General features: G+C 72.1%; 45 protein-coding genes, 2 pseudogenes and 1 riboswitch (2 of these 48 only partly in view). Of the genes and pseudogenes, 10 read left to right on the top strand and 37 right to left on the bottom strand.

Annotated elements, in window-relative coordinates:
* Positions 1-274 carry the 5' portion of a DUF2000 domain-containing protein gene (locus tag OG446_RS35620; RefSeq protein WP_328897912.1) on the bottom strand. Its footprint begins 158 nt before the window's first position, so the window shows 274 of its 432 coding nt (coding positions 1-274); the start codon lies at positions 272-274; its stop codon lies beyond the left edge, outside the window.
* 116 nt (positions 275-390) lie between these two features.
* Between OG446_RS35620 and OG446_RS35615 the strand changes: the two genes are divergently transcribed.
* Positions 391-1,206, top strand: coding sequence for a helix-turn-helix transcriptional regulator (locus tag OG446_RS35615; protein ID WP_328897911.1), 816 nt, complete (start codon positions 391-393; stop codon positions 1,204-1,206).
* 161 nt (positions 1,207-1,367) lie between these two features.
* Here the strand turns inward: OG446_RS35615 and OG446_RS35610 are convergent, their stop codons facing one another.
* From OG446_RS35610 to OG446_RS35595, 4 genes are all read right to left on the bottom strand, one after another.
* A complete protein-coding gene (locus OG446_RS35610; RefSeq protein ID WP_328897910.1) occupies positions 1,368-1,877 on the bottom strand; it encodes a mycothiol transferase in 510 nt (169 codons plus the stop codon).
* Positions 1,878-1,980: 103 nt separating this feature from the next.
* Entirely contained in the window at positions 1,981-4,149 is a 2,169-nt protein-coding gene (locus OG446_RS35605; protein ID WP_328897909.1) for a discoidin domain-containing protein, read from the bottom strand.
* Positions 4,150-4,327: 178 nt separating this feature from the next.
* On the bottom strand, positions 4,328-4,645 hold the full coding sequence (locus OG446_RS35600) for a YkvA family protein (protein WP_328897908.1): 318 nt from the start codon (positions 4,643-4,645) through the stop codon (positions 4,328-4,330).
* A gap of 75 nt (positions 4,646-4,720) precedes the next feature.
* Positions 4,721-4,975: a WhiB family transcriptional regulator gene (locus OG446_RS35595; protein WP_328897907.1), complete on the bottom strand. Its 255-nt coding sequence runs from the start codon at positions 4,973-4,975 to the stop codon at positions 4,721-4,723.
* Between the two features lie 213 nt (positions 4,976-5,188).
* Between OG446_RS35595 and OG446_RS35590 the strand changes: the two genes are divergently transcribed.
* On the top strand, positions 5,189-7,246 hold the full coding sequence (locus OG446_RS35590; RefSeq protein ID WP_328898521.1) for a SpoIIE family protein phosphatase: 2,058 nt from the start codon (positions 5,189-5,191) through the stop codon (positions 7,244-7,246).
* Positions 7,247-7,313: 67 nt separating this feature from the next.
* Here the strand turns inward: OG446_RS35590 and OG446_RS35585 are convergent, their stop codons facing one another.
* Positions 7,314-7,778, bottom strand: coding sequence for a hypothetical protein (locus OG446_RS35585; RefSeq protein ID WP_328897906.1), 465 nt, complete (start codon positions 7,776-7,778; stop codon positions 7,314-7,316).
* 246 nt (positions 7,779-8,024) lie between these two features.
* On the opposite strand from OG446_RS35585, the gene OG446_RS35580 reads away from it, so the two are divergent.
* The gene (locus OG446_RS35580) at positions 8,025-8,912 is read left to right on the top strand and encodes a carbohydrate kinase family protein (protein ID WP_328898520.1); all 888 of its coding nucleotides are present in this window, start codon (positions 8,025-8,027) and stop codon (positions 8,910-8,912) included.
* Positions 8,913-9,003: 91 nt separating this feature from the next.
* Here OG446_RS35580 and OG446_RS35575 read toward each other — a convergent pair whose 3' ends face one another.
* Entirely contained in the window at positions 9,004-11,997 is a 2,994-nt protein-coding gene (locus OG446_RS35575) for a carbohydrate binding domain-containing protein (protein WP_328897905.1), read from the bottom strand.
* A gap of 288 nt (positions 11,998-12,285) precedes the next feature.
* Positions 12,286-12,885, bottom strand: a complete 600-nt coding sequence (locus OG446_RS35570) for a TetR/AcrR family transcriptional regulator (protein ID WP_328897904.1) — start codon at positions 12,883-12,885, stop codon at positions 12,286-12,288.
* Between the two features lie 152 nt (positions 12,886-13,037).
* Here OG446_RS35570 and OG446_RS35565 point away from each other — a divergent pair, with 152 nt between their 5' ends.
* Together OG446_RS35565 and OG446_RS35560 are read left to right on the top strand one after the other, a co-directional pair.
* Positions 13,038-15,329, top strand: coding sequence for a glycoside hydrolase family 3 N-terminal domain-containing protein (locus tag OG446_RS35565; protein ID WP_328897903.1), 2,292 nt, complete (start codon positions 13,038-13,040; stop codon positions 15,327-15,329).
* A 391-nt stretch (positions 15,330-15,720) separates the two neighbouring features.
* The gene (locus OG446_RS35560; protein WP_328897902.1) at positions 15,721-17,871 is read left to right on the top strand and encodes an MMPL family transporter; all 2,151 of its coding nucleotides are present in this window, start codon (positions 15,721-15,723) and stop codon (positions 17,869-17,871) included.
* 5 nt (positions 17,872-17,876) lie between these two features.
* Here the strand turns inward: OG446_RS35560 and OG446_RS35555 are convergent, their stop codons facing one another.
* The 3 genes and pseudogenes from OG446_RS35555 to OG446_RS35545 all read right to left on the bottom strand — a co-directional run.
* Positions 17,877-19,529 carry an MFS transporter gene (locus tag OG446_RS35555; protein ID WP_328897901.1) on the bottom strand — a complete coding sequence of 551 codons (1,653 nt, stop codon included), beginning with the start codon at positions 19,527-19,529 and terminating at the stop codon, positions 17,877-17,879.
* Between the two features lie 112 nt (positions 19,530-19,641).
* A pseudogene (locus OG446_RS35550) lies at positions 19,642-20,251 on the bottom strand (arylsulfatase); the annotation flags it as partial.
* 34 nt (positions 20,252-20,285) lie between these two features.
* Positions 20,286-20,465, bottom strand: a pseudogene (locus tag OG446_RS35545) (ROK family transcriptional regulator); the annotation flags it as partial.
* Between the two features lie 528 nt (positions 20,466-20,993).
* Between OG446_RS35545 and OG446_RS35540 the strand changes: the two are divergent.
* Positions 20,994-21,950: a TauD/TfdA dioxygenase family protein gene (locus tag OG446_RS35540; protein WP_328897900.1), complete on the top strand. Its 957-nt coding sequence runs from the start codon at positions 20,994-20,996 to the stop codon at positions 21,948-21,950.
* Between the two features lie 414 nt (positions 21,951-22,364).
* On the opposite strand, the gene OG446_RS35535 is transcribed toward OG446_RS35540, so the two are convergent.
* The 11 genes from OG446_RS35535 to OG446_RS35485 form a co-directional block, all read right to left on the bottom strand.
* Positions 22,365-23,594 carry an MFS transporter gene (locus tag OG446_RS35535; protein WP_328897899.1) on the bottom strand — a complete coding sequence of 410 codons (1,230 nt, stop codon included), beginning with the start codon at positions 23,592-23,594 and terminating at the stop codon, positions 22,365-22,367.
* Positions 23,595-23,676: 82 nt separating this feature from the next.
* Complete coding sequence (locus tag OG446_RS35530) at positions 23,677-24,714, bottom strand: alpha/beta hydrolase (RefSeq protein WP_328897898.1); 1,038 nt, start codon at positions 24,712-24,714, stop codon at positions 23,677-23,679.
* Positions 24,711-25,268 carry a quercetin 2,3-dioxygenase gene (locus OG446_RS35525; protein ID WP_328897897.1) on the bottom strand — a complete coding sequence of 186 codons (558 nt, stop codon included), beginning with the start codon at positions 25,266-25,268 and terminating at the stop codon, positions 24,711-24,713. Before OG446_RS35525 ends, OG446_RS35530 begins: the two co-directional genes overlap by 4 nt.
* Before the next feature lie 138 nt (positions 25,269-25,406).
* A complete protein-coding gene (locus OG446_RS35520; protein WP_328897896.1) occupies positions 25,407-26,309 on the bottom strand; it encodes a LysR family transcriptional regulator in 903 nt (300 codons plus the stop codon).
* A gap of 25 nt (positions 26,310-26,334) precedes the next feature.
* Positions 26,335-27,510 (bottom strand): 4-hydroxybenzoate 3-monooxygenase, encoded by a 1,176-nt coding sequence (locus OG446_RS35515; protein WP_328897895.1) that lies wholly within the window; start codon positions 27,508-27,510, stop codon positions 26,335-26,337.
* A 3-nt stretch (positions 27,511-27,513) separates the two neighbouring features.
* Entirely contained in the window at positions 27,514-28,710 is a 1,197-nt protein-coding gene (gene pcaDC / locus OG446_RS35510) for a bifunctional 3-oxoadipate enol-lactonase/4-carboxymuconolactone decarboxylase PcaDC (protein WP_328897894.1), read from the bottom strand.
* Positions 28,711-28,837: 127 nt separating this feature from the next.
* Positions 28,838-30,280, bottom strand: a complete 1,443-nt coding sequence (gene pcaB, locus OG446_RS35505) for a 3-carboxy-cis,cis-muconate cycloisomerase (RefSeq protein ID WP_328898519.1) — start codon at positions 30,278-30,280, stop codon at positions 28,838-28,840.
* Between the two features lie 40 nt (positions 30,281-30,320).
* Positions 30,321-30,935 carry a protocatechuate 3,4-dioxygenase subunit alpha gene (gene pcaG, locus OG446_RS35500; protein WP_328897893.1) on the bottom strand — a complete coding sequence of 205 codons (615 nt, stop codon included), beginning with the start codon at positions 30,933-30,935 and terminating at the stop codon, positions 30,321-30,323.
* Positions 30,935-31,732 (bottom strand): protocatechuate 3,4-dioxygenase subunit beta, encoded by a 798-nt coding sequence (pcaH, locus tag OG446_RS35495; RefSeq protein ID WP_328897892.1) that lies wholly within the window; start codon positions 31,730-31,732, stop codon positions 30,935-30,937. The genes pcaG and pcaH overlap by 1 nt, the downstream gene beginning before the upstream one ends.
* A gap of 43 nt (positions 31,733-31,775) precedes the next feature.
* Positions 31,776-32,423 (bottom strand): CoA transferase subunit B, encoded by a 648-nt coding sequence (locus OG446_RS35490; protein ID WP_328897891.1) that lies wholly within the window; start codon positions 32,421-32,423, stop codon positions 31,776-31,778.
* On the bottom strand, positions 32,420-33,205 hold the full coding sequence (locus OG446_RS35485; RefSeq protein ID WP_328897890.1) for a CoA transferase subunit A: 786 nt from the start codon (positions 33,203-33,205) through the stop codon (positions 32,420-32,422). Before OG446_RS35485 ends, OG446_RS35490 begins: the two co-directional genes overlap by 4 nt.
* 190 nt (positions 33,206-33,395) lie before the next feature.
* On the opposite strand from OG446_RS35485, the gene OG446_RS35480 reads away from it, so the two are divergent.
* From OG446_RS35480 to OG446_RS35470, 3 genes are all read left to right on the top strand, one after another.
* Positions 33,396-35,060 carry an IclR family transcriptional regulator domain-containing protein gene (locus tag OG446_RS35480; protein WP_328897889.1) on the top strand — a complete coding sequence of 555 codons (1,665 nt, stop codon included), beginning with the start codon at positions 33,396-33,398 and terminating at the stop codon, positions 35,058-35,060.
* Between the two features lie 231 nt (positions 35,061-35,291).
* Positions 35,292-36,926 carry a ribosomal protection-like ABC-F family protein gene (gene abc-f, locus OG446_RS35475; protein ID WP_328897888.1) on the top strand — a complete coding sequence of 545 codons (1,635 nt, stop codon included), beginning with the start codon at positions 35,292-35,294 and terminating at the stop codon, positions 36,924-36,926.
* 78 nt (positions 36,927-37,004) lie between these two features.
* Positions 37,005-38,654: an ABC-F family ATP-binding cassette domain-containing protein gene (locus OG446_RS35470; protein ID WP_328897887.1), complete on the top strand. Its 1,650-nt coding sequence runs from the start codon at positions 37,005-37,007 to the stop codon at positions 38,652-38,654.
* A 189-nt stretch (positions 38,655-38,843) separates the two neighbouring features.
* On the opposite strand, the gene OG446_RS35465 is transcribed toward OG446_RS35470, so the two are convergent.
* From OG446_RS35465 to OG446_RS35430, 8 genes are all read right to left on the bottom strand, one after another.
* Positions 38,844-39,098 (bottom strand): hypothetical protein, encoded by a 255-nt coding sequence (locus tag OG446_RS35465; protein ID WP_328897886.1) that lies wholly within the window; start codon positions 39,096-39,098, stop codon positions 38,844-38,846.
* A 96-nt stretch (positions 39,099-39,194) separates the two neighbouring features.
* Positions 39,195-41,384 carry an alpha-galactosidase gene (locus OG446_RS35460; RefSeq protein WP_328897885.1) on the bottom strand — a complete coding sequence of 730 codons (2,190 nt, stop codon included), beginning with the start codon at positions 41,382-41,384 and terminating at the stop codon, positions 39,195-39,197.
* Between the two features lie 63 nt (positions 41,385-41,447).
* Positions 41,448-42,215, bottom strand: coding sequence for an NPP1 family protein (locus OG446_RS35455; RefSeq protein ID WP_328897884.1), 768 nt, complete (start codon positions 42,213-42,215; stop codon positions 41,448-41,450).
* Positions 42,216-42,549: 334 nt separating this feature from the next.
* A complete protein-coding gene (locus OG446_RS35450; RefSeq protein WP_328897883.1) occupies positions 42,550-43,245 on the bottom strand; it encodes a hypothetical protein in 696 nt (231 codons plus the stop codon).
* Between the two features lie 457 nt (positions 43,246-43,702).
* Positions 43,703-44,839, bottom strand: coding sequence for an XdhC/CoxI family protein (locus tag OG446_RS35445; protein WP_328897882.1), 1,137 nt, complete (start codon positions 44,837-44,839; stop codon positions 43,703-43,705).
* Positions 44,832-46,994, bottom strand: a complete 2,163-nt coding sequence (locus OG446_RS35440) for a xanthine dehydrogenase family protein molybdopterin-binding subunit (RefSeq protein WP_328897881.1) — start codon at positions 46,992-46,994, stop codon at positions 44,832-44,834. Before OG446_RS35440 ends, OG446_RS35445 begins: the two co-directional genes overlap by 8 nt.
* Positions 46,991-47,983: an FAD binding domain-containing protein gene (locus tag OG446_RS35435; RefSeq protein WP_328897880.1), complete on the bottom strand. Its 993-nt coding sequence runs from the start codon at positions 47,981-47,983 to the stop codon at positions 46,991-46,993. The genes OG446_RS35440 and OG446_RS35435 overlap by 4 nt, the downstream gene beginning before the upstream one ends.
* Complete coding sequence (locus OG446_RS35430) at positions 47,980-48,537, bottom strand: (2Fe-2S)-binding protein (protein ID WP_328897879.1); 558 nt, start codon at positions 48,535-48,537, stop codon at positions 47,980-47,982. The genes OG446_RS35435 and OG446_RS35430 overlap by 4 nt, the downstream gene beginning before the upstream one ends.
* A gap of 237 nt (positions 48,538-48,774) precedes the next feature.
* On the opposite strand from OG446_RS35430, the gene OG446_RS35425 reads away from it, so the two are divergent.
* Positions 48,775-49,368, top strand: a complete 594-nt coding sequence (locus OG446_RS35425; RefSeq protein WP_328897878.1) for a TetR/AcrR family transcriptional regulator — start codon at positions 48,775-48,777, stop codon at positions 49,366-49,368.
* A gap of 18 nt (positions 49,369-49,386) precedes the next feature.
* On the opposite strand, the gene OG446_RS35420 is transcribed toward OG446_RS35425, so the two are convergent.
* The 7 genes from OG446_RS35420 to OG446_RS35390 form a co-directional block, all read right to left on the bottom strand.
* Complete coding sequence (locus OG446_RS35420) at positions 49,387-50,634, bottom strand: vWA domain-containing protein (protein ID WP_328897877.1); 1,248 nt, start codon at positions 50,632-50,634, stop codon at positions 49,387-49,389.
* The gene (locus OG446_RS35415) at positions 50,631-51,887 is read right to left on the bottom strand and encodes an AAA family ATPase (protein ID WP_328897876.1); all 1,257 of its coding nucleotides are present in this window, start codon (positions 51,885-51,887) and stop codon (positions 50,631-50,633) included. Before OG446_RS35415 ends, OG446_RS35420 begins: the two co-directional genes overlap by 4 nt.
* 67 nt (positions 51,888-51,954) lie before the next feature.
* Positions 51,955-53,376: a hypothetical protein gene (locus OG446_RS35410; protein WP_328897875.1), complete on the bottom strand. Its 1,422-nt coding sequence runs from the start codon at positions 53,374-53,376 to the stop codon at positions 51,955-51,957.
* 283 nt (positions 53,377-53,659) lie between these two features.
* Positions 53,660-54,775, bottom strand: a complete 1,116-nt coding sequence (locus OG446_RS35405; RefSeq protein WP_328897874.1) for an LLM class flavin-dependent oxidoreductase — start codon at positions 54,773-54,775, stop codon at positions 53,660-53,662.
* On the bottom strand, positions 54,772-56,175 hold the full coding sequence (locus OG446_RS35400; RefSeq protein WP_328897873.1) for an NtaA/DmoA family FMN-dependent monooxygenase: 1,404 nt from the start codon (positions 56,173-56,175) through the stop codon (positions 54,772-54,774). The genes OG446_RS35405 and OG446_RS35400 overlap by 4 nt, the downstream gene beginning before the upstream one ends.
* 18 nt (positions 56,176-56,193) lie before the next feature.
* Positions 56,194-57,420 carry an LLM class flavin-dependent oxidoreductase gene (locus tag OG446_RS35395; RefSeq protein ID WP_328897872.1) on the bottom strand — a complete coding sequence of 409 codons (1,227 nt, stop codon included), beginning with the start codon at positions 57,418-57,420 and terminating at the stop codon, positions 56,194-56,196.
* Positions 57,421-57,493: 73 nt separating this feature from the next.
* Positions 57,494-57,610 (bottom strand): putative leader peptide, encoded by a 117-nt coding sequence (locus OG446_RS35390; protein ID WP_328897871.1) that lies wholly within the window; start codon positions 57,608-57,610, stop codon positions 57,494-57,496.
* Positions 57,611-57,649: 39 nt separating this feature from the next.
* Positions 57,650-57,671, bottom strand: a riboswitch (SAM riboswitch); it runs 91 nt beyond the window's last position.

The raw sequence follows: 57,671 nt of genomic DNA, 5'->3' as shown, positions 1-57,671 counted from the left end.
CCGAAAGGATCGCTCCCCGGCCGACCGCCCGGGTGTGGGCCGTCGTCAGCACTTCCTTCGGCCCCTCGAAGACCAGCACCGGCTGACGGAACATCGGCAGGTACGGGGTGTCGTCGGCGTCGGCGTACGGCTCGCCGACCACCTCGGGCACGGCCGTACCGAGCCCGCTGACGAGGAAGGCCGTCACATTGAGGCGCTGCCACGTCTCCAGGTCGTCCCGGAGCAGCACGGCGATCTTGGTGTCGAAGCGGACGGGGGCGAGTTCATCTGTCATGGCCCCGAGCCTGCCCGGCAGCACGCCGCCCGGTCTTGTACGAACTTTGCACGTCTGCTCCCCGGGCCGGGGAGCGAACGGCCGGGGAGCAGCGGGCCCGGGCGTACGATCGGCTCATGGCTGCACGTCCGGACATCACCGCGTGGCGTCCGTCGGTGGCGGGAATCGAAGAGGTCTTCCACGCCCACTTCACCGACCACACCTACCCGATGCACACCCATGCCGCCTGGACCCTGCTCATCGTGGACGAGGGCATGGTCCGCTACGACCTGGACCGCCACGAGCACGGGGTGCTCACCGACGTGGTGACCCTGCTGCCCCCGCACGTCCCGCACAACGGCGGCGCCGCCACCGCCGCGGGGTTCCGCAAGCGCGTCCTCTACCTCGATGTCGCCCAGGTCGACGAGGGGCTCGTCGGCATGGCCGTCGACCGGCCCGTCCTGCGCGATCCGGCCCTGCGCCGCAGGATCGGCCGCCTGCACACGACGCTCGCCGGCCCGGGCGACGAACTGGAGGCGGCAAGCCGTCTCGCGCTGGTCGCCGAACGGCTCGACCGGCATCTGCGCAGCCGTCCGGAGCCCGCACGGTACGTGCACGACCGCAGGGTCGCCCACCGGCTGCGGGATCTGCTCGATGAACGGTTCGTGGAGGGGATCACGCTCCAGGACGCGGCGCTGCGGCTGCACGCCCATCACGCGCACCTGGTGCGGGCCTTCAGCCGGGAGTTCGGCATGGCACCGCACCAGTACGTGACGGGTCGCCGGGTCGATCTCGCACGCCGGCTGCTCCTGCGGGGGATGCCCGCCTCGGAGGTGGCGGGCGCCGTGGGGTTCTACGACCAGTCCCATCTGACACGCCACTTCAAGCGGGTCGTGGGCACCGGCCCGGGACATTACGCCCGCACCCGCGGCGCGTCCGCCCTGTCGGCCTGACTCCCCTGCCGTCCCGCCGCCTCCGGCCGGCCCGGGTCGGCACCCAGCCGTGGCCCGAATTCTCCGAGGCGCCGGACGAGGTGATCGCCGGGGCCGGGGCCGGGTCCCCCTCCAGGGCATCGGGCCTGCGCCGCGAGCCGGCCCTGGCCGAACGGGAGCCCTCAGCGGCGCTCCAGGCAGCCGCGCACGAAAGCCGCCTGTCCCGCGTGCTGGAGGTCGTCCGCCAGGACGCTGATCAACCGGACCCCCAGGGTGACGGGCGGCGACCACGCCTCGTCGACGACGCGGTCGAGCGCCTTGCCGTCGAGGCCGCCGATGAACTCGGCAGAACGTGCGTGCACGGCGTCGTAGTACCCCAGCAGCAGGTCCGCCGAGCCGACCTTGACCGCGCCGACCTCCTTGCTGCTGTGCCCGTAGCCGGTGGCGCCCTTGGCGAAGGGCAGGTCGAAGCGTGCGGCCCAGCCCTCGGTGAACCAGACCTGCTCGGTGCCCGCCGCGTCGGCGAGGTGATCGTCCTGGACGCGGGTCAGGTGCCAGACCAGCCAGGCGATCGAGTTGGCCCCGTCGTCCGGGCGGGCGTTGAGGGTGTCGGGTTCGAGACCCTCGACGGCCGCGTGCACGGTCTCTTGGATGCGGGTGTATCCCTCGGTCAGGATGTCTGCGACGTTCATACCCTCACCTTGTGCGCTTCCCCGCCCGCGGCCCGCCATCGACACGCCCCGTGACGGCGTGCGCCGGTGAGGGAAGCCCTCCCCACCGGCGCACGCCCGGCTGTCAGCCGTAGATACCGAACTCCCAGAGCGAGTAGCCCCAACCGGTGCCCCGCTGTGTGAGGTTGAGCTTCACATAACGGGCGGTCTGCGCGAGGTCGAGGTCGTCGGCGTCGCCGTTGCCACTGGTGGTGGAGTACACGGACCGCCAGTTGGTGCCGTCGTCCGAGACCAGTACCTCGTACGCCTTGGCGTAGGCCGGGTCCCACACCAGCTGGATGTGGCGCAACGACGTGCGCTCGCCCAGGTCGACCTGGATCGACTGGGGGTCGCTCCAGTCGCTGGCCCAGCGGGTGTCCATCCTGCCGTCGGTCGCCATCGCGGCGGTACAGGGGCAGCCGGTGCTGCCGGCCTGTGCGGACGTGGCGGTGGCCGGCCGCCCGAGGGCCAGGTTGGTGCCGGCGACCGGGGGCACCACGACCTTCACGGACTTGGTCTCGATGCCCGCGTTGCCGTGTCCGTCCTCGGCCTGGATGTAGACCTTCCACACCCCGAGCCGGTCCGGCGCCCTCACCGCGAAGGTGCCGTTGCCCGTGGCGCGCCAGGCGGCCTCGACCAGGGCCTTGTCACCGGTGGCGTAGTTCCCGCTCAGGAAGATCCGGTACGTCAACGGGTCGTTGTCCGGGTCCCGGATGGCGGCCCCGACGGTGAACTCCGCCCCGGCCGGGGCTCCGCCGGCGTTCTGGACCGTCATGCCGCTGATGACGGGCGGGGTGTTGTCCCCGGCCGTGGATCCGGCGTACGCCTTCTTCAGCGCGTAGTACGACAGCCGCTTCTTGCCGTCGGGCACCACGTTGAACCAGATGCCCCCGAAGTCGTGCTCCGTTCCGTAGTGGAAGAGGGTCGCGCCCAGGGCGACCCCCTGGTGGGCGGTGATGCAGTTCCAGGCCTTGGTGTAGCCCTCGGCCTTCTGGACGTCGGTGGGCTCGTCCGGGACACCGTTGGCGTCGTCCGGCACCTCCCACTCACCGGCCGGACCGCCCTCGGTGATGATGTAGGGCTTGGTGTAGCCGCCGGACTCCCAGGCGCCCCGCACACCGCAGATGTCGCCGTAGGAGTTGACCGAGTACAGGTCGAGGTCGGGGGCGTTGCGCTTGTAGTAGGGCCAGGCTCCGGTCCAGGCGTCGGTCGAGGTGACCGGGTGGTTCGGGTCGATGGTGTGGATCTTCTTCGCCACGTCGTTGACGAAGGTGGTGTAGGCGTTGCGCTGCCTCTCCAGTTCGTCACCGCTGTAGCAGTTCTGGAGCCCGAGCACCGACTCGTTGCCGACGTTCCACATGAGGACGCCCGGGTGGTTCCTGTACGTGTCGACCCACTTGGCGAACTCGGTGAGCGAGGCGGTCTTGTACGCGTCGTCGGTCAGGTAGTTGACACAGCCGCCGCTGCCCGGGCCGCCGCCCGGCTGGAGCCAGAAGCCGCTGACGACCCGGATGCCGTTGGCCGCGGCCTCGTCGAGCAGTGGCTTGGACGAGGCGTCGGTCCCCCAGGTGCGGATGGTGTTGACGCCCATCGACCTGAGGTCGGGGAGGTAGCGGCCCGCGTCGGCCACGGAGGGGCCCCAGGTCAGGCCCTTGACCTGGTAGGGCTTCCCGTCGACGGTCAGCTGCCAGTTGCCCTGCGAGCCGGTGACGCGGACGGCGCCGCCGGTGGCGGGCGGCGGGCCGGTGGTGCCGTACACCTGGAACTCCCACAGGGAGTAGCCGTACCCCCCGGCCCGGGCGGTGCCGTACATGCGGACGTACCGGCCGGAGCCGGACAGGGCGAGATCATCCGTTCCGCCGTCGCCCGCGGTCACGGTCTTGAGGGTGCGCCAGTCCGATCCGTTGTCGGAGGCCTGGATCTCGTACGCCTTGCCGTAGGCGGACTCCCAGGTCAGTACGGCCCTGCTGAGGTCGGCGGTGGCCCCCAGGTCGACCTGGATCCACTGGGGATCGCGCCATTCGCTGGCCCAGCGGGTGCCGGTCAGGTTTCCGTCCACCGCCGCGGAGGCCGCGTAGCCGTCCCCCTCGTGGGACGAGGCGGTGGCGTTCTTCCCCTGCGAGAGAAGCGACTCGGCGGCACGGGCAGGGGGCGCTGTCAGCATCACGAGCGACGACGCGAGAAGCGCGAGAAGAGTGATCAGCAGCGTGCCCGGACGCGGTCTCGCGGGCAGGGCTGCGCTAGGTCTGTGCACATTCTCTCCTGGCAGAAGAGTGAGGGACCGGTGTCCCGGAACCGGATGGGAGAGCGCTCTCCCAGGAGAGTGACGTGTACGTGCTCAGCTGTCAACGAGCGTGACGGATCCGGTTCCCCGCACATGGGCGACGCCCGGAATCCGGACGTCGATCCCTCCGCAGGCGGTACGAGGGGCCCTACGGCACGAGGCTCCGGGACTCCACCGGCCGCTCCCCGTGCCTGCCCACTCCCGCGGCCCGCGCGGCACCGTGCAGCGAACGCAGGGCCAGCAGCAGGAAGCCGATGTCATCGAGGTAGACGGGGTCCGGCAGCAGGTCGACGGGCGAGACCGTGTAGATCACCGCCGCCCAGAGCAGCGCCTTGTCGCGCAGCGGAACCCCGGCGTCGGCCAGCAGCTTCCTGGCGCGCAGGACCCGTACCAGGAGAACGCCGGCGACGCCCACCGTGAGCAGCACGAAGACTGCGCCGATGACGATCCATGCCGTGGTGTCCATGCCTCATCGTGTACCCGCCTGCCGGAGAAACACCAGGCGGGCACGGCGGCCATCGGTGTGACGATGCCCTCGCCGCTACCGGGGGTCCTTGGCCCGCCTGCGCGAACGGCGCTTCAGCGTGCGTCGCTCCGACTCGTCCAGACCACCCCACACACCGGCGTCCTGGCCGTTGTCCAGAGCCCACCGCAGGCACTCCTGCCGTACGGGACAGCTCCGGCACACCGCTTTGGCGTCCTCGGTCTGCACCAGCGCGGGGCCGGTGCTCCCGATGGGGAAGAACAGGTCGGGGTCCTCCTCGCGGCAGGCCGCGAGCATGCGCCAGTTCTCCATGGGTTCTCACTCTCCTGACGGTCGTCTTCGTGTGTTCGGCTCCGTACGCTGCGGGTGACCGCCCTCGGGCTTCCGAAACCTCCCTGCGGCACACGGTGCGCAGCCGTCGAAGCTGCGGGGGTGGTGGCTCCGGGGCGACCATGGGAGACAGCGGACCTGCGTCCGGGCGCGAGGACTGCATGGAAAGGATCGTCTGTGGGCGGCACTGATGACATGCGGACCGGCTGGGGCGATGCGCGCAGGGAAGGCGTGCACCGCTCCCCGGAGGGGGGCCTGCTCGACGTCCTTGGTGTGGGCGCGATGGTGCTGGACACCAAGGGACGCATCGTGCTGTGGAGCCCTCAGGCGGAGGCGCTGCTCGGCTACGCGCCCGCCGAGGCGCTGGGCCGGTTCGCCGCACGGGTGCTCGTGGACGAGGAGCACTTCGAGCTGGTGCTGAGGCTCTTCACCGAGGTGATGAGCAGCGGCGAGGTGTGGGCGGGTGTCTTCCCCGTGCGGCACAAGGACGGCACCACCCGGCTGCTCGAGTTCCGCAACATGCGGCTGCAGGACGACCGGGGCGACTTCTACGCGCTGGGACTGGCGGCGGACGGGGCGACGCTGCGCGCGGTCGAACAGGATCTCGCGCTGTCCGTGCGCCTGGTCGACCAGTCGCCGATCGGCCTGGCCGTCCTGGACCACGATCTGCGCTATCTGGCCGCCAATCCCGCGCTGGAGCGGATGGACGGGCTCAGCGCCGACGGCCACCTGGGCCGCCGGGTGGGAGAGGCGCTGCCGTTCCTGGACTCCGACGCCATCGGGGCGGCGATGCGCGAGGTCCTCAGCAGCGGTGTGCCGCAGGTGTCCCACGAGGTGGTGGGACGCACGCCCGCCGATCCGGACACCGACCGTGCCTGGCGGATGTCGCTGTACCGCCTGGACGACTCCGGGGGCCGGGTGCTCGGGATCGCCGTGTCGCTGATCGACGTGACCGACCGCTACCGGGCGGGTGCCGAGGTGGAGCGCGCCCGGAACCGCCTGGCACTGATCGCCGACGCCTCGGTACGGATCGGCACCACGCTGGATCTGGAGCAGACGGCCCAGGAGCTGGCGGAGGTCACCGTGCCCCAGCTCGCCGACGTCGCCGCGGTCGATGTCCTGGACAGCGTCCTGAAGGGGCACCCCGGCCTGACCGAGGGGCCGATCCTCATCCAGGCCCTGGCCATCGTCGCGGCGCGGCCGAACCCCGTGGTGGAGGCGGCGGATCCGCCGGGACACGCGGCCCAGTACGGTGCCGACCGGCTGATCACCCGCTGTGTGCGGACCGGCCGGCCGGTCCGGGAGCCGTACCTCGACGCGGGGATACTGGCGCGCATAGCCAGGGACAGCCGGTCGGCCGAGCTCCTCGCGCAGGCGGGCGCGCACTCCTACATGGCGGTGCCACTGATCGCACGGGGCGAGGTCCTCGGCGCGATCGACCTCATCCGTACGGACAATCCGCTGCCGTTCACCGAGGACGACGAGCTGATGGCGTGCGAGCTGGCCGCCCGCGCGGCGGTCAGCATCGACAACGCCCGGCTCTACCGGCAGCAGCGGGAGACCGCGCTCACCCTGCAGCGCAGCATGCTGCCGCGCAACCACCACGATCCGGTGGGTCTGGAGGTGGCGTCCCGCTACCAGCCGGCCGCTTCGCGGTACGAGGTCGGCGGGGACTGGTTCGACGTCATCGGGCTGCGGCACCGGCGGACCGCGCTCGTGGTGGGCGATGTGATGGGCAGCGGGATCAACGCCGCCACCACGATGGGGCGGCTGCGTACCGCCACGCAGACCCTGTCCAGGCTCGGTCTCCAGCCCGCGGAGGTACTGGGCCACCTCGACGAGATCACCGCCGACCTGGACCCGCCCTTCGCCACCTGCGTGTACGCCGTGTACGACCCGGACGCCGGGCGGTGCCGGGTGAGTACGGCCGGTCATCTCCCGCCGGTGCTGGTCCCGAGGGACGGTGCGCCGCGTCTGCTCGATCTGCCGCCCGGGGCACCGCTGGGCGTGGGTGGTGTGCCGTTCAGCGACGTCACCGTCCCGCTCGGGCCCGGCGACCTGCTCGTGCTCTACACGGACGGGCTGGTGGAGACCCGGGAGGTCGACATCGACAGCCGGCTGGACAGCCTGCTGGGGCTGTTGCGGCATCCGGATCCGTCGCTGGAGGATTCCTGCGACCGGCTGCTGCGCGAGCTGCGGGCTCCCCAGGACCACGACGACGTGGCCCTGCTGATGGCCCGGGTGCGCGGCTGACGCCGGGGTGGTGGCACGGAGAGCGTGCCCCCACCCCGGCGCGGACGGATCGGGTGGTGCCGGTGGATCAGCGTGCGCACCCGCGGTGCCGGCGGCAGCGGTGTGCCGCCGCGCCGGCCCGGCGTGTGCCCGCGCCGAGGAAGCCCAGCCCGATGCCGAACATCCAGGCGTCCTTGGCCAGCGCGACGCCGTCCTGGGTCGGGCTCAGACTGCCGGGTTCCCGCATTCCCGGCACCCGCAGGTACAGGCCGACCAGTCCTCCGGAGAATCCGGTGAGGGCCAGCCCGGCAAGCCTGGTCGGGACGAAGGGAACCAGCAGGCTGCCGCCCACCGCGATCTCGGACCACGCCAGCAACCGGGTGAACCGGCCGGGCCCGATCTTCTTCAGGAACGGGTAGGCGGTGCAGGCCATTCCGTGCAGTCCCTGCTGGGTCGCCTCGTCCGCCTTGAGCTTGCCCAGACCGGAATTGAGGATGAACGCGCCGGTGGCGATGCGCGGCGGGTAGTCGCGCGGTTCGGGCAGCGGCAGCATGGATGCCTCCATGTGAGTCAGGTCGTCGGCCCCCGGTCGAGCATAGTCAGGGGGTCTCCGCGACGCGCGGTGAGTGGTCGTCCGTGCTCGCGGTGGCACAAGGGACGACTGGACCCTGGCCGGAACGCATCGCCCGGCATCCGGGCCCGGAGCGGGCCGGACATCCGTACGGGGCCTCGGCCATAATGATCACGGCGGGAACCGAGAGGCGGAACAGTGGTCCAACAACTAACGGAATACGACGTCTTGGTGGTCGGCGGCAGCGGAGTGGACACGATCGTCCGCGTCGACGCCCTGCCCGTCCCGCTCGCCGACTCGGTCATGGTCGGCCCGATCGAGGAGTGGCCCGGTCACACCGGGGGCAACGTGGCTCTCGGCGCCCGAGCGCTGGGGCTGGAGGTCGCGCTGCTCGACTGCATCGGCGACGACTGGACCGGTGCGCAGGTGCGCGAGCGGCTGGCCAAGGGCGATGTGGAGTTCCACCCGGTGGTCTCGGCGGCGGGTACCCGCCGTGCGGTGAACCTGGTGGATTCGACCGGCCGGCGGATGTCGTTCTACGACGCCCGCGATCCCGAGGACCTGAGGATGCCGCAGGACTTCTATCTTCCCCGGCTGCGGCGCGCCCGCCATGTCCATCTGTCCATCATGAACTTCACCCGCTTCCTGTACGACGACATCGAGGCCCTCGGTGTCCCGGTCTCCACCGATCTGCACGACTGGGACGGGCTGGCCGACCATCAGCGGGAGTTCGCCCTCCGGTCCGATCTCGTGTTCTTCAGCGCGGCGGTGACGGGTGACCGAACGCCTGCGCTGATGCGGGAGATCCTGCGTGAGGGCCGCGCCGGCACGGTGGTGGCCACGGCGGGTGCGGAGGGCTCCTACGTCCTCACCCGCGACGGCGCTCCGGATCCGCTCCACGTCCCGGCGACCTCGCCTCCCGCACCGGTGGTGGACAGCAACGGTGCGGGCGACGCGTTCGTCACCGGGTTCCTGTACGGACGGCTCGAAGGCCGGGACGCCCTCGGGTCCGCCCGGCTGGGCGCGGTGGCGGGCGCCTTCGCCTGTACGGCACCCGGCTCCACGGCCATGATCGGCCGGGAGGCCCTGCTGGCCTCGGACGGCGGCGCTCCGTAGGCCGCCGCCGCACGCGGATGCGCCCCGACGGGCCGGCATGGCCGGCCCGTCGGGGCGCTCGCGTTGCGGTCGGGTGACCGCTGCTGCCCGCCTACTTCAGGTAGGGGCCCGCGGTGCCGATCATGCCCGGGCCGTTCAGCACGTAGACGCGCATGTTGCCCTTGCCGGGGGCGGCGACGGTGAGCTTCCCGTCGGTGACGACCCGCGTGTCGCCGGTGACGGCGTCCTTGTACGTGCCGTTGGGGATACCGGTGTACGAGGCTCCGCCGGTGACGGTGACGAGCGCGAAGCTGTCCGTCGCGCCGCTGGTGTAGCGCCGCTTGTACGCCATCTGGCCGGTGATGCCCTCGGTGGAGTACTGGCCCATCTGCAGGGCGGGCACGGCCCGGCGGATCTCGTTGAGCCGCTGGACGTGCTTGACCAGGGGCTTGGCCAGCGTGTTGGCGACCTCACCGGTGGCGGAGTCGACCTTGGAGAACTCCGAGGCCGTGACGCTCCCCGCGAGGTGGTCGCCGTAGTAGGCCCGTCCGGTCGTGGCCAGCGGGCAGGTGGGGCCGCAGTCGATCTTCTTGCCGGCCTGGAACTCGATCTCCGATCCGTAGTAGAGGGTGGGGATGCCGCGGAAGGTCCACATCAGGGCCATGTTCTCGGCCCAGGCGTCGGTGCCGCCCGTGTAGCGCTCACTGCTCTTGTTGGGGCCGTAGTCGTGGCTGTCGACGTAGACGACGTTGTAGGTGGCGTCGTTGGTCGAGTCGTCGGAGTCCTTGCCGTTGTTGTACGCGTTCGTGGCGTCCCCGAAGTTCATGTGCATGCGCATGTCGATGATGTTCATGCCGGAGAACTTGCTGTGGTCCGGTACGTGGTACGTGTTGCCGTTCAGGAACGCGTTGTCCGAGGTCGGCTGTGCCCCGGTGCCGAGCTGCTGCTCGTAGTCGTACATCTCCAGCGCGGCCTTGGCGTCGTCGGCGGCGTACTCCTTGCGTTCCTTCCAGGTGAAGAACTGCGCGGAGTGGTTGACCGAGCCACGGTTCCACTTGTCGTTGACGAACGCGCCGACCTCACCGAAGACCAGGAAGTTCTTCGCGGCCTCCGCGCCGAACTGCTGGGTGACGCGCTCCTGGATCGCGGGCAGGAAGCGGCGGTTCCAGGTGGTGCGCGGGATGTGGACGGCGGTGTCGATGCGGAATCCGTCGACGCCCATGTCGATGTACTTGTTGTACGCGCCGATGAGGTAGTTCTGGACCGGTGCGGACTCGGTGTTGAAGTCGGCGAGGTCGTCGTGCAGCCAGCACGAGCGGGAGTCCTCGCCCTCCCAGTTCCCCAGCCAGCAGTTGTGGTAGTACTCCTTCGGGAACATGCCCGATGTGGGGTTGGGCCACTGGCAGTTGTAGATCCTGTAGCCCTCGGGTGAGGTGGCCCCGGTCGCCTTGCCCCAGTTGAGACAGGTGTTGCCCGCGGGCTCGGCCGTGGACCACAGGTCGCCGTTGTAGTACGACTTGCCGCTCTTGGGGTCGACGGTCAGTCCGTCGTACTCGAAGCCCTCGCTCTTCTCGTCGTAGTACCAGCTCCACTGGCTGTCCCTGACGCCGTAGACGGTCGGGGTGAACAGGCCCTTGGCACCCCAGCGCGAGGAGTGGTTGTAGACGACGTCCTGGTAGATCTTCACGCCCTTGGCGTGGGCCGCGTTGATCAGGTCCTGGTACGAGGCTCCGGCGGACTCCAGGCGCGGGTCGACCTTGTAGAAGTCGTAGCCGTGATAGCCGTGGTAGTCGTAGTCGGACCGGTTCAGGACGACCGGGGTGATCCAGATGGCCGAGAAGCCGAGCCCCTTGATGTAGTCGAGCTTGTTGACCAGACCCTTGAAGTCACCCCGGAACATGGGGTCGTTGTTGGCGGCGTTGCCGGACTTCACGTCCTGGTTGCCACCCCGGTTGTTGCCCGCGTCCCCGTCGTTGAAGCGTGCGGTCAGCACGAAGTAGATCGGGTCCTTGCGCGGGTCGGTGCCCAGTGGCCTGCCCTGGGCGGCCGTCGGCGGCTTGACCCCGGTGGTCGCCTTCGCGTCCGCGGAGGCGGCAGACGTGTTGCCCGCCGCGTCGACCGCCTTGACCGTGTAGGTGTAGGCGGTCTTCTCCTCCAGGTTCGACTCGGAGAGCACCGTCGAGCTCACATCGGTGACGACACTGCCCTTGGTCCCTCCGGTCCGGGTGACCTGGTACTTGGTCACCTTCTTGTTGTCGGAGGAGGGTTCCCAGGTGAGGATGACGGCCACCCCGTCGGCCTTGGCCGTCACCTCGGTGGGCACGGTCGGCGCCTGGGTGTCCGGCGGCTCGGCGACGCACGGGTCCTTGGCGTCCTTGGCCACCGCGCGGTCCTTCACGGTGCTGACGCCGGCGGGGATCGTGTAGTTGCCGCCGTTGTTGTTGTCCCAGACCCCGTTGCCGTTGTTGAACACGGCCTGCATCGAGGTGGCGGCGCCGAGGTCGACCGTCTTCTTCACCCAGCCGGTGCAGGCGGGCTCCATACCGACGCCCGGCACCGTGGTCCAGGAGCCGCCCGCGGGCTGGTAGTGCAGATTGGTGGTGGTCCAGCCGACGGTGGCCGTCGAGTAGTACACCGAGGCCGTGTTGGCGCCGTCGCCGGTGGGGCTCGGGTCCGGGCCGGTCCCGGCGCACGGGTCGCTGTGCGCCACGACCCCGTCCTTGACGGTGACGTTCCCGCTGCCCAGGTCGTAGTTCTTGCCGGCGTTGTTGTCCCAGACACCCGAGCCGTTGTTGAAGGTCGCCTTCAGCCCCGCCGCGGTGCCGAGCGAGACGGTCTTCTTGACCCAGTCGGTGCACGCGGCCTCCATCGCCACACCGGGCACGGAGGTCCAGGAACCGCCGTCCGGCGCGTAATGCAGGTTGTACGCAGTCCAGTTCTTCGTCTTGGTGTAGTAGAAGACGGTCGTGGAGGTCTCGGCAGCGGCGACGGGAGCCGCGTCGAGGTCAGGGGTCCCGGGCAGTGCGGTGAACAGGCCGAGCACTGCGGCCGCGGCCGTGGCTGCCGCCAGGGGGCGTCTCGGCAGCCGGTGAGGGGTGCGTTTCATCGGTGTCTCCAGGGAAGGGCCACGGCGACGGCGAAGCCGTGGCGTCCAGGACGCAGGAGTCGGGGACCTGCGCCGTCCCGCCGGAAACCCTGACGCGCCTCAAGGTCCGAGCGATGGGGGCGGTCCGACTGAAATGCCAGTCGGAATATTGCTGCAATCTCTTGCAGCTCGGAAGTTACCGGCACATGACAAGGCCGTAAAGAGGTCCGGCGCCACCTGCCTCGCTCTCCCCATACGGACGGAAGAACTCCGGATATCCGAGCCCTCCGGACCCGCCCCCGGCGCGACTCAGAGTGGCACGGTCAACTGCGCCTGCACGTGGGCACGCATCACACCGGCCATGTCCGTCGCGCAGCCACTGAGGAGCCACTGCGTCTGAAGCCCGTCCATCAGCGCGATCAACTGCTGCGCCGCCTCGCCGGGATCGATCCCCTCCCTCAGGGCCCCCTCGTCGCGGGCTTCCCCGTACGAGACCGCAGTGGTCAGCACCAGGTTGCGGTACCGCTCGACGAAATAGGCGTGAGCCGGGTGCTCGGCAGAGGTCGCCTCGGCGGCGAGTACGGAGAACAGCTCGACGATTCCCCGCCGTTCGGCGTTCAGCACGGCAAGGTCGACGAACCGGCGCAGGCAGTCCACGCCCCTGGGCTCGCCGACGGAGAACCACTCCCCGTCCACCGCGTCGCGGTGCTCGAGAACCGCGAGAAGCAGCGACCCCTTCGTGGGGAAATGGTGCAGCAGGCCCGGGTGCGAAATGCCGCAGCGGGTCGCGATCACGCGCAGCGAGGCACCCCGGTAGCCGACCTCGCCGAACATGGCCATCGCCTGGTCGAGGATCTCCACGCGCTTGGCACGGCCCTTCGCATATCCGCGACGCGTCTCACCCGTCACTCGCCACTCTCCCGGTCATGTCGGACGGCAGTCCTGCGTACCGTCGCACACTCACATACTTACCACTCGGTCGGGATTCAGCGTACGGTGGCTCCCAGCGGCTGAGTCGTGCTGTGCCGCACCATCCCGCCGACGCTGTGAAAGGAACTCCCGTGGGCTCCTCCCTGCCTTACCTCGACCCCACTCTGTCCGTCCCGGAGCGCGTTGCCGACCTGGTCGGCCGGATGACGCTGCCGGAGAAGGCCGGCCAGATGCTTCAACTGAACGCGAAGGACGGGGTGCGGCACCTCATCGAGGACATGCACGCGGGATCGATCCTCCACGCCTCCCCCGACCGGGTGCTGGAGGCGGCCGCGCTCACCGAGCGGACCCGGCTGCGGATCCCCCTGCTCGTCGCGGAGGACTGCATCCACGGTCACTCGTTCTGGGAGGGTGCGACGATCTACCCCACCCAGCTCGGCATGGCGGCGACCTGGGACCCGGAGCTGGTGGAGCGGATCGCCCGGGCGACGGCCGTCGAGGTGGCCGCTACGGGCGTGCACTGGACGTTCTCCCCGGTCCTGTGCATCACCCGCGACCTGCGCTGGGGCCGGGTCAGCGAGACGTTCGGCGAGGACCCCTTCCTCATCGGTGAGCTGGCCTCGGCGATGGTGCGCGGCTACCAGGGCGACGGTCTTGACGACCCGACGGCGGTCCTGGCGTGCGCGAAGCACTTCGCGGGCTACTCCGAGACCCAGGGCGGCCGGGACGCGAGCGAGGCCGACATCTCCCGGCGCAAGTTGCGCTCATGGTTCCTGCCGCCGTTCGAGCGGGTCGCCCGCGAGGGCTGCCGGACGTTCATGCTCGGCTACCAGTCCATGGACGGGGTGCCGGTCACGGTCAACAACTGGCTGCTGAACGAGGTGCTGCGCGGCGAGTGGGGCTACACGGGCACGCTGGTGACCGACTGGGACAACGTCGGCCGCATGGTGTGGGAGCAGCATGTGTACGCCGACCACACACAGGCGGCCGCCGCCGCGGTCCGCGCGGGCAACGACATGGTCATGACGACGCCGGCCTTCTTCGAGGGGGCCCAGGAGGCGGTCGCCACCGGCATGCTCGACGAGGCGGAGATCGACGCGGCGGTCCGGCGCGTGCTCACGCTCAAGTTCGAGCTCGGCCTCTTCGAGAATCCGCGCCACCCCGACCCCGAGCGCCAGGCCGCGGTGATCGGCAGCGCGGACCACGCCGGGCTCAACCTCGAAGCGGCGCGGCGCTCGCTGGTGCTGCTGGCCAACGACGGCACGCTGCCGCTGGCCGGCGGCTTCGGGGCCGGTCCCGACGGCCGCGCGGTCGCGGGTGCCGGATCGGCGCCGCGCACCGTCGCCGTGATCGGGCCCAACGCCGATGACGCGCAGACCCAGCTCGGCGACTGGGCGGGCTCCTCGGGCCAGGCGGACTGGCTGCCGGACGGGCATCCGCGGGCCATGATCCGTACCGTGCTCGACGGGTTCCGCGAGCATGTGCCGGACGGCTGGACCGTGACGCACGCCCGGGGCGCCGACATCCTGACCGTGGGCCCGGACCCCGAGGGCGCGTTCTTCCCCGACGGGCAGCCGCGGCCGGAGATCGTCGTCCCGGCGGAGCCGTCCGCGGCCATGATCGCCGAGGCGGTGGCCGCCGCGGAGGCGGCCGACCACGTGGTCGCGGTCGTGGGTGACCGCATCGAGCTGGTCGGTGAGGGCCGCTCCACGGCGACCCTGGAGCTGATCGGCGGCCAGATCGCGCTGCTCGACGCACTCGTCGCCACGGGCAAGCCGGTCGTCGTGGTCGTCATCAGCTCCAAGCCGCTCGTCCTGCCGCCGTCCGCCCACCGCGCGGCGGCGATCGTGCACGCCTTCAACCCGGGCATGCTCGGTGGCCGGGCCGTCGCCGAACTCGCGCTCGGCCTGATCGAGCCGTCCGGGCGGCTGCCCCTGTCCTTCGCTCGTCATGCGGGGCAGCAGCCGACGTACTACAACCAGGTCCGCGGCCAGCACGGCACCCGCTACGCCGACCTGACGCAGCGTCCGGCGTTCGTGTTCGGCGAGGGCCTCAGCTACACGACAGTCACGTACACCGACCTGGAGGTGAGCACCGACGTCCTCGGCACGGGTGACACCCTGCGGGCGCGGGTCACCGTCCGCAACACGGGTGAACGCCCCGTGCTGGAGACCGTGCAGGCGTACGTCAGCGACACCGTGACCTCCGTGACCTGGGCGGAGAAGGAGCTCAAGGCCTACCGTCAGGTTCGGCTGGCCCCCGGCGAGTCGCGCGAGGTCGTCATCGAGCTCCCGGTCGCCGAGTGCAGCCTGGTGGACGCCGAGGGCCGGCGGATCGTCGAGCCGGGTGCGTTCGAACTCCTCGTCGGTCCGTCGTCGCGCGACTCCGTACTGCTGCGGGCGGGGTTCACGGTCAAGGGCTAGGGCGTGTTTCGGAAGTAGCGCCGTCCGCCCGGAGGGCGGGCTCGGCGGCGTCTGGTGCGTGCGATCGCAAGGCGGAGGGTCGCCCCGATACTGGTTGTATCGGGGTGATCCCGACAACGCGGCGAGCGTGCGTGCCAGACGCCGCCGAGCAGGCGGGACTTCCGAAACACGCCCTAGGGGCCCTTCGTCCGGATCATGCCCGGGTAGCCCAACCGGGGCCCTGCAGCGGTCCGGCGGCATGTCGCGGGGGCGCCCCGCGGCATGCCGCCTACTGTCACCGGCACGGAACCTGAGAGCGGGTGACGTTGCGGTATCGGCGCTGTGCGGGCCGCTCCGGCGCCGCCTTCCCCCTCGATGACGACGTCACTCCTGACGCAGTACGGGGAGTGGCATGCCGGACGTACAGGAACGCCGAGCGCCGGGGCCGGCCGCACTCATCTGCGGCCGGCGCACCAAATGGCTGGTCGTGGCCCTGTGGCTGATCGTTCTCGTGGTCGCGGCGCCGCTCGCCCAGAAGCTCACCGACGCCCAGGACAACGACGCCACCTCCTGGCTGCCGAGCAGCGCGGAGTCCACCCAGGTCCTGGAGAGCTCGAAGCATTTCCGGCCCGAGGTCATCACCGCCATCGTCGTGTACGCGCGTGGGGACGGGCTCACCGCTGCCGACCGCGCACGGATCATCGGGGACACCCGGCAGTTGCGGACGCTGGACGCGCACGGCGTGCGGGGTCCGCAGACCCGGGGGCCCGTCTACGACAAGAGCGCCGCACCGTCGGCCGCGCAGGTCTTCGTGCCGATCACGATGGGCGAGGAGGGCTGGGAGCGGATCGGCCCCGCGGTCGACTCCATCCGGGAGATCGTGGGCACGAGCAGCGGCGGTCTCGCCGTGCACGTCACCGGGCCCGGCGGCGTCACGGCCGACTCCGCGGAGGCCTTCTCCGGCATCGACTCCACCCTGTTGTTCGCCGCGCTGGGGGTGGTGATCGTGATGCTGCTGATCACCTACCGCAGCCCCACCCTTCTCCTGCTGCCCGTGATCGCGGTCGTGGCCGCGCTGTTCAGCGCGCAGGCGGTGATCTATCTGCTCGCGGCGCACGCGGGCCTGACCGTGAACGGGCAGAGCGCGGGCATCCTCACGGTGCTGGTCTTCGGTGCGGGCACGGACTACGCCCTGCTGCTCGTGGCCCGCTACCGGGAGGAGCTGCGCCGCCACGAGGACCGGCACGAGGCGATGGCGCGGGCACTGCACCGGGCCGGGCCGGCCGTGCTGGCGAGCAGCGGCACCGTGGTGCTCGGCATGCTGGTGCTGCTGGTCGCCGAGATGAACTCGACCCGGGGACTCGGGCCCGTGGCCGCGATCGGTGTGGCGGTCGCCCTGATCGCCATGCTCACGCTCCTGCCGGCGCTGCTGGTGATCTTCGGCCGGTGGGTCTTCTGGCCGGTGATCCCGCATTTCGGATCCGCGGAACCCACCGAGCACGGCTTCTGGGCGCGGATGGGCGAGCGGCAGGCGCGCCGCCCCCGCACGATCTGGATCGTCACCGCCCTGGTGCTCGCCGGCCTGTCCCTGGGGCTGACCCAGCTGCGCGCCTCCGGCCTGAGCAATGCCGACTCGTTCACCGGAAAGCCCGACTCGATCACGGGCCAGGAGATCCAGGACCGCTACTTCCCCGGAGGCAGCGGCGATCCCCTGGTCGTCGTCGCCGCGGCCGACCGCGCTCCCGCGGTGCGCGCCGCGGTCGAGACGACGCAGGGCGTGGTGCCCGGCTCGGTCGGTACGCCGCCCGGAGCACGGCCGGAAGCGAACGGGCAGGTCATCTTCGAGGCGACGATGACGGATCCCGCAGACAGCGACGCCGCCAAGGACACGGTGGAGCGGGTCCGCGACGCGGTACACGCGGTGCCGGGAGCCGATGCCCAGGTGGGCGGCAGCACCGCGGCGCTGCTCGACATGGACGCCGCGACCAGGCACGACAACCTGCTGATCATTCCGCTGGTGCTCCTGGTGGTGCTCGTCATCCTGGGGCTGCTGCTGCGTGCGGTGGTGGCACCTCTGGTGCTGGTCGCGACCGTGGTGCTGTCGTTCGCCGCCGCGCTCGGCATCAGCGCGCTGGCCTTCCGTCACGTGTTCGACTACGCGGGCGAGTCGACGGACTTCCCGCTGTTCGTCTTCGTGTTCCTGGTGGCCCTCGGTATCGACTACAACATCTTCCTGTCGACGAGGATCCGCGAGGAGGCGGCCCTCCAGGGCACCCGGGCAGGTGTGGTGTCAGGTCTCGCCGCCACCGGAGCGGTCATCACGTCGGCCGGCCTGGTGCTCGCCGGCACCTTCGCGGCGCTCGGCACCCTGCCGGTCGTGGTCTTCGCGGAGATCGGTTTCGCGGTGGCCCTGGGCGTGCTGCTGGACACCTTCGTCGTACGGTCCGTACTCGTCACCTCCCTGTTCCTCGACATCGGGCCGCGAGTCTGGTGGCCGAGCCGGGCGGCTCACGAGGACGGTGCGGCGGCGCGGGAGGCCGGGGCGAGGACACCGAAGGCGTAACCGGATCACCGCTCCGGACGGGGGCCTTCGCGGGCTTCCCCGCTCGGCGGCCGCGCGGCGGGATCCGGCGCACCGGTGGTCGTCGCCTCCGCCGGCCCGCCGTCCGCCTGCCCCGCACCGGGCATCGCGCCGTCGCCGCGCAGGCGCTCCAGGTCCGAGGGGCGTACCTGGATGACGATCAGGGCGATCAGGGCGGCGACGACAGCGAAGACCGCGGCGACGACGAACGCCTGGGAGACGCCGGACGCCAGCACCTGGTCGCCCCACTGCCCCGGCAGCTCGCGGGTCCTGCGGAATTCCGCGAGCTCGGCCGGTGTCGCGTTCGCCAGGAACTTCGGTACCTGATCGGTGGCTTCGTTGCGGCTGGCCGTACCGAAGACCGTGACGAGGATGGACAGGCCGAGCGATCCGCCCACCTGTTGCGTGGTGTTGAGGATCCCGGAGGCCGCACCGGCCTCCTTCGGCTCCACCCCGGAGACGGCCATCAGCGTCAGCGACACGAACTGCAGGCCCATACCGAGTCCGAACACCAGCACCGGTCCCAGGAGGCTTCCGAGGTACGAGCTGTGGACATCAGTCTGTGTCAGCCAGCCCAGCCCCACGGCTGCGAGGAGCGCACCGGTCACCATGAAGGGCTTGGGACCCCATTTGGGCAGCAGCTGGGAGGCGATGCCCGCGCCGACCGCGATGATGGCGCTGATCGGCAGGAAGGCGAGACCCGCCTTCAGGGGGCTGAAGTCCAGGATGTTCTGCACGAAAAGGGTCAGGAAGAAGAACATGCCGAACATCGCCGCGGCGAGGCTCAGCATCATCCCGTACGTGCCGGCGCGGTTGCGGTCGCGGAACATCCACAGGGGTGTGATGGGCTGCCGGGACCGGTTCTCTATCGCGATGAACAGGGCGAGCAGCACGACAGCCGCCGCGAACGCCGACAGGGTGAGGGTGTCGCTCCACCCCTCTTCGGAGGCCCGGATGAAGCCGTAGACGAGGCACACCATGCCGAGCGTCGCCGTGAGTGCGCCGAGGAGGTCGAAGTGCCCGGGGTGGCGTTCGGACTCCCGGATGTAGCGGGGAGTGGCGAGCACGATCAGCAGGCCGATGGGGATGTTGACGAAGAAGATCCACCGCCAGTCCAGCCACTCCACCAGCACCCCGCCCGCCAGCAGTCCGATGGCGCTGCCGCCCGCCGAGACGGCCGCGAACACGCCGAACGCCCTGTTGCGGGCCGGGCCTTCGCGGAAGGTCGTGGTGATGAGCGACAACGCGGTCGGCGAGGCGATCGCGCCACCGACGCCCTGGAGGGAGCGTGCGGCGAGCAGTTGCCACGACTCCTGGGAGAGACCGCCGAGCAGGGAGGCGAAGACGAAGAGGGCGACGCCGAACATGAAGACTCTGCGGCGCCCGAGGATGTCACCGAGGCGCCCGCCCAGCAGGAGCAGCCCACCGAACGTGAGCGTATAGGCGTTGATGACCCAGGAGAGGTTCTCGGTGGAGAACCCCAGCGAGGTCTGGATGTGCGGGAGGGCGATGTTCACGATGGTGATGTCGAGGACCACCATCAGCTGGCACGAACAGATGACGAGAAGGGCGATCCCGCTGCCGCGCCCCTTCTCCGGGGATTCGGCAGCCTGCCGGGGTGTCGCGTGGGAGCCCGTCATGGGATTGCTTGTCACTCGAGTCATCGGTGCACTCGAACCATCAGTGAACGCGGTCGTTCACTGACCCCGACGTTAGCTCTGCCCGACCACCGCCGCCAATCGGGCGACGCCCTCACTCGAACGCCGCAGCCGCCGGCGCGAGCGCCGAAGCCACGACCTCCGGCGAATCGGGCGCCCCGGCGGCCCGGGGCGGGACGTCACCGACCGCGGCCGGCCCTGGAAGAGTCAGAAGCGGTGGCGCTCGAAGAGCGGCGAGGAGACCGGAGACTTCCGATCGATCCTGGAACGGCGCCATACCGATGAGCTGGTGGACGCTTCGAGGGCTGGCCCGCACCTCGCCGTAGACGGTCAGGGTGAAACTCCAGGGAAGCGCCCGCACCGCCGTGGCCGCGAGCCCGACCGTGTGCTCGCCGGCCGCCGGGGAACCCGCGTCGGTCTCGTGGAGCACGGCGTACTCGTTGTACGCGAGGCACAGCCGGCCGTCCTCGACGTACAGGCTGTACCCTGCCGCCCTGGTCGCCGGGGGAGACCAGGACGTCCTCCCCCGCCTCGATCGCGACGGTGATCGCGAAGGAACGCAGCGCGACCCGCCGGGAGGACCGGTAGAGATCCAGTTCCGGAGTGCCGGGCAGCAGGATGAGCCGACGGGCGAGCCGCTGTTCGGCCGGGTCGCGTCGGGCGGGCGCTGCGCTGAGGTCGGGGAGCGGGAAGACGCCGTTGCGCCGGATCCTGGTACGAAGCCCCCGCGCGTCCCTGGCCGAGCCCTACGAGGTCGGTGCACTGGCGGGACACGGCGGCCGGGCTCAGCCCGGAGAGATCGGCGACCGTCCGGGGCGCGACCGGCCCGTGGTCGAGCACGGTGCGCAGCACCGTCGCGGCGTTGGCCTCGCGCCGGCTGTCACCGGTCGCCCGGAAGCCGTGAGGGGCAGTTGTCATGGGGCTTCCTTCGGTCCGCGACCCGGACGCGGGTCGCGGCATTACGGCGGCATGAAATCGTCCCCGGCCCTCGCCGGGTGCCGGACCCGGCAGCTCACCTCTCCCGAACAACCGGAGAAGTGCCAGGTCAGAGGCTGTTTCGCAGGGCTTCTCCGGAGGGGGGCGGGCCCCGCGCAGGGGCCGATTGAACCACTGCCCGGCGCCCCGCCGGGCGCTTGACGTACTCCGCGGGGCGCTGCGAGTCTCCGGGACATGTTCGCGACGGCCGTTACCGATGCGCGGCCCGCCCCCGCCGGCCGCACCGCAACGCCGCCCGCGTGTCCGGGCCGCTGTACCGCCGCCTGACCAGGCTGCCCCGCACCGCACTTCGGACGGCTCTCCACCCACATCCCCGCTCCCGGACGGCATCCCGTCCACCGGCGGACGCCTCACGCCCCTATTGATTCCGCTCCCGAATCAATCAACGCGCCGTTGACCGCGCTCCACAGCCGGCCGACGCACCAGCGTGTCCTTCGAAAGGGATCTGCCATGACCTCCACGACCACAGCCCCCGCTCCCGCCCTCACTGTCCAGAAGCTCGGCGGACGCATCGGCGCCGTCATCTCAGGGGTCCGCCTCGGCGGGGATCTCGCGCCCGAGACCGTCGCGGCCATCCGGGCCGCGCTGCTGGCCAACAAGGTCGTCCTCTTCCGCGGCCAGGACCATCTGGACGAGGACGGCCACGAGGCGTTCGGGCGGCTGCTCGGCACCCCGGTCGCCCATCCGACGGTCCCGTCCGCCGACGGCCGCTACTCGCTCGGCATCGACTCCGATCACGGCGGCCGGGCGAACCAGTGGCACACCGACGTCACGTTCGTCCCCGCCTACCCGGCCTTCTCCATCCTGCGCGCCGTCGTCATCCCGCCGTACGGCGGCAACACCCTGTGGTCCAACACGGCTGCCGCCTACGCCGAGCTGCCGGAGCAACTGCGCACCCTGGCGGACAGTCTGCGGGCCGTCCACTCCAACGACTACGACTACATCGCCCTGCGGCCGAACGCCCTGCCGGAGGCGCTCGCCAAGTACCAGGAGGTGTTCACCTCGACGAAGTTCCTCACCGAGCACCCGGTGGTCCGCGTCCACCCCGAGACCGGCGAACGTGTACTGCTCCTCGGCAACTTCGTCCAGCGGATCAGCGGGCTGACCGGCCGCGACTCCCGGGCCCTGGTCGATCTGTTCCAGTCCCACATCGAGCGCCCGGAGAACACGGTGCGCTGGGACTGGCAGGTGGGCGACGTCGCCATCTGGGACAACCGGGCCACGCAGCACTACGGCGTGGACGACTCCGACACCCATGAGCGCAAGCTGCGCCGCGTCACCATCGACGGCGACGTGCCGGTCGGCACCGACGGCCGCCCGTCCACCCTCATCAGCCCCGAGGCGGTGCCCGACCCGTCCTTCGGAATCGCGTCCGGCGCCTCGACGGCGGAGACCGCGGGCGTGTGAGCGTGCCCGTCCCGCACGGTGAGGCACCGGCCCCGGCCGACGGCGCTTCGGCGTCGCCGGCCGGGGCCCCCGCAGGTGATCGAGACGCTTCCCGACCACGACGAGCGTCTTCCGCGACGGTCTGCCGCCCCCCTGGACATCCCGACACTCGCCGGGGAGTTCGCCGCGGCCGGATATGCGACGGGCTGCATCGGCACATGGCATCCGGCGGGCGAGGACCAGCCGGACGGCCCGGTGGGACCGGGACGCCCGGGCGGCTACGCGTGCTGGCTCGCCTCGGACCGGAGATCGAACGGGCGGCCGCGCGTCCGTCGGGCCGGCGCTGCGCGGAGCCGTTCCCGGGCGGGGACACCGTGGGAGGGCGTGCGGTTCGGCCACCGGCGGCGACCCTGACGGCCCCGGGCCCGTCGTCGCTCAGACGCCCCGGGCGGCAACGACGGCGGCATCGGGCTCCCGACGTGTCCCCGCAGCCCACCGTGCCGCCGGCCCCAGCGCGTACGACGCGGCGAGGACGACTCCCCCGAGCAGCAGCCAGCCGGCCGTGCCCCATCCGACCAGCAGCATGGTGAGCAGGAGGGGCCCCAGCGTGCGCGCGACGGTGACGCCGGTGCCGAAGAAGCCCTGGTACTCGCCGATGCGCCCGGCCGGCGCCAGATCGAAGGAGAGCTGCCACGAGCCGGCCGAGTGCAGCATCTCCGCGGCGACCAGCAGCACGGAGCCACCGGCCAGGGCGGTCACCGCGAGCCACGGGTCGTCCACCGCCGACATGGCGAGGACGAGGCAGGTCAAGGCCATGAGCGCGCCGGACCGGCGAAGGGCTCGCGCTGCCGTGGGGATCCCGTTCACGGAGCGGGCGGTTCGGACCTGGAAGAGCATCACGGCACCGGTGTTGAGCACGAAGAGCGCGGAGACCACCCACTCGGGGGCCTCGGTCCGCTCGGTGATCCACAGCGGCAGACCGACACTGAGCAGCGGCATGCGCATGAGGAGCACGGCGTTGAGGAGTGTGACGGCGGCGTACGGCCGGTCCCGCAGCACCGCAAGCTTCGCGTTCCGGTCCCCCGGCACCGCCGCGACGGTCGGCAGCCGGAGCAGGACGAGTGCACTGAGCAGGAAGCTTCCGGCATCGACGGCGAAGACCGCAAGGTACGCCGACGTGGTTCCGGCAGACAGTGCGAGGCCGCCGAGTGCGGCGCCCACCGCAAGGCCCGCGTTGAGTGTCGACTGCAGGTGGGCGAGCGCACCGGTGCGCTCCTCCTTGGCGACGAGGCCCGCGAGCAGGGCCTGGCGGGCGGCGGCGAGGCCCGACTGCGCGGTGGCGTAGAGACAGGCGGCTGCGAGGAACAGCGCGAAGTCCCGTACGACGAGGAAGGACGCGACCGCAGTACCGGTGGCGAGGGCGAGCAGGACCGCCGTTCCCCGTGGGCCCCGGCGGTCGGCGATCCGGCCGAGGGGCACCCCGACGACGGAGCCGACCGCCCAGGCGACGGTGAGTCCGAGCCCGGTCCTGGCGGGGGCGAGGCCGACCACATGGGTGAAGTAGAGGGCCGAGGTGACGTAGTACGCGCCGTCGCCGACGGAGTTGGTCAACTGGGCCATTGACAGCGTGCGTTGAGGTCCGGCCGGCGGCAGAAGTTTCGGCATGGCGTTGACGTTACGCAGGGATCGGCGCAGCCGTGTGGGGCAATTCCGCACCGTGCGAGTGGGCCATTTCGGCCGTTCCCGTTCAGTCGGAGAAGCACCGGCGCAGGTGCCGGTCGAAGAACCGCTCGACGAGACCGGAGGTGAGCGCACCGGCCCTGTCCGGCGTGCGCTCGCCGGACCGCGTGGTGTGCACGGTCGTGGGCAGGGGCGGCGTGCACTCGAATGCGCCGGTGTTGAAGAAGCCGTGTCCGGCCCCGTGGACCGACACCAGGGTCGCTTCGCTGCCCGCTCCGTGCAGGGCGTCGAAGAGCCGCCGGCTCTGCCTCGGACCGACCAGGAGGTCCGCGTCTCCGTGCAGGATCAGGAAGGGTGCCGTCGGCCCGCTGACATGACGCACCGGACTTGCCTGCGAGGCGGGTTCGGGATGCTCCGCCGTCGGGCCGCCGAGCAGTCCCCAGGGCGGGGACGATGGGTCGATGTCGTTCACGACCCCGCCCGGCAGGCTGTCCGCGTCCATGTGGAGGAGGTCGGCGGGGCCGTAACCGTCGACGACGGCCTGCACGTCGCGGGGATACGCGGCGTGGCCCCCGTTCCCCTCCCACACCGGGTCGCCGCCGGTCAGCCCGAGCAGCGCGGCGAGATGTCCGCCGGCCGAGCTTCCCCATGCGCCGATACGGTCCGCGTCCAGGCCGTGGTCCCGAGCCACCGACCGCAGATAGCGCACGGCGGCTTTCACGTCGTGGAGTTGGGCCGGCCAGAGCGCCGTACGGCTCGACCGGTACTCGACGTCCGCCATGGCGTAGCCGCGCTGGGCGAACAGCCGTCCCAGGTGAGGGCCCATGCCCCGGGCGGCCCGCTGCCATCCGCCGCCCGGCAGCCAGACGATGACGGGACGCGGCCCGGGCACGCCCTCGGGCAGATACAGGTCCAGTCGCAGTTCACCGCCGGTGCCGGGCTCGGAGAAGACCAGGTCACGAAGAACCGTGACGGCCGCTGCGGGCGCCGTCGGACCCGGTGGCGAGGTCGCGGCGAGGCCCTCGACGTAGGTCTGCATCAGGGTCGCGTTGCGGCCGCGCTGCTCCGCGTCGGTGAGGCCGTCCGCCTCCGCCCGCGGGCTCATGCTCCCTCCCACTGCTGGCCGGGAGCGGGAATGTTCCGGTAGCGGGTGAACGCCTGCCGCATCCGGTCCGGGGAGGGGACGAACGGCACCGTCGGCACGTCCCGTTCCTCCGTCAGGTCGCCCAGCGCCTGGAAGAAGCGCTCGAATCCGCCGGTGGAGACGCCGAGGATCTTGTTGTACTCGCCTTCGGTGCGGTACGAGTGGACGATGCCCGCGGGTACGTATCCGAAGTCGCCCGGGCGCAGCAGTCTGCTCTCCTGACGCCCGTCGGGGTGTTCCAGGAAGACACGGGCGGCGCCTTCGACCACGTAGAAGATCTCGTGCACGTCCTCGTGCGAGTGCGCGACGATCAGGTCGCCCTTGGGCTGGCGGGTGGTGAAGACTCCGAACTGGCCCTCCGTCTCGTCCGCCGACAGCAGGACCGTCACGACGCTGTCGAACAGCTTCGCCCGCTCGCCGTCCCCGTCCTCCAGGAAGAAGGGCGCGGGACGTCCCGGCAGGACTCCCTCCCAAGAGGGCTTCGACCGGCGGTCAGGGACTTGATCGAATGTCACAGGGGTCTCCAAGGGGTGGGTGCGCGTGCGATCAAGTCTGCTGACGCACCTTTCCGGAAGCCACGACCTGTTACCCCAAGCATCATGAGGGTCAGCCTAATCTTGCAGGTCAGAGGGGTCCTGGACCGCGACCGGCCCTCAGCCGGGCCCGGGCCGCCCGGTCTCGCGGCGTGCCACGCGTACGGCGAGTTCCTCGACCGCCAGGACCGCGGCCGAGGGGGACCTGGCCGACCGGAGCAGATAGACGGTGGCGTCGGGCAGTCCTCGCACCGGTACGAACACGACGCCGTGCCGGGGTGATCCGGAGATCGCTCCGGATCCGGCGATGTTGACCGCGAGGCCCGCCGAGCAGATGTCGAGCACCTCCTCGAACGTGGCGGCGACGTAGGCGACCTTGGGAGCGAATCCGTCGCTGCGCGGCAGCCCGAGCCAGTCGGTCAGCGCCTCGTCGCCCAGCGTCGCGACGAAGAGCTCGTCGGCCACCTCGTCCACGGTCACGCAGTCACGGCCGGCCAGCGGGTGACCGGTGCCGGCCACCAGGACCCGGCCCTCGGACCACAGCGGCACCGCGTGCAGGTCCGGGCCCGAGGGGGCTGCCAGGGCCGGCGCCAGGACCACGTCGACCAGACCTGTGCGCAGTGCGGTCAGGGAACCGTCGAACCCGAGGCGCCGGATCTGCCACCGCGTGCCGGGAAAGGCGCGCGCGGCCTCGCTCAGGATGGCGGAGCCGATGTGGCTGCCGACGACGAGACCGACGCGTACCACCGCCCCGCCCGCCCGCCGTTCCTCCGCCCACGACACGATGTCGTCGAGCGCCGCGATGGAACGGCGGGCCATCGGCAGCAGTTCCGACCCCGGTTCGGTGAGTTCGACGTGGCGCGCGTCCCGGCGGAACAGCGCGGCGCCGAACCTCCGTTCCAGCGCGGCGATCTGCTGGCTCAGCGACGGGGCGGAGATGCGCAGGCCCTGCGCGGCACGGGCGAAGTGCAGCTCGTCCGCCACGGCGACGAAGTACCGCAACTGCTGGACCGTGAGATCCACGGAGATCCTCCTGGTGGGACCGCGCCTACGGCAGGGGCAGTCCGGCGTAGTTCTGCGCGAGTTCGGCGGCGGCGTGCGGCGAGGCGGCGATCCTGTCCAGCTGCGAGACCTGCAGCCGGGTGTCGAAGCCGCTCTGGTCCGGGTCGGTGTGGAGCGTGGTGGTCATGAAGTACGAGAAGTGCTCGGCCCGCCACACCCGGCGCAGGCATGTGTCCGAGTAGGCGTCCAGCAGGTCGGACGCACCGGTCGTGTGCTGCCGTACCAGGGCGCGGGCCAGCACGACGACGTCGGCCGCCGCCAGGTTGAGCCCCTTCGCGCCGGTGGGCGGGACGATGTGCGCGGCATCTCCGGCGAGGAACAACCGGCCGTGCCGCATCGGCTCCGTGACAGAACTGCGCATGGGCAGCACGGACTTCGCCGTGATGGGGCCGCGCCGCAGTTCCCAGTCCCCGTCGACGGCGAAGCGTGCGTCGAGCTCGTCCCAGATCCGTTCGTCGGACCAGTCGGCGGGGTCGGTGCCGACCGGCACCTGGAGGTAGAGCCGGCTGACCTCGGGCGACCGCATGCTGTGCAGGGCGAACCCGCGGGGCGAGTGGGCGTAGATCAGTTCGTCGCAGGACGGCGGTACGTCGGCCAGGATCCCCAGCCAGGAGTACGGGTACACCCGGTCGTACGTCCGCTGCACGCCGGCGGGAATCGCGGCCCGGGTGACGCCGTGGAATCCGTCGCAGCCCACCACGTAGTCACAGGTCAGGACCTCGTCGCGGCCTTCGCGGGTGTAGTGGACGGTCGGCCGGCCGGTGTCGGCCCCTTCGACCGACGTGACCTCGGCTCCGAAGAACAGCGGTGCACCGTCCGCCAGTTGCAGGGCTATGAGGTCCTTGACGACCTCGGTCTGGGCGTAGACCCATACCCGTCGGCCGTCGGTGAGCGAGGGGAAGTCGACGCGGTGGGACCGGCCGTCCCACCGCAGCTCGATCCCGTCGTGCACCAGGCCCTCGACGTCGAGGCGCTGGGCGGCACCGGCCTCACGGAGGGCGTCGACGGTGGACTGTTCGAGGATGCCGGCGCGCTGACGCTGTTCGACGTAGGCGCGGTCCCGGCTCTCCAGGACCACGTAGTCGATGCCTGCGCGGTGCAGCAGACGGGCGAGCAGGAGTCCCGCCGGTCCGCCGCCGATGATCCCTACGGTCGTGTGCACGGTCTACTTCTCCTCTGCGCTGTGGCTGATTTCGGTGAGGATCCGGTCCGCCGCGGCGAACGCGGCGTTGGCCGCCGGGACTCCGCAGTAGACGGCGGCCTGGAGCAGTACCTCCTGGACGTCCTCGGGTGTGAGGTCGCCGCTGACGAGCGCGGCCCGCAGGTGCATGGCCAGTTCTTCGTGGTGGCCGAGGGCCACCAGGGCGGTGAGGGTGAGGCAGCGCCGGGTCCGGTGGTCGAGACCGGGCCTGGTCCACACCTCGCCCCAGGCGTAGCGGGTGATGAAGTCCTGGAAGACGGCGGTGAAGGGGGTGGTCCGGGCGATCGCCCGGTCGACGTGCGCGTCACCGAGGACGGTACGGCGCACGGCGAGGCCGGCGCCGTGGCGGGAGGCGTCGTCGGTGGCTGTCATGGCCCCGGCCGTGAAGTGGCTGCGCAGCGCCGCTGTTACGGGTGCGGGCCGTTCGACGTTGGCCAGGTGCGAGGCGCCCGGAAGTTCGACCAGGGTCGAGCCGGGGATGGTGTCGGCCAGTTCGCGGGCGTGGGCGACCGGCGTCGCGGGGTCGTCGCGGCCCGCCACGACGAGGGTGGGGGCGGTGATGCCCGCCAGTTCACCGCGCAGGTCGTACGCGGCGAGGGCGTCGCACAGCGAGGCGTACGCGTGGGGGTCGACGTCGTGCAGGCCGGTCAGGACGGCGCGGGCCGCGGGGCTGTCGGCGAAGTCCGCGGTGAACCAGCGGCCCGCCGCGGTGCCGGCCACCGGTCCGATGCCTTCGGTCCGTACGAGGGCGGCGCGCTCGCGCCAGGACTCCGGTTCGCCGAAGCGCGCCGAGGAGCAGACGAGCGCGAGCGAGGTGACCCGGTCCGGGTGGTGGACGGCCAGCCAGGCGCCGACCGCGCCACCGAGGGATATGCCCGCGTACGCGAACCGCTCGATGCCGAGGGCGTCGGCCAGGCGGAGGACCTGGCGGCCCAGCTCCGCGACGCCGCCGCCGGCGGGGAACAGCGCGGCGGGGGTACCGCCGTGGCCGGGCAGGTCCCAGCGGACGACGCGGTGGTCGCGGGCCAGGCCGGCGCTCTGTGCGTCCCAGACGGACAGAGCGGTGCCGAGGGACGGCCCGAGGACGAGGGGCGGTCCGGAGAGCGGGCCGTCCACCTGGTGGTGGAGCAGGCGTGCTGTGGGTGCGGTCGGGGTGGTCATGGGGCTCCTGGTCCGGCCGGTGCCGGATGCGATGAGTTCCCGGCGGCAGCTGCCGGGAGTGCGCGGTGCGGGCGTGCCGTCGCCGGACAGCCGGTGCGGGTCGGGGTCGTTGTGTACGGTCTGCGCGTCATTCCGGAACGGTCGCCCCGTCGTGGTGCCGGCGCAGCGCTCGGTCGACGAGAAGGCCGGCCGATCCCGTGTATCCGGACGGGTCGGTGAGGGTCCGCAGCTCGTCCGGCGACACGATGCCCGCCAGTGCGGGGTCCTGGGCGAGGACTTCGTGGAGGGGGGTTCCCTCGCGGGCCGCGCGGGCGGCTCCCCCGGTCACCGCCGTACGGGCCGCGGCCCTTCCCATCCTGGCCGAGAGGACGGCGGTGAGCCGTTCGCTGACGATCAGTCCACCGGTCGCGCCGAGGTTCGCACGCATGCGCCCGGGGTGGACCCGCAGCCCCTCGGTCAGGGCGGCCGCCGCGTCGGCGGCTCCTCCCACCGTGCGCAGCGCCTCCCGCAGGGGCTGCCATTCGGCATGCCAGGCTCCGGGCGGGCGCTCGTCCTCGGCGGCGAGTGCCCCGTACAGGATCCCTGCCAGCACGGGGACCTGGCGGGCGGCCGAGGCGATCAGGACGGCACGGGCCGGATTGGCCTTGTGCGGCATCGCCGACGAGCCGCCGCCGGTGCTCTCGGAGACCTCACCGATCTCGGTGCGGGAGAGGACGAGGACGTCCGCGGCGAGTTTCCCGAGCGCCCCGGCGGTGAAGGCCAGCGCTCCGGCGAGGTCGGCGAGGGGGGTGCGCAGGGTGTGCCAGGGCAGTGGGGGCACCTTCAGCCCCGTCGCGTCGGCATACGCCGCGACGAGGTTGAGGCCGGTGTCCCGGTCCGTCGCCGGGAGCTCGTCCGCGACCGGCTTCCCGGGCTCCGCGAAGGCCGCGAAGGCGGCCAGCGTCCCTGCCGCGCCGCCCAGTTGCACCGGAAGGGTGTCCAGGACCGTCGCGATCCGGTCGCGGGCATCGAGGACCAGACTGCGCCAGCCCGCCGCCTTCAGGCCGAAGGTCGTGGGCACGGCGTGCTGGGTGAGGGTGCGGCCCGCCATCGGCGTGTCCCGGTGCGCGGCGGCGGTGAGCGCGAGAGCTGCGGCGGCTCGGTCCAGGTCGGCCAGGATCAGCCGCAGGGCCTCGGACGCCACCAGCATGGCGGCGGTGTCGAGGATGTCCTGGCTGGTCGCGCCCCGGTGGACATGGGCGGCGGCGTCCTCGGACCGTTCGGCGACCACGGCCGTCAGGTCGGCGGCCAGCGGGATGACCGGGTTCCCACCCGAACGGGCCCGCAGCGCCAGGGAGCGCGCGTCGAACCGGGTGGCGTCGGCGGCGGCCGACGCGACGGTGTCCGCGGTTCCGGCCGGGGCGTGGCCGAGTGATTCCTGGGCGCGGACGAGCGCCGTCTCGGCGTCGAGCAGGGCGCGTACGTATGCGGCGTCGCCCGTCGCGTCCTCGACCGCCGTACCGGCGCGGACGGGTGCCAGCAGGCCGACGTCCGCCGCCGCGTCAGCCGAAGCCGCCGGGCCGGCATTCACCACGTCACCCGGAGCCGCCGGGCCGGGGTTCGCCGCCTCGTCACCCGAAGTCAAGGAAGACCGTCTCCTCATGTACGCCGTCGTACTGCAGACGGATGTCGAATCGGTGGACGCCGGTGTCCTCCGGCGTGGTGAGGAGGGTGGCCCGCCGCTCCCCGGGAAGGTCCGCGAGCAGCCCGTCCCGGTCGAGACCGGCGGCGTCGTGCAGGTAGGCGCGGGTGTGCAGGTGGTGCGTCAGACCGCGGGCGAAGACGACGATCGCGAGGTACGGGACTCCGCCCGGCGGCAGCGTCGTGACGGTGTAGTGGCCGTCGGCGTCCGTCGGCACCCGGCCGAAGCCCGTGAACGCGACTCCGTGGCGGCCGATGACCGCCCCGGTGACGGGGTCGCGGCGCAGCGAGCCGGGCGCCCCGCGCCGGGAGCCGTCTGGTGCGGGCTGCCAGACCTCGATCAGGGCGTCGGGCACCGGTTCACCGGCCCCGTCGAGGACGTGGCCGTGCAGTACCACCGTGCCGGCTCGGCCGGGAGGCGCGATGTCGCCGCCGCCCGGGAAGGGCAGGGCGTACCCGTAGAAGGGGCCGACGGTCTGGGACGGGGTGGGCGGGAGCCCTCGGGACGAGGCACCGGGCGCGGTGGCGGGTATGACGGCGGACATCAGCGGCCCTCCTCGATCCAGGTGGCGGACGGGCCGTCGAGAACGATGTCCCAGCGGTAGCCCAGCGACCATTCGGGGGTGGACAGTTCGTGGTCGTACGCCGCGACGAGACGGCCTCGGGCGTCGTCGTCGGTGACGGACTGGAGGATCGGGTCGTAGGCGAAGAGCGGATCGCCCGGGAAGTACATCTGGGTGATCAGACGCTGCGTGAACGCGGCCCCGAACAGCGAGAAGTGGATGTGCGCGGGGCGCCACGCGTTGGTGTGGTTGCGCCAGGGGTAGGCGCCCGGCTTGACGGTGACGAAGGAGTACCCGCCCTGATCGTCGGTCAGGCAGCGTCCCACGCCGGTGAAGTTCGGGTCGAGGGGGGCGGGGTGCTGGTCGCGCAGGTGCGCGTACCGGCCCGACGCGTTGGCCTGCCAGATCTCGACGAGCTGGCCGCGCACGGGGCGGCCCGACCGGTCGAGGACCCGCCCGGTGACCGTGATCCGCTCCCCCAGCGGCTCTCCCTGGTGCTGCCTGGTCAGGTCGTGGTCGAGTTCGGTGATGTCGGTGACGCCGAAGACGGGCCCGGTCAGCTCGACGGCCTCCGGGCCGGCGCCCATCGGGATCAGTGGCTGCTTCGGGTGCCGCAGGGTACTGCTGCGGTAGGGCGCGTAGTCCCGGGCGGGGTGCGGGCGCACGGGTGCGCCGCCGGCCAGCGACGTGGCGTAGTCCGTGCGCGCCGCGGTGATCTCGGCGGTGATGTCGGCCTGGGTCAGGGCGCGGGGACCGGCCGGAACGGTCGGGTTACTCATGGGTGCGGGTGCTTCCTTTTTTTGGTACGGGGCGGCTGCCCGCTCACGGCGTGGTCTCTTCGGTGACGAGGACCGGGGCGGCGGTCCGGGCGAGCACCTCCGCGACGTCGACGCCGGGTGCGGTCTCCACCAGGGCCAGCCCGGCGGGGGTCACGTCGAGCACGGCGAGGTCCGTGATGATCCGGTGGACGCAGGCCCGGCCGGTGAGCGGGAGGGTGCACTCGTCGACGATCTTCGGGCTGCCGTCCTTGGCCGTGTGGGTCATCGTCACGATGACGCGGCGGGCGCCGTGCACGAGGTCCATGGCGCCGCCGATCCCGGTCACGAGCTTTCCGGGAACGGCCCAGTTGGCGAGGTCGCCGCGGGCGGACACCTGCATGGCGCCGAGCACGGCCGTGTCGATGTGCCCGCCGCGGATCATGCCGAAGGAGAGCGCCGAGTCGAAGAACGAGGCCCCCGGCAGGACGGTCACCGTTTCCTTGCCCGCGTTGATCAGGTCGGGATCGACGTCCTCGTCGTACGGGAAGGGGCCGGTGCCCAGAATGCCGTTCTCGGACTCGAGCACGACGTGCACACCGGCGGGCAGGTGGTTGGGGATCAGCGTCGGAAGGCCGATGCCCAGGTTGACGTACTCGCCGTCGCGGAGCTCGGTGGCCGCGCGGGCGGCCATCTCCTGGCGGTTCCAGCTCATCGGTGGCCGTCCTCGTCCGGGTGGGTCCGTGGTGTCACGGTGCGCTGTTCGATCTTCTTGTCGGCGGCCTGCTCCGGGGTCAGTGCGACCACGCGCCGGACGAAGATGCCGGGCAGGTGCACGTGGTCGGGGTCGATCTCGCCGGGTTCGACCAGTTCCTCGACCTCGGCGATCGTGATGCGGCCCGCCATGGCGGCGAGCGGGTTGAAGTTGCGGGACGCCTTGTTGAAGACGAGGTTGCCGTGCCGGTCCCCCCTGGCCGCCCTGACGAGCGCGAAGTCCGTGCGGATGCCGCGCTCCATCACGTAGGGGGTGCCGTCGAAGTCGCGTACCTCCTTGGCCGGAGAGGTGATGGCGACGCCGCCATTCCCGTCGTAGCGCCAGGGCATGCCGCCGTCGGCGACGAGGGTGCCGACTCCGGCCGGGGTGTAGAAGGCGGGGATGCCCGCCCCGCCGGCGCGCAGCCGCTCGGCGAGGGTGCCCTGCGGGATGAGTTCGAGTTCCAGCTCGCCGGCCAGGTACTGGCGGCCGAACTCCTTGTTGCCGCCGATGTACGAGCCGGTGACCCTGCTGATCCGACCGGCGGCCAGCAGGACCGCGAGCCCGGAGTCCTGCGCGCCGCAGTTGTTGGACACGACGCGCAGGTCCCCGGTGCCCCGCTCGTGGAGGGCCGCTATCAGCGCGTCGGGGACACCGCTGAGCCCGAAGCCGCCCACCGCGACCGAGGCGCCGTCCGGCACGTCGGCCACGGCTTGCGCGGCGGAGGCGACCACCTTGTCCATGGGACCGTTCCTCACTTGTTCGCGCCTGATCGCGCTTGTTCGCAGAGTGAAGTTTCTTTCACTATTCTTGGCACGGAGTCTGCCGCCCGCCCGGTGCCCTGTCAACGGTCGGCGTCCCCCAGCGGCCGGGCGCACGCCCCCACCTGCCGGTGTTCACTACTGTGTCCCCACCACGCCCGACGGAGAGCCGATGCCACCGACCCACACGCTCCAGCAGACCGAGACGCCGGCACCGGCCGAAGCCGTCGCCCCGCTCATGCGCGGCATCGCGGTCCTGCGCCGGCTCACCGACGAGGGCGGGGCGATGAGCCCCAGCGCGATCGAGCGGGCGACCGGTCTGGCCCGGTCCACGGTCGACCGGATCACCGCGACCCTGGCCCGCATGGAGTACGTGCGGATGGACGGGCGCGACGTCACGCTCGCGCCGCGCCTGATGGAGCTGGGCAACGCCTTTCTCTCCGCTCTCCGCCTCCCGTCGCTGCTCGGCGGGCGCGCCGACGCGCTGGCCGACGAACTCGACGAGTCGGTGTCCCTCGCGGTCGGCGACGGCGACGGCATCCGCTTCGTCCATCAGGCCACCCGGCGTCGCGCGATGTCGCTCAGCTTCCGGATCGGGGACCTGCTGCCCGTCGAACGCACCGCCCCAGGGCCGCTGTTGGCGGCCGGCTGGGATGCCCGGGAGTGGCAGCGGTGGCGGGAGCGGCGGGCCACGGATCCGGAGGGCCTGACCTTCGCCGCCGTCCCCCCGCATTCGCCCCCGGACGAGAAGGAGTTCGCCGCACGGGCGGAGCGGGCGCGCCGCGACGGCTGGGCACTCGACGACCAGTTGATCGAGCCCGGACTCGTCGCCCTCGCCGCACCGGTCCGCTCCCCCGACGGCCATGTGGCCTGCCTCGTCAGCGTCGTGAGCCACACCAGCCGGCACACCGCGGCCGCTCTGCGCGACACCCTGCTGCCCCGGGTGCTGACGGCCGCGGCGGCCATGGAACAGGACCTCCGGCAGGCGCCGCCCGCCGCCCCGGACTCCCCCGCGGCCCTGGCCTCCTGGACCGGCGCCTCCAAACAGGAACTGGGGCGCGAGTTCAACGAGTCGCTCGCCCGCGGCCTGACCGTACTGGCCGCCTTCGGTGAGGGCCGTGACGCCCTGACGCTGACCGAGGTGGCCCGGGCCACCGGACTGGCCAGGGCCACCGCCCGGCGGGCCCTGATCACCCTGGAGCACCTCGGTTACGTCACCGTGCGGGACCGGTCCCACCACCTCACCCCGCGCGTGCTGGCCCTCGGATACCCGCCGCTGTCCGTCGCGACGCTGCCGCAGATCGCCCAGCCGCACCTGACCGCGCTGACCGGACAGGTCCGTGACTCGGCCTCGCTCGCGGTGCTCGTCGGCGACGACATCCAGTACACCGGACGCGTGGCGACCCGCCGCATCATGAACGTCAACATCACGGTCGGCACGCGCTTCCCCGCACGCGCGACGTCGATGGGCCGTGTGCTGCTCGCCGCGCTTCCGGAGGCGGAGCGCGACAGCCGCCTCGCGCGGACCGAACCGTACGCCCTGACCCCGTACACCGTCACCGGATCCGACGAGCTGCGGGCAGTCCTGGACCGTGTCCGTGCGGACGGGTACGCGCTGGTCGACGAGGAGCTGGAAGTCGGGCTGCGGTCGGTCGCCGTCCCCGTCCACGACCGCCGCGGCGCGGTCGTGGCGGCGGTCAACGTGGCCATGCACAGCAGCAGCCGCACGCTGGAGGAATGCGTCACGGACGTGTTGCCCCGGCTGCGAGCGGCGGCCGGACGCATCGAGGCCGACCTGCACATCACCGAACAGTACGTCCGGGTGCCGGCGATGTGACGCATCCGGGCCACCCGGCTCGTTTGCTAAGATCGTCACGCCGTTCAGCGTGTAACGAGGAGACCGGACATGGCAGGCGACGACGACATCTCCGGGTGATACCCGGAGCCGATCGGCCACCGCGGGCGCCCAGGGGCGCCACCGCAGTGGCCATGTCGTTGTTCCCCTTTCGGCCACTCCTCCGGGGCGGCACTCCGTGCCGACCCCGGATTCACACACGAGGTCTTCCGTATGTCCGACGCATCCGTCATCTGCTCGAACCTCTCCTTCTCCTGGCCCGACGACACCCCCGTCTTCGACGGCCTGTCGTTCACCGTGGGCATCGGCCGCACGGGTCTGGTCGCACCCAACGGGTCCGGCAAGAGCACCCTGCTCAAACTGATCGCCGGGGAGCTCCGCCCCTCAGCCGGATCCGTGACCGTGGGCGGCACGCTCGGCTACCTCCCGCAGAGCCTGCCCCTGACCGGCGACCTGTCGGTGGCCGAGGTCCTGGGCGTCGACGCGGTGATCCGCGCCCTGGACGCCGTCGAGTCCGGCGATGTGGGCGAGGAGCACTTCGCGGTCATCGGCGACGACTGGGACATCGAGGAGCGCACCCGTGCCCAGCTGGACCGGCTCGGGCTGGAGGACGTCTCGCTCGACCGCAGCACCGGCACGCTCAGCGGCGGTCAGGTCGTCTCGCTCGGACTGGCCGCCCAGCTGCTGAAGGGGCCCGATGTGCTCCTGCTCGACGAGCCGACCAACAACCTGGACGGCGACGCCCGCCGCAGGCTCCACGAGACGCTGGAGGCCTGGAACGGCACCCTGCTCCTCGTCAGCCACGACCGCGCGCTCCTCGACCGCATGGACCGCATCGCCGAACTCGGTCCGGGTGAACTGCGTCTGTACGGCGGCAACTTCACCGCGTACGAGGAGGCCGTGCGGGCCGAGCAGGAAGTGGCCGAGAAGAACGTCCGCAACGCCGAGCAGGAACTGAAGCGGGAGAAGCGGGAGCTGCAGCAGGCCCGTGAGCGGGCCGAGCGCCGCGCGAGCAACGCGGCCCGCAACCTCAAGAGCGCCGGTCTGCCGCGCATCTTCGCGGGGAACATGAAGCGGGGCGCCCAGGAGTCCGCGGGCCGGGCAGGTCAGACACATGCTGCCCGGGTCGGGGACGCCAAGGCACGGCTGGACGAGGCGGGCCGCGCGGTGCGCGACGAGCAGCGCATCACGCTCGACCTCCCGGACACCGACGTTCCGGCCGGACGCACGGTACTGCTCGCTGAGCGGCTCCAGGTCCGGTACGGGGACCGGGAGCAGTTCCCCGGCCGGGGCGTCGACCTGACGATCCGGGGCCCCGAACGCATCGCCCTCACCGGGCCCAACGGGGCGGGCAAGAGCACCCTGTTGCGCCTGATCAACGGCGATCTTCCGCTGGACGGCGGGGAGATCAGGCGGGCCGACGGGCGGATCGCCTACCTCTCGCAGCGCCTCGACCTGCTGGACCTCGACCGCACGGTTGCCGAGAACCTCGCCGCGTTCGCCCCGCACCGGGCGGAGGCGGAGCGGATGAACCTGCTCGCGCGCTTCCTGTTCCGCGGTGACCGTGCCCACCTTCCCGTCGGCGTGCTGTCCGGCGGCGAGCGGCTGCGGGCCACCCTGGCGTGCGTCCTGTGTGCGGAGCCGGCCCCGCAGCTGCTGCTCCTGGACGAGCCGACCAACAACCTCGACCTGGTCAGCGCAGACCAGCTGGAGAGCGCGCTGGGCTCCTACCGGGGGGCGTTCGTCGTCGTCAGCCACGACGAACGGTTCCTCGAACGGATCGGGGTGGACCGGTGGCTCAGGCTGGCCGGCGGGGAACTGGTGGAGACCGGAGCGCCGCAGACGTGACCTTCTGACCGGCCGTCCTGGCCCGCGCCCGAGGCCGAGAGCCCGGCGGGCCGAGAACCGACCACGTTGGAGGCAACGATGAGCAACCCCGCACCCCCGCCCGCCCTGCTCGCCCACGACCTCGTCCGCACCTTCGGTGCGCGGCGCGTACTCGACGGGGTGTCACTCACCGCGTCGCCCGGCCACCGCGTCGGCCTGATCGGGGAGAACGGGGTCGGCAAGTCGACTCTGCTACGGCTCCTCGCCGGGGCGGACGAACCCGATTCCGGCAGCGTCACCCGGCCCGCCGACGTGGGCTTCCTGCACCAGGAGATGGCGTTCAAGGCCGGCTCGACGATCACCGACGTCCTGGACGACGCCCTGCGCGAGGCCCGGGCGGACCTGGCGGAGCTCGACCGGCTCTCCGCGCTGCTCGCCGGCACCCCGCAGAGCTCCCCGGACCACACCGCGCTGCTCGCCGCGTACGGCGGACGCCTCGAACAGGCCGAGGAACGCGAGACGTGGGACGCCGACCGGCGGGCCGCGATCCTGCTCACCGGGCTCGGCCTCGGTGCGCTGGAGCACGGGCGGACCCTCGGCTCGCTCTCGGGCGGGCAGCGCGGCCGTCTGGCACTCGCCGCCCTGCTGGTGCGGCGGCCCTCCGCACTGCTGCTGGACGAGCCGACCAACCACCTCGACGACGAGGCCGCCGCGTTCGTCGAGGAGCAACTGCGCGGCATGCCGGGACCGGTGGTGATCGCCAGCCACGACCGGGCCTTCCTCGACGCCGTCTGCACGGACCTGATCGACCTCGATCCGGCCGTCGACGGCCCCGTACGGTACGGCGGCGACTACAGCACCTACCTGACCGAGAAGCGCGCCGAACGGGCCCGCTGGGAACGGCGTCACGCCGAGGAGCAGCAGGAACTGGAGGCCCTGCGGCGCTCGGCCGATGTGACGGCGCGCATGGTCGCACCCGACCGCGGTCCGCGCGACAACGAGAAGATGGGCTACGGCCTGCGGGCCGGCCGCGTGCAGAGCCAGATCGCGCGCCGGGTCCGCAACGCCTCCCGCCGGCTGGACGAGCTGGAGCGCAACCGGATCGGTGAGCCGCCCCCGCCACTGCGGTTCCGTTACACCTCACTGGCCGGGCCCTCCGCGGAGGGCACGCTCGTGTCCCTGCGCGGGGTACGTGTCCCGGGCCGCCTGTCCGTCGACCGCCTCGACGTATCGGCGAGCGAACGCCTGCTGGTCACGGGCGGCAACGGCTCGGGAAAGTCGACGCTCCTGGCGGTCCTCGCGGGCACGCTCGCCGCCGAGGGCGAGGTGGGCCGGCGGCCGGGGCTGACCGTGGGGATGCTCACCCAGGACACGGAGTTCGCCCGGCCGGACCGCACCGTCCGGGAGACGTATGAGAAGGCGCTCGGCTTCGAGCGGGCCGAGGCAGTGCCGTTGGCCTCGCTCGGGCTGATGCACGAGAGGGACCTTGGCAAGCCGGTGGGTCAGGTGTCGGCCGGCCAGCGTCGCAGGCTGGCCCTGGCCGTGCTGACAGCGCGCCCGCCGCAACTGCTGCTGCTCGACGAGCCCACGAACCACCTGTCGCCGCGCCTGTGCGACGAACTGGAGGAGGCCCTGGGCACGGGCCCCGGGGCCGTCGTCCTGGCCAGCCACGACCGCTGGCTGCGCAGACGCTGGCAGGGCGGGGAACTCCGGCTGCACCCGGCAGGGGAGGACCGGAGCACGGGCTGAGCGTCACGCCTCCCCCGCGGTGCGGGCACCCGTCCGGGGCCGTGCAGTGGAGTCCCCGCAGGAGGGCGAACCCGGCACACCTGCGCGGGCCGGGCGGCCGTCCCGCCCCGCGACGCCGCTCGCGGCATCGCGGGGCACGGGACCCCGGGCGGCCGGCGCTCGTTTCCCCGCGCGCCGGCCGGAGGCTCATCACTCCGCCTGCGGTCCCGTCGTGCGCAGCCGCTTCACCGTCCGCGCCGAGACCGCGCGGGGCGCATGGACCGCCGGCGCCGACAGCAGTCCCTCCCCGGCGTCGAGGAGTCCCGCGTCCACGGCCGACCGGTAGCCGACGCACGCCTCGGCCGGGCGTCCCTGTTCCACTCCTCCGCCGGGCCTCCCTGTTCCCACTCCTCCGCCGATCGCGGCCCCTGCGGCGATCAGCGACGTCACCACCGCCTCGTCCACGGCTGTCCCGCCTCCTGTCGCATCGGATGCCGGGCGCCGCGAACCCTGTGGACCCGGCCCCGCCATGGTGCCCGGCGGAGCATGACCGGGGACGTGTCAGTGCGCCGGATCGGTGGCGGCGGCCTCGATCAGCAGGGCCTGCCCCGGGTTGAGCGTCGGCATCGGAAGCCCCGCCCCGGTCAGGACCGTACCGGGCATCGGCACCCAGTCCTCGACTGCGGCCCGGAACCAGGCGGGCGCGACGACCTGGTGCATGGAGGGCAGCCCGGCCTCCGTGCGGATGCGGACCCGGTAGGACCGGCCGGGGGCGAGCCCGGGAAGCGGGACGCGGCCGGACTGGGCCGGCACGGAGGTCTCCGTCCGCGCCCAGCAGTACAGCGCTGCACCGGCGTCCGGTGCGACGACGCCGTGCAGGTACGTCGCGTCGTCGGCGAGGTCCGCCCTGACGACCCGCCCTCCGTGCAGCAGCCCCCGTACCTCCTTGTAGAGCGCCGCCCAGCGGGTCAGTGCCGCCCGCTCCGCGGGGGTGCGCGCCGTCAGGTCGTCCTCGATGCCCGCATGTCCGAACAGCGCGGTGATCAGGCGGAACGAGTCGTCGGAGACCCGGCCCGTCGTGTGGCTGCGCGGACCCCCGACATGGGCACCGATCAGTTCGGGAGGCAGCAACTGTCCCGTCCAGCGCTGGATGGCCTGGCGCTCCACCGGGTCGTTGCAGTCCGAGGCCCACACCCGGTCCGTGCGGGCGAGGACGCCGAGGTCGACGCGTCCGCCGCCGCTGGAGCACGATTCGATCTCCAGGCCGGGCCGGCGGGACCGGAGCGTGTCCATCAGCCGGTACAGGGCCCGTGTCTGGGCGTGCACCCCCGGCCGGTCTCCGCCGTGCGCGTCACGGTGGACCGCCTCGTGCAGTTCCCGGTTGTGGTCCCATTTCAGGTAGTCGATGCGGTACTCGGCGACGAGCGCGTCCAGCGACTCCAGCAGATACGCGAACGCGTCCTCGTGGGCCACGTTCAGCACGTACTGGTGGCGGGAGCTCGGACCGAGGCCCGCGGACGGGCCGAGGATCCAGTCGGGGTGCTCGCGGGCGAGGCGGGACCGCAGGTTCACCATCTCCGGTTCCACCCACAGTCCGAACTGCATCCCGTGGGCGTGCACCCGATCCGCCAGCGGGGTCAGGCCGTCGGGCCACATCTGCGGGTCTACGGTCCAGTCGCCGAGTCCGGCCGTGTCGTCGCGCCTGCCGAGGAACCATCCGTCGTCCAGGACGAGGCGTTCCACCCCGACCGCGGCCGCGTCGTCGGCCAGTGCGAGGAGCCGTTCGGGGCGGTGGTCGAAGTAGACGGCCTCCCAGGTGTTCAGGGTCAGCGGACGGGGTGAGGACGGGTGCCCGGGCCGGGAGCGGAGCATCGTGTGGAAGCGGCCGGCGAGCCCGTCGAGGCCTTCGGCGGACCAGGCGAAGTAGCACTCGGGCGAGGTGTGGCTGTCGCCGGGGGCGAGCCGGATCTCGCCGGGTGTGAGCAGTTCGCCGCCGCCGAGGACGCCGCCGTGCACCCCGGCGCCCTCGGGCAGCCGTTCGGCGAGCCAGCGCTGGTTCCCGCTCCAGCCGACGTGCAGGGCCCAGACCTCGCCCGTACGGAATCCGAATCCGGGTACGCCGACCGTCAGCAGATGGGGCGCGTCCAGTCCGGGGCGTCCCCGGCGGACCTCACGGACGTGGCCTGCGAAGGCGAGCCGGCCTCGTTGCGGGGAGCGTTCGCGGCACCACTTGCCGGTGAAGTCCAGGATCTCCTGGGCACGGTTCGGCACCGGAAGCAGGGCGGTGGTGGAGGCGAGGTCGTACGGGGCGGGGCCGGGAGCTCCGGCCGGGCAGGACACCCGGGTGCGGACGGCCAGGACACCGGACGGGTCGAGGCGGTAGGTGAGGCCGAGGTCGAGCCCGGCGTCGGTGTCGCGCAGGGCGATGACGAGTGCGTCCGGGCTCTCCTCGGCGCCGGTCATCGTGACGCGGGGTGCGGTGGCCGTCCCGGCCCGGTGGCCTTCCTGGGCGGGGGTTCCCGACCAGCCGTCGGCCTGGGTGGGCCAGACCGTGAACTGCCGCGGCTCGTCGAGCGCACAGTGCAGCGAGGCCGCGTCCGCCGACAGTGCCAGGGCCGCGAGACCGTCGTCGGTCAGCTCCCCGAGGTCCTCGCCCCAGTGCAGGACGCGGGGCAGCGGAGTGCGGAGCTCGACGACGAAACTCACCCCGGCCGCGCGCAGGTGTGCGATCCGGGTGGTGCTGCGGGTCATGCCGTGTCCTCTCGGAGCCGGTGGGGCGCGATCGGTCTCGCCCCCCGCACGCTTCGTGGCCGGTCAGGCGTAGGGGTCGAAGGGGATCCCGGCGGGCTTCGCCCGGTCGAGATGGGAGGCGAAGTTGCCGTCCTTGAGCCCGAACACGGCGCTTCCGAAGTCGGCCTGGACCAGCTTCTCCCGGATGCCGGCGGGGTACCCGTTCCAGCCGACCAGATCGGGGAACTGCCATTGGTGGTAGTGGTTCTCCGGGGGCTCGTCGCCCGTGGTCGCGCGGCGGAAGCAGTGCGTTCCGATGCCGTCCTTGTGATAGACGACCTTCGGGTGGGTCCCGTCCCACAGCATCCCGTCGCGGCCGTACACGTTGAAGTCGCCGTGGGCGGAGGTGGACACGTACTTCGCCTCGTTGTCCTGCACCCACACCACGACATGCTCCCAGTCGTGCCGGTGGCCGCCGAGACCGCTGCCGGCCACGGCCTGGTCCTTCTCGAAGTAGAGGCCGTACATGATGGCGCACCAGCCGTTGTTGCACAGGGAGCGTGCGTAGCCGTTGGTGTTGTCCAGGTCCCAGGAGTCGTGACAGCTGCCGTTGACGGCGCCCGTCGTCTTCAGGCCGGGTGCCACGGTCCCGTCGGCGCCGATGGCGGGTGTCGGATAGCAGCCGTCCCCGTCGTAGTCGAAGGCGGGCTGGAACGTCTGCTCCAGCCCGTCCGCGTTCGCGGGCAGAGCGCCCGGCACAGCCGCGAACGCGCTGCCGGACGTGGCGACGACCAGGGTCGCGGCAGCGGACAGGGTGAGTAACGCCTTGCGGAGCCGTCCTGGGTTCTTCACTGTTTCCTCCTGGATCACGCCTGCCGGACTCGGCCAGCCATGGCATGCCCATGTCTAAGGCCGGGGAACCCCGTGACACCCGTCCGTGATCGCCTTCGCGTCATCCGTCACGCGTGGTCCAGGAAGCAGTGGGCGGTGATACGGCGGGCGGGACAACCGAGTCCCGCGTCCGTGAGCAGACGCACGAGGAACTCGCCCGTACGAGCGGCGGACGGGGGGCGGGCGCAGGGCCGAGCGCGTGACGGAGGTGCTGCCAGACCGTGTTGGTGAATGCGGCCTCGCCCATGACCGGCAGTCAGCCCCGCCCCACTGACATTCGGCGCCTGCCATGGGTTCAGCGCAGCAGGGCTGCGCGCAGGGTGATGCCGTGCCGTGTACGCAGCCGCCGCAGCTCCCACATCGCCGCCGCGGTGACCGTCAGCGGGGCTCCGAGGAGGAACACCAGGCGCACGCCGAGCGGCACACCCTCGTAGGCACCCCGGAACACGTCGAAGAGGGCGACCTCCCAGACGAGCAGCGTCGCGAGCAGCGGGGGAACCGTCTCGTGGAGGTCCGCCGTCCTGAAGACGTGCACGAGCGCCTGCGCGATGCCGTAGAGCGCGAACGGGGCGAGCCACAGGAGGAAGGCGCCCAGGGCGAACAGCAGCACCACCCGCCCTGCGGACGCCGTCCAGTCCGTGTTCTCGTCGACGTATCCCAGGCCGGTGATCAGTCGCGGCACGGCGAGCGTGGTGACCAGGGCCAGCAGCGCCCCGGCGGGCTTCGCCGCGCGGCGCAGGAACAGACGCCGGTGGGGCGGCCGGGCCGCCGTGATGAACACGGCGACGGCGACCGGGAACGTGACCCCCAGCGCGATGAGGGTGGTACGGATCTGGCCGAAGCGGTCGTCGACCACGGCGTCGGCGTCCGGCGCCGCTCCGTAGGACAGCAGCATCCAGGTGACAGCGATCAGACCGACGACCGTCCGCAGGATCTGCACCCGCTTCACCACCGGGTCGTTCACCCGGTCCGGCCGGGATGGCGTGAACACGGCGCGCCCCACGGCGATCGGATTGAACAGACGCCCGAAGGTCAGCCGCCGTGCCGGACGCGGCGGCACGGCCGGCCAGACCGCACCCGGTGGAGGTCCTCCCCCGTACGGGTTCCACGGAGCCCCGCCCCCGCCACCGCTCATCCCCGCGTCCTCCCTGTCGTGCGAACTCCCAGTGCGAGCTTATCCGTCAGACACCGTGCGAGAACGTGGCACGATGCGGCGCATCACGCCGAACCGAAAGGCCCATGCCGCGTAGCCGGCCAGGACGCGACCGGGCCCGCGTTCCCACCCGACTCCGGGACGACGAATACGGCAACGTGCGCGGGGAATGCTGCGGCGCAGCCCCTTCGAAGCCGAAGCCCGCCGCCTCCTGACTGCCGTCATGCATGCCGTGTCCCTCGACGCGCACGCGAACTCCGGCAGACCGTCGCCCGGCTCGACGGCTGACCGTGGCCTACGGCTTCGGGCGGGTGCGAAGCACGGTGTCGACGTCACGGTGAATGGGCGTCCGCGATCCGGTCAGCGGAGCGCCCGTTCCGCCCCGGCGCTCCGCCACGATCTCCGCCGCGATCGACAGGGCGGTCTCCTCCGGCGTACGGGCGCCGAGGTCGAGCCCGATCGGGGAGCGCAGGCGGCCCAACTCCTCCTCTGTCACACCGGCTTCGCGCAGCCGCTGGTTGCGGTCCTCGTGCGTGCGGCGCGATCCCATCGCACCGACGTACGCGACGGGCAGGCGCAGGGCCGTCTCCAGCAGCGGAATGTCGAACCTGGCGTCATGGGTGAGCACGCACAGGACGGTGCGCTCGTCGGTGACGGCGCTCGCGAGGTACCGGTGCGGCCAGTCGACCACCACGTCGTCCGCCTCGGGGAAGCGGGCCCGGGTGGCGAAGACGGGCCGGGCGTCGCACACCGTCACATGGTGGCCGAGGAACTTGCCCGCCCGCACCAGCGCCGTGGCGAAGTCCACGGCGCCGAACACGATCATCCGGGGCGGCGGCACGCTCGACTCCACGAACAGCGTCAGGCCGCCCGGGCAGCTCGTCCCGTCCTCCGCGATCTCCACGGTTCCGGTACGACCGCCGTCCAGCAGGGCCCTGGCCTCCGCGGCAGCCGTGCGGTCCAGGGCCGGGCGCCCGTCGAGGCCGCCCTCGTACGATCCGTCGCCCCGGACCAGCAACGCCCGGCCGAGCAGCGCGTCCGGCCCGCGGACCACCCGGGCGAGCGCCACCGGCTCGTCGCGGCCGGCGGCCGAGAACGCCGCCCGGAACACCGGCTCCTGGGAACGCACCGGTGCGACGAGGACGTCGATCACGCCGCCGCAGGTGAGTCCCACGGCGAAGGCGTCCTCGTCGCTGTACCCGAACCGCTCCCGCACGGTCCGGCCGTCCTGGAGTGCCTGGACGCACAGTTCGTACACGGCGCCTTCCACACAGCCGCCGGAGACCGACCCGATGACGGTGCCTTCGCCGTCGACGGCCAGGGCCGCGCCCGGGGCGCGCGGCGCACTGCCGTCGACCGCGACGACCGTGGCGACGGCGAAGTCGCGGCCCTCCTCGGTCCAGCGCTGGAGGGCCGCCGCGATGTCAAGCACCCCGGGGTTCCTCCGCAGCCCGCTGCCGCGCCTCATCCGCCGCCGCGAGGACGCGGTCGGGACGGATCGGCAGACGGCGGTGGCGTACCCCGGTCGCATGCCACACCGCGTTGGCGATGGCGGCGGCGACGCCCACGATGCCGATCTCGCCGACGCCCTTGATCCCGACCGGGTCCTCGGGGTCGTGGTCCTCCACCCAGCCCGCCTCGATGTGCTGTACGTCGGCGTGGGCGGCGACGTGGTAGCCGGCCAGGTCGGCGTTGACATAGCCGCCGGACGCGGCATCGCGGACCGCCTCCTCGTGCAGGGCCATGGAGAGCCCCCACGTCATGCCGCCGACGAGCTGGCTGCGGGCGGTGAGCGGGTTGACGATGGTGCCGGCGGCGAAGATGCCGAGCAGCCTCCGGACGCGTACCTCGCCGGTGGTGATGTCCACGGCGGCTTCGGCGAACTGCGCCCCGTAGGCGTGCCGTTCCTTCTGTGCGAGGGCCGCGATCGCTTCGCTGGTGTCCGAGCGGGTGGTGATGCCTTCCGGCGGAACGGATCCGCCGAGGGCGAGGAGTTCGCGCAGTTCGTCCGCCGCCAGTCGCACCGCCCAGGCCCAGGAGCGGGTGCCCATGGAGCCTCCGGCGATCCATGCCGGGCCCAGGTCGCTGTCCCCGAGGCGTACGCGGATGCGGTCCGGTGTCACCCGCAGAGCGTCCGCGGCGACCGCGACCATCGCGGTCCGGGCGCCGGTCCCGATGTCGGCCGCGTTGATCCCCACGGTGAAGCTGCCGTCCGGCTGCGCGGTGACGGCCGCGGTGGACGGGCCGGCGCCGGCGGGGAAGGATGCCGCCGCCATGCCGGTCCCGAGGAGCCAGCGTCCCTCGCGGCGCAGTCCGGGCCGGGGGTCCCGGCCCGCCCAGCCGAATCGGCGCGCGCCTTCCTCGAAGCAGGCGAGCTGGTTGCGGCGGCTGAACGGGAGCCCCGACACGGGACCTGCCGCGGGCTGGTTGCGCGCGCGCAGCTCGATCGGGTCCAGGCCGCACTTCTCGGCCAGTTCGTCGATGGCCGATTCGAGGGCGAAGGAGCCGGGCGTCTCCCCCGGAGCCCGCATCCAGGTGGGGGTCGGCACGTCGAGCCGCACCAGCTGATGCCCGGTGCGATGGGCGTCGGCGTCGTACATGGTGCGTCCCACGTTCGCGCTCGGCTCCACGAACTCGTGCACGGTCGACGTGAGGCTCAGCGACTGGTGGTCGAAGGCCCGCAGTCGGCCGCCGGTGTCGGCTCCGAGCGTGACCCGCTGGAGGGTGGGGCTGCGGAATCCGACCAGCGAGAACATCTGGCGGCGCGTCAGCACGACGCGGACGGGCCGGTGGAGCAGGGTCGTCGCCATGACGGCCGCCACCTGGTGGGGCGACAGCCCCTTGGACCCGAAGCCGCCGCCCACGTGCTCGGAGCGGACCCGGACGGACGACGGGTCGAGGGAGAAGAGCGACGCGAGTTCGCCGGCCACCCAGGAGGTGCCCTGGTTGGAGTCGAGGACGTCCAGTCGGCCGCCCTCCCACCGGGCCGTCGCGGCGTGCGGCTCCATGGAGTTGTGGTGTTCCTCCGGGGTGGAGTACTCCTCGTCCACGACATGGGCGGCCTCCCGGAGTTGAGCCTCCAGGTCCCCCTTCTCCGTGTCCGCCTGAGCCATCGTGTGCTCGTCGGGGGTGTACGCACCGGCGTGCCCGGCGACGAACCCCACGTCGTGCGGTTCCTCGTCGTAGCGCACCACCAGGGCCTCGGCGGCCGCCCGGGCCTCCTCGGACGTCTCGGCGACGACCAGTGCCACGGGCCAGCCCATGAAGGGCACCCGGTCGTGCTGGAAGATCCCGACGACCGGGTTGGGCGGTCCCAGCATGCCCATGTACGCGGTGTCGACCCGCGGTGCGTTCTCGTGGTGGAGCACGGCGAGGACACCGGGCATCTCCCGGACGGGCGCGTCCTCCACGGACCGGATCCGGCCGCGCGCCACGGTCGACAGCACCAGCCAGCCGTGGGCCAGTTCGGCGAAGGGGATCTCGCCGGCGTAGCGGGCCGCGCCGGTGACCTTGTCCCTGCCCTCCACGCGGGTACGGGCGGAGCCGACCGCTCCCGTGACGGTGGTGTTCTCGGTCGTGGTGGTCATCGGGCGGCCTCCTCGGAGAGTTCGGTGAGCACGGCCGTGACGAGGTTGCGCATCAGGGTCACCTTGTATCCGTTGTCCTGAAGGGGCTCGGCCGCCGCGAGTTCGGCGTCCGCCGCGGCGGCGAACGCCTCCGCGTCCGCGGGGCCGCCGGTCAGGGCCCGCTCGGCGGTCCGGGCCCGCCAGGGTCGGGATGCCACCGCGCCGAGGGCCAGGCGCACTTCGCGTACGACGCCGTCCTGAACGTCGAGCGCCGCGGCGACCGAGCCGATCGCGAACGCGAAGGAGGCCCGTTCACGCACCTTCCGGTAGCGGGAGCGCGCGGCGACGGCGGCCGGGGGCACGGTGACACCGGTGATCAGTGCGCCGGGCGGGAGGGCCGTTTCGAGGTGCGGGGTCTCCCCCACCGGCAGATAGAAGTCGGCGACCGCCAACTCACCCGGTCCGTCCGCCGTTTCGTACGTGATGACCGCGTCGAAGGCCGCCAGCGCGACCGCCATGTCCGAGGGGTGCGTCGCCACACAGTGCTCGGAGGCGCCGAGGATCGCGTGGTTGTGGTGTTCGCCCGCCCGTGCGGGGCAACCGCTGCCGGGGGTGCGCTTGTTGCACGGCTTGGCGATGTCGCCGAAGTAGCCGCAGCGGGTCCGCTGGAGCAGGTTCCCACCGACGGTGGCCATGTTGCGCAGTTGTCCGGAGGCACCGGCCAGAACCGCCTGCGCCAGGGCCGGGTAGTGCCGGCGGACTTCGGCATGGGCGGCAAGGTCGCTGTTGGTGACGGTCGCACCGATGCGCAGTCCGCCGTCGGCGGTGAACGCGATCTCGCCGAGCGGGAGTTCCTGGACGTCGACGAGAAGAGTCGGCCGTTCCACCCCGGTCTTCATCAGGTCGACGAGATTGGTGCCGCCGCCGAGGAAGCGGGCGCCGGGGTCCGCCGCGAGCAGGGCCACGGCCCCGGAGACGTCGAGGGCACGTTCGTATCCGAATTCCCTCATGCCACAGCCTCCTTGGCGTCTTCCGCGGACAGTTCCGCCGCACGCGCCACGGCCTGCACGATGGACATGTACGCGCCGCAGCGGCAGAGGTTGCCGCTCATCCGCTCGCGGATCTCCTCCGCGGTGAGGGCGGGCACCCCCGCCTCGGGCCGGATGTCGTCGGTCACGGCGCTCGGCCAGCCCGCCGCGTGTTCCTCGATCACCGCGAGTGCCGAGCAGATCTGGCCAGGGGTGCAGTAGCCGCACTGGTAGCCGTCGAGGTCGAGGAAGGCCTGCTGTACCGGATGCAGCCGGTCTCCGTCGGCGACACCTTCGATGGTGGTGATCGCACGCCCTTCGGCGGCGACCGCGAGCTGCAGACAGGCGACGGTCCGCCGCCCGTCGAGCAGGACGGTGCAGGCACCGCACTGCCCCTGGTCGCAGCCCTTCTTGGTGCCGTTCAGATCGAGACGCTCACGTAGGGCGTCGAGGAGAGTGGTGCGGTGGTCGACGGGCAGCGTGTACTTTTCGCCATTGATGTTCAGGGTGATGGCACTGGACGTCGATGGGGCCATGATCAGCCTTCTTTCGCATTGCTTATGCGCGTCGAACGAGACGTTCCCGGCAGCGTGCCGGGAGGGTGAGGGCGGTTCGGGTGGGGGGCGGGCGACAAGGGGGAGCCGGTCGGCCACATGGGCTGGATCTACCGCTACCATGGAGGAAGTGGACACCTGTCCGCTTATCCGTCGAACCTAGCGGACAGCTGTCCGCTTAGCAAGGCCGTCGTGGCCGCGTGTCCGGAAGGAGGAGGCGTGGACGAGGAGAAGTGCACGCCCCAGCGTCCGGACGCGCAACGGAACCGCGAGCGCATCCTGGCCGTCGCCCTCGTGGAGCTGACACGGTCGGCCGACGCCCCGGTGAGCACGATCGCGAAGAAGGCCGGTGTCGGGCAAGGGACGTTCTACCGCAACTTCCCGAACCGCGAGGCGCTCGTCCTGGAGGTCTACCGCTACGAGATGCAGCAGGTCGCGGACACCGCGGCCCAGTTGCTCGCGACCCGCACCCCCGACCGGGCGCTGCGGGAGTGGATGGACCGGCTGGCCCAGTACGCCATGGCCAAGGCCGGCCTGGCCGTGGCCCTGCGCGCGACCGCCGGCAGGTACGGCAGTCTGGCGCAGGTCGGCCACGGCCCGGTGACCCGTGGCGTCACGCTCCTGCTGCACGCGAACGAGGAGGCGGGCACCATCCGCCCGGGCATGACCCCCGACGACTTCATGCTCGCCATCGCCGGTCTCTGGCAGCTCGACCCGCAGAGCGACTGGCAGCCGAGGGCCGCCCGCCTGTTCGACCTGGTCATGGACGGGCTGCGGGCGGGAGCGCCCGGCGCGGGCGGCGCGCCGGCGTAACCCCGGACTCCGTACGGTTCACGACGCGGCGGCCCCGATCACCACCGTGCGCGCCCACGCGGGCGGTTCGTCGGGAACGTACTCGGAATCCTCGTCCCACCGCTGCTCATGCGGCCGGTCGAACAGACCCACCACCGTCCGGCACGGCGGCGGCGCGCCGGGCCACGGGGTCTGCCCGTCGGTGAGGGCCACGATGACATCGGGCCGGGGCTGCGACCGGAGCGCTTTGGCGAATCCCGAGCGCAGATCCGTGCCGCCACCGCCGACCAGCGGGATTCCCTCGGCACGGCACAGCGGGTGGACGACCCTGGTCGCCGCATCGCACGCCAGGACGGTGACCAGATCCCGCCGGCCGCCCACGGCCCGGGAGATGGCGGCGACCTCCAGCAACGCACTGCCCAGTTCGGCGTCGCTGACCGAACCCGAGGTGTCGATGACCACCGCGACGCGCGGCGGCCTGCGCCGCAGGCTCGGCAGCACCACACCGGGCACGCCTGCGGAACGCCGGGCCGGGCGGCCGTACGTGTAGTCCTCGCCGGTCCCCGGCCCCGACACCGCCGACCGGAGCGCCGCCCCCAGCAACTGCCGCCACGGCTGGGGCGGGTGGAACGCCTCCCGTGCCCACCGCTTCCACCCCTTCGAAGCGTTCCCCGGCCGGCCGACGATGCCCTGGGCCACCCGGAAGCGCACCGCGTCCCGCTCCTGTGCGCTGAGACCGTGGGCCCCGTCCGGCCCCAGGTCCCACTCGCGTTCCAGCCCGTCGGCTCCGCTGCCGCAGTCCAGCCAGGCCAGGTGCTGGGTACGCGGTCCGAGCCGGAACAGGCGCAGGTAGTCCTCCATGAGTTGCCCCTCGGGCAGTTCGAGATGCCGGGGCTCCACCGCCCCCGCCGGCCGCACGAGCCCGTCGCCGAACACGTCGTCGTTGATCTCGCAGTCGGCGGCGATGTTCATCCGCAGCCGCTCCGCCGGACCGGCCGGGCCGTGCTCCCGTACGAACCGGTCGCTGCGCCCGTGGTGATCGCGCAGGAGGTGCGACACCTCGTGGACCCACACGCCGGCGAGTTCCTCCACCGGTGTCCGGTCCACGAAGCCGGGCGAGGCGTAGCACCGCCAGTGCCGGTCGACGGCCATGGTCGGGACCCGCCGCGACTCCACGAGGTGCAGGGCGAACAGCGCGGTCGCCAGGTAGGGGCGGGCCCGGGCCGCCTGCAACCGGGCGGCGTAGAGCTTGTCGAGGTCCAGGGCCCCCGGTTCGCCCGGGGTCATCGGCGGACCCTGGTGGCGGCCGCGGCGCGGGCTGCCGCCTGCTCCGCGCGCCGGGAGAGCGACACGGTCCCGGCGAGCGCCTCGATCGACTCCGGCACGTCCCAGTCCTGCTGCCGCAGGGTGGCGAGTGTCGTGGCGGGGACGACGACCAGGTCCGGGGCCCCCGTCTCCAGTGCCCGGACGAGCAGGGCCCACGCCGCGTCCCAGCGGGCCTTCTCCGGAGTCCGGCGGACCGCCGCCACCACGCCGTCGAGCACGGCCTGGCGCAGATCCCCCCGTTCGGGCAGCTCGGCGCCCGCCGGGTCGGCGAGCAGCTCCTCCGGGTCCGGCAGGTCCATCCGGTCCAGGCTCGCCAGCAACTCCAGCCCCGGCCCGTCCCCCACCGCACCCCTGACGAGCAACGACAGCACGTCGCGCGAGGCGTCGGCCGCAGTCGCGAACGCGATCAGACGCAGCGTCATCTCCCAGCTCCGCGGGGAGGGCCAGGCCCCGCCCCGGCGCGTCTCCCCGCTGGGCAGCCGGTGCACGAGCGCGGGGCGCGCGGACAGCAGACCGCACACCGCGCGGCGGGCGAAGTCCACGGCCTCCGTGAACCGTTCGGGGGCGAGCTGCGGCAGGGTGGCCCGCGGCCACGTCCCACCCAGTCCGCGCACCACCACCTCGTGGTCGTGGACCCATTGGAGATGCACGAACCGATTGGCGAGGGGCGGGCTGAGCTCCCATCCGTCCGCTGCCGACGAGCGGGGATTGGCGGCTGCAACGATCCGCACACCCGGCGGGAGCCGGAGCGCGCCGATCCGTCGCTCCAGGACGAGACGGAGCAGGGCAGCCTGCACGGCGGGCGGGGCGGTCGACAGTTCATCGAGGAACAACAGCCCACGGCCGGCCCGCACCAGGCGCACCGCCCAGTCCGGCGGCGCCATCGGGACGCCTTGTTCCGCGGGATCGTCGCCGACGATGGGCAGCCCCGAGAAGTCGGAGGGCTCGTGCACGCTGGCGATCACCGTGGTCAGCGGGAGATCCAGCGACTCGGCGAGCTGGGTGAGGGCGGCGCTCTTGCCGATCCCCGGCTCGCCCCACAGGAGGACGGGCAGGTCGGCGGCGACGGCCAGGGTGAGGGCCTCCAACTGCGTGTCGGGGCGTGGTTCGGTGGTGGTGTCGCTCAGGAGGGCCATCAGTTCCCCCGCGACGCCCAGTTGGGACGCGGGGTCGTGGTGGGTGCCGGTGGGCGCGGGCAGGGTGTGTGTGGGCATGGGTGATCACCTGAGGGGTCTCGGTACGGAGGGAACGCGAACGGAGGCGTGGGGCGCGGGGCCCGGATCAGCGGACGGTGGCGAGGCGCGGACGCCGGTACGGGTGGCGGTCCCGGGAGCGCCGGTGCTCCGGGAGGGGGTGGCGAGGACCGGCCCCGGCGAGGTCCGCCCGGAACAGTCCGTAGTCGATGCGCCGCCGCGCCGCGGTTTCCAGCTCGTCCCGGAGCGGGCCGCTGCGCAGGACGGCTCCGGGACCCAGCAGCCCTTCGACGACGGCCAGTGCGCCTTCGATGTCGCCGTGGTCCAGACGTTCCCGGACACCGGTGAGGCAGTCGGGGCGGCGGTGGGCCTCGTCGATGGCCTGGAGGCAGGGCATCGGTGTTCCGGTCAGGGCGGCCAGGAGTTCCTCACGGCGGAGTTCGGCCGGGTCGTGGTCGAGCGGCGCCAGCACCCCGTCGACGAGCCCGATCCGGTGCCGCGCTCCTCGGCACTCCACGAGGCGCGGCTGCCCGGCCCCGCCGGGGGCAGGTGCGGGCCCCATCGGCGCATACTCCGGAATCAGTGCCCCGGCGACGAGGGGGTGCAGCCGGTCGGCCCCGATCGCCCCGCTGCGGATCAGTTCCAGGTCGGGCAGCGCCCAGACGGCCGCGTCGGGCAGGACCGGAAGCACGCATCCGGCGGTGTCCGGGGACGCCTCCGCGATCCGCAGTGCGGGCTGCCCGGCTCCGTCACCGTGCTCGTTCCGTTCGAGGAGCAGCCGGTGCCGGCTGCCGAACCGCACGACGAACGGGCCGGTGGACCGGGCCTCGGCGCGCAGCAGCAGCGCAGCCTCGGCCGCCCACCGCCCGGTGGCGCAGCGCCGGCCCGGCGGGATCAGGGCCCGTACGCCCGCCTCCACGCCCGCACCGTCAACGGCATCGGCATCGGCAGGCGGGCGGTCGGCCCCGGACCGGATGCGCAGCTCGCCCGTCCTGCGGGCGTCCCACAGATGGCGGTGCAGGTCGAGGCGGAAGCGCCGGCTGGGGCGGGGATGCGGATGGCGGCGGGCGCCCGCGTCGGAGCGGGAGCCGTCCCACAGCGCGAGGCTGATCCGCTGGCCGGCATCGGCCCGGGCCGGTGGGGTCCTGACCACGAGATGCAGGGAGTTCCGGTCGCCCGGCTCCCCGGTTTCGTACCGTGCCAGAGCCATCGTCAGACCCGGGCGCAGCAAGCCGTGCGGTGCGATTCTCGGCAGGTGCCAGCGCAGCAGGTCCGGCACCAGATGGCGCAGGTCGGCCCGCACCCGGGCGGCGAGTTCCCGGCCGTGTGTGTGCGCCAGGGTGCGGAGTCGGAGATCGACGTCGATGCCCGCGGCGGCGCATGCCCCGGCCCAGTCGCCGGCGCGGCGGCGGGCGGTCGCGGTCTCGATCATGGAGGGCGGCACGGCGAACTCGCGTACGCGCAGCCAGAAGGTGAAGAAGGGATCCCTGTTCGCGTTCTCAGTGAGCATCAGCACTCACCTTGCGCGGACGGGTCCCCCAATCCGAGAGCAGTGTGTGTTGTCATCGGGAGGCAGAGTAGCGGCCCGCTCGGACGCCCGCCAGGCAATTTCGCGCGGCTCCTTCCGCATCCGGCGCTCGCTCCAGGCAGACGAGGACGTACACCCCGAGCAGCGGTCGCACCGCCCCGAGTCCTGGAGCGAGAGCCGGCTCCGGTTCGGGTGCGCGCTCCCCACGCGCCTCGTCGTCGGACACTCGCACGGGGGGCGCGCATCTCCTCCTCCAGCTCGTTCCTCAGCCGGTCGACGGGACGGCTGCCGGCACCGGCACTGTCGCTCCTGCCGGAGCGGGCCCCGCGAGTACCGGGGCCCAGGCGAACGGCGGGTCGGGGATGTCGCGTCGGAGTACCGGGGCGACGTCGGACTGGAAGAGTGCGAGCGAGTCCCGGTGCTGGGCATCGGTGAGGCCGCCGGCGTCCGCGTGCAGATGCAGGACGGTGTGTCCGAACTGCTCGTGGTAGCGGTGCACCTTCTCGATGATCTGCTGGGGGCTGCCGATCAGCGCCGAGCTGCGCTCGACGAAGTCCTCCAGGGTCGGGAACACCGGCTCGACGCCCAGCTGCTTCTGGAACGCGAGATAGCCCTCGAACACCGGCCGGTAGGCGGCGACGGCCTCCTGCGAGGTCCGGGCCGTGTGGAAACCGGCCGTCCCCGCGCCGACCACCGCCCGGGCAGGGTCATGGCCGTAGTGCTCCCACCGCTCGCGGTAGTGGCGGATCAGTTCGGCATAGGGCTGGATCTCGTGGGTGACGTTCGCCGAGAACAGCGGGTCCCCGTAGCGTGCGGCAAGATCGACCGAGTCCCGGCTCGTGGCGCTGCCGTGCCACACCCGGACGGGCTGCTGGAACGGTCTGGGCCACACCTCCGCCCCGGCCAGCCCGGGGCGGAAGCGCGGAGAGGCGGTGACCTTGTCCTCGCGCCACAGTCTGCGGAACAGTTCGTAGCTCTCGGCGTTGCGGTCCCACTGGTCCTCGGGGGTGACGTGGAACAGCTCGCGCTGCGCCGTCCCGTTGCCCTTGCCGATGATGAGGTCGAGGCGCCCCCCGGACAGATGGTCGAGCGTGGCGTAGTCCTCGTACGCGCGCACCGGGTCGAGCAGGCTCAGGGTGGTGACGGCGGTGAACAGCCGGATGCGGGAGGTGAGCGCGGCGATGTGACTGAGCACGACGGGCGGCGAGGAGGAGATGAACGGGCGTTCGTGCCGTTCGCCGACACCGAAACCGTCGAAGCCGAGCTCCTCGGCCAGCAGGGCGTTGCCGATCACCTCCCGGAAGCGTTCGCCGGTCGTCTTCCGGACACCGGTCACCGGGTCCGGGGCATGGACGATGAGAGTGACGGCCAGGAACTTCATGACGCCACCCGCTCGGCCGCCGCCGCGTCGGGACGGGCCAGGCCGAGGTGGTCGCGCAGCGTCGTGCCCTCGTACTCCGTGCGGAACACACCGCGCTCCTGAAGGAGCGGTACGACGGTGTCGGCGAAGACGTCCAGCCCGCCGGGTGTGATGTGCGGGACGAGGATGAAGCCGTCGGCGGCGTCGGCCTGGACGAAGTCGTCGATGGTCGACGCGACCGTGGCCGCCGAGCCGACGAAGGCCTGACGGTTGCCGGTCTCGATGACGAGGTCACGGATCGACCAGTTCTTCGCGGCCGCGAGCTCCCGCCACTCCCGGGCGGTGGCCAGCGGGTCACGGTACATGCGTACCTGGGCGCGGCCGCGGGCGATGGTGTGTTCACCGAGGTCCGGGTCGATGTCGGGAAGCGGCCCTTCGGGGTCGTACGCGGACAGGTCGCGGTTCCAGACGAACTCAAGGTGCTTGATCGCGGTGGCGCCGCTGACCTGCTGCCGACGTACCTCGCGGGCCAGTTCCTGTGCCTCGGCGTCCGTGTCACCGAGGACGAAGGTCGCGGCGGGCAGGATCAGCAGCTGGTCGTGGGTGCGGCCGTGGCGGGCGAGCCGGCCCTTGACGTCCGTGTAGAACGCCTGCCCCTCCTTGAGGGTGCTGTAGCGGCTGAAGATCGCGTCGGCGCCCTCCGCCGCGAACTCGCGTCCTTCGTCGGAGTCACCGGCCTGGAAGATCACCGGTCGGCCCTGCGGGCTGCGCGGGACGTTGAACTGCCCCTCGATGTCGAAGTGCTGCCCCTTGTGCACGAAGGATCCGGCCCGCGCGTCCCGGAGGAAGGTGCCCGTCCCCCGGTCGGCGACGATCTCGTCGCCGTGCCATGAGTCGAACAGTTCGTTGGCCGTGGCGAGGAACTCCCTGGCCCGGGAGTAGCGCTCCTCCTGCGGCAGGAATCCGCCGCGGCGGAAGTTCTCGCCCGTGAAGGCGTCCCACGAGGTGACGACGTTCCATGCCGCGCGCCCGCCGGAGAGGTGATCGAGGCTGGCGAACTGGCGGGCCACCTCATAGGGCTCGTTGAACGTGGAGTTGATCGTGCCGGTGAGGCCGAGGCGCTCGGTGACGGCGGCGAGAGCCGACAGTACGGTGAAGGTGTCGGGGCGCCCCACGACGTCCAAGTCGTAGATCTGTCCGCCCTGTTCACGGAGACGGAGCCCTTCGGCGAGGAACAGGAAGTCGAACTTGGCGCGTTCGGCTGTGCGCGCGAAGTGCGCGAACGAGCTGAACTCGACGTGGCTGCCGGCCGCGGGGTCGCTCCACACGGTGGTGTTGTTGACTCCGGGGAAGTGGGCGGCGAGATGGATCTGTTTGAGCGGCTTGCCGTTACTGGTGCCGGCGCCGTTGCTGGTGCTCATGTCGGTGTTCCCTCCGGCTCAGACGGTGGCGTAGCGGTTGGCGGGGCGGGCGAGGCCGAGCAGCCCGCGCAGGGTGTCGGCCTCGTAGGCGGTCCGGAAGGTGCCCCGGCGCTGCAGTTCGGGTACCAGTTCGCGAGTGATCGCCGGAAGGTCGTGTCCGGTCGCCGCGGGGCGCAGCCGGAATCCGGTGAGCCCGGCCCGCTGCCACTCCAGGAGCAGGTCGGCCAATTGCGCGGGTGTGCCGGTGAACACCTTCGCGTCGCTGGTGTACGGGTGCCCCGCGAGGCCGTCGAGACGGTCCCGGCGGGCCGCTGCGGCCGCGGGGTCGTCGTCGAGGAAGACGACGAGGTCCCCGAAGATGTGGAGGGGCTCCGCCGCCCGCCCGGCTGCGGCCTGTTCGGTGCGGATCTCGTCGACGACGCTGCGGGCCCGGCCGGTGTCGTGCGGGGTGATGTAGCCGATGTCCGTGGAGCGGGCCACCAGTTGGAAGGGCACGCTCTGATGCGCGAGGGCGCTGACGACCGGCTGCCCCTGCGGGGGCCGGGGCGTGATCGAGGGGCCCTTGACGCTGAAGTGCCGTCCCTCGAAGTCGATGTAGTGCAGTTGCTCGCGGTCGATGAAGCGGCCCGTGGCGACGTCGCGGATCTCCGCGCCGTCCTCCCAGCTGTCCCACAGGCGGCGCACCGCCTCGACGTAGTCGGCGGCCTCCTCGAAGAGTTCGGCGGTCAGCGCGCGTACGGAAGGCGTGTCCAGGTCCTCGACGCGGAACGGCGGGAATGTCCGGCGGCCGAAGTGGGCCGCTTCGTGCTGCCGGGCCGACACCTGGACGCGCAGACCGGCCCGGCCGGTGCTCACGTAGTCGAGCGTGGCTATCGCCTTGGAGATGTGGAACGGCTCCGTGTGCGTGGCGACCACGGTGGGGACGAGTCCGATGTGCCGGGTCAGCGGGGCCACGCGAGCGGCGATGAGTACCGCGTCGAGGCGCCCGCGCTCCTGGTCGGTGCGGTCGTCGGGCCCCGTGAACCGCGAGGACTGGAGCCCGAGCGCGTCCTCGATCGTCACGAAGTCGAGCAGGCCGCGTTCGGCCTCCTGGACGGTGTCGGTCCAGTAGGCGGCGGTGAGCAGTTCCCTGGGCCGGGCCTCCGGCTCGCGCCACGCGGCCGGGTGCCAGCCCGCGCCGTTGAGCGCGACGGCGAGGTGCAGGGAGGAGGACAGGGGAGGGTGCGGGGATGACGATGCGGACACGACAGGGTGCCTTCCTGATCGACCGTGGTTGATCGCCGGGCCTCGTCGGGAGGTTCGGCGTCGCGGGTACGGATCAGGAACAACAGAGCGCGCCGGCCACGCGCTGGAGGTCGATGTGGGGCCGGGAGTAGAGGTGGACGCGGCGCCGTGGCGCGAGCACCCTGACGAGCGGGCAGGTCACCGCTGGCATGACCGTCGCCTCCGCTCTGCCGGCTCGGCGGGCCCGGAGGCCTCGCGCTTGCGGAACCCGG

Source organism: Streptomyces sp. NBC_00236, assembly GCF_036195045.1.
Taxonomy (GTDB): Bacteria; Actinomycetota; Actinomycetes; order Streptomycetales; family Streptomycetaceae; genus Streptomyces.
This window is presented reverse-complemented; position numbering and strand designations above follow the sequence as displayed.

What these genes read in the sequence shown, in the direction of transcription:
- OG446_RS35540 (WP_328897900.1), top strand. Translation starts at nt 20,994, where the DNA reads ATGACCTCCACGACCACAGCCCCCGCTCCCGCCCTCACTGTCCAGAAG.
- abc-f (WP_328897888.1), top strand. Translation starts at nt 35,292, where the DNA reads ATGTCCGACGCATCCGTCATCTGCTCGAACCTCTCCTTCTCCTGGCCC.
- OG446_RS35410 (WP_328897875.1), bottom strand. Translation starts at nt 53,376, where the DNA reads ATGCTCACTGAGAACGCGAACAGGGATCCCTTCTTCACCTTCTGGCTG.
- OG446_RS35555 (WP_328897901.1), bottom strand. Translation starts at nt 19,529, where the DNA reads ATGACGGGCTCCCACGCGACACCCCGGCAGGCTGCCGAATCCCCGGAG.
- OG446_RS35430 (WP_328897879.1), bottom strand. Translation starts at nt 48,537, where the DNA reads ATGGCCCCATCGACGTCCAGTGCCATCACCCTGAACATCAATGGCGAA.
- pcaH (WP_328897892.1), bottom strand. Translation starts at nt 31,732, where the DNA reads ATGAGTAACCCGACCGTTCCGGCCGGTCCCCGCGCCCTGACCCAGGCC.
- pcaDC (WP_328897894.1), bottom strand. Translation starts at nt 28,710, where the DNA reads ATGACCACCCCGACCGCACCCACAGCACGCCTGCTCCACCACCAGGTG.
- OG446_RS35415 (WP_328897876.1), bottom strand. Translation starts at nt 51,887, where the DNA reads ATGCCCACACACACCCTGCCCGCGCCCACCGGCACCCACCACGACCCC.
- OG446_RS35490 (WP_328897891.1), bottom strand. Translation starts at nt 32,423, where the DNA reads ATGAGCTGGAACCGCCAGGAGATGGCCGCCCGCGCGGCCACCGAGCTC.
- OG446_RS35420 (WP_328897877.1), bottom strand. Translation starts at nt 50,634, where the DNA reads ATGACCCCGGGCGAACCGGGGGCCCTGGACCTCGACAAGCTCTACGCC.
- OG446_RS35480 (WP_328897889.1), top strand. Translation starts at nt 33,396, where the DNA reads ATGCCACCGACCCACACGCTCCAGCAGACCGAGACGCCGGCACCGGCC.
- OG446_RS35485 (WP_328897890.1), bottom strand. Translation starts at nt 33,205, where the DNA reads ATGGACAAGGTGGTCGCCTCCGCCGCGCAAGCCGTGGCCGACGTGCCG.
- OG446_RS35590 (WP_328898521.1), top strand. Translation starts at nt 5,189, where the DNA reads ATGCGGACCGGCTGGGGCGATGCGCGCAGGGAAGGCGTGCACCGCTCC.
- OG446_RS35470 (WP_328897887.1), top strand. Translation starts at nt 37,005, where the DNA reads ATGAGCAACCCCGCACCCCCGCCCGCCCTGCTCGCCCACGACCTCGTC.
- OG446_RS35405 (WP_328897874.1), bottom strand. Translation starts at nt 54,775, where the DNA reads ATGAAGTTCCTGGCCGTCACTCTCATCGTCCATGCCCCGGACCCGGTG.
- OG446_RS35585 (WP_328897906.1), bottom strand. Translation starts at nt 7,778, where the DNA reads ATGCTGCCGCTGCCCGAACCGCGCGACTACCCGCCGCGCATCGCCACC.
- OG446_RS35440 (WP_328897881.1), bottom strand. Translation starts at nt 46,994, where the DNA reads ATGACCACCACGACCGAGAACACCACCGTCACGGGAGCGGTCGGCTCC.
- OG446_RS35615 (WP_328897911.1), top strand. Translation starts at nt 391, where the DNA reads ATGGCTGCACGTCCGGACATCACCGCGTGGCGTCCGTCGGTGGCGGGA.
- OG446_RS35530 (WP_328897898.1), bottom strand. Translation starts at nt 24,714, where the DNA reads ATGAGCCCGCGGGCGGAGGCGGACGGCCTCACCGACGCGGAGCAGCGC.
- OG446_RS35600 (WP_328897908.1), bottom strand. Translation starts at nt 4,645, where the DNA reads ATGGACACCACGGCATGGATCGTCATCGGCGCAGTCTTCGTGCTGCTC.
- OG446_RS35595 (WP_328897907.1), bottom strand. Translation starts at nt 4,975, where the DNA reads ATGGAGAACTGGCGCATGCTCGCGGCCTGCCGCGAGGAGGACCCCGAC.
- OG446_RS35435 (WP_328897880.1), bottom strand. Translation starts at nt 47,983, where the DNA reads ATGAGGGAATTCGGATACGAACGTGCCCTCGACGTCTCCGGGGCCGTG.
- OG446_RS35610 (WP_328897910.1), bottom strand. Translation starts at nt 1,877, where the DNA reads ATGAACGTCGCAGACATCCTGACCGAGGGATACACCCGCATCCAAGAG.
- OG446_RS35460 (WP_328897885.1), bottom strand. Translation starts at nt 41,384, where the DNA reads ATGACCCGCAGCACCACCCGGATCGCACACCTGCGCGCGGCCGGGGTG.
- OG446_RS35390 (WP_328897871.1), bottom strand. Translation starts at nt 57,610, where the DNA reads ATGCCAGCGGTGACCTGCCCGCTCGTCAGGGTGCTCGCGCCACGGCGC.
- pcaG (WP_328897893.1), bottom strand. Translation starts at nt 30,935, where the DNA reads ATGTCCGCCGTCATACCCGCCACCGCGCCCGGTGCCTCGTCCCGAGGG.
- OG446_RS35400 (WP_328897873.1), bottom strand. Translation starts at nt 56,175, where the DNA reads ATGAGCACCAGCAACGGCGCCGGCACCAGTAACGGCAAGCCGCTCAAA.
- OG446_RS35535 (WP_328897899.1), bottom strand. Translation starts at nt 23,594, where the DNA reads ATGCCGAAACTTCTGCCGCCGGCCGGACCTCAACGCACGCTGTCAATG.
- OG446_RS35575 (WP_328897905.1), bottom strand. Translation starts at nt 11,997, where the DNA reads ATGAAACGCACCCCTCACCGGCTGCCGAGACGCCCCCTGGCGGCAGCC.
- OG446_RS35560 (WP_328897902.1), top strand. Translation starts at nt 15,721, where the DNA reads ATGCCGGACGTACAGGAACGCCGAGCGCCGGGGCCGGCCGCACTCATC.